The following is a 50,157-nucleotide window of genomic DNA, read 5'->3' on the forward strand; positions in this document are numbered from 1 at the left end:
CATCCGGCAGGTCCCGCGCCCACGGCTTCGGCAGGCCGGCGCACGCCACAGCGAGGTTGCCGAGGTCGCCGAGCAATCCGCGTGAGGCTCGCCAGCGCCGTCGCAAAAGTTCGTCAGGATGCTGGACGGAAGCAGGTCACCGCCCAGGCGACACATCGCTGAGATGGAACCCTGACCAGCTCTCATGCTGGTCAGGGCCTTTCCTTGAGCCGCCTGACGGAATCGAACCGTCGACCTACGCATTACGAGATCGAGCGGAGCCCCAATCGGTTTGTGCCTAGAGCCCTTTGCTCGCTGGTGTTGCTGCCGGCGCTATGCGCGATACTTCCCGTCATGATTCGCCATGGCCTTGTGGAGTTCAGGCAGATCTCCGACCCGTCCGAGATCAGTGCCCGCCAGACACGCGAGCTGGTCGAGTGCTGGATCACGGTGGCGAACACCGGCGGTGCAGTGGGTTTCGCGTTCCCACCCGTCGGATTGGAACAGGTCGCTCCCGTGGCCGAGCGCCTCATCGCCGACCTGGACCCTCAGCGCAGCAGGCTCCTGCTGGCGATGGTCGACGGGGCGCTGGCGGGTTGGCTGAACCTATCCCGTCACGTGGATCCACTCGTGGCTCACTGGGGCACCGTCAACCGTGTCCAAACACATCCCGGCTACCGAGGGCGCGGGATCGGCGCAGAGATGATGCATCGGGTTCGGCAGATCGGCCGTGACGAGATGGGGCTTGAACAGCTGCGCCTTTACGCGCGAGGCGGAGTCGGCCTAGAAGACTTCTACGGTCGACTTGGCTGGAAAGAAATCGGCCGGTGGCCCGGAGCGCTGCGGTTTGGCGCGGGCGATGACCGAGACGAGATCCTTATGGTCCTCGCCCCGCTGTGACTTGTTCTCATCACACTGCCAGCGTGGCCGGCCGGCACGGCCGATGCCGGCCGCAGGTCGCCAGCAGGCCGGGGCCGGGCCGGCGCGGCCCGCTTGCGGGCCGCCTTGATCGACACTGCTCGGGCGCGGTGACGGTAGGCGTTTGGGCATCCCAGTGGATGACGGCTCAGGTTCAGCTCAAGCCGACCACTCGCGCCCGGTATGAAGTAGCGCTGCGCCGGCAGATCCTTCCGACCTGGGCCGAGGTTTCGCTCTCGGCAGGCTCCTACAGGAGGTGGCGGCGTTCGGCCGTGGCTGCGGGCGCCAACGTCAAGGCGGTACAGCGGATGCTTGAACATACCTCGGCGTCGATGAGGCTGGACGTGTACGCGGGTCTGATCGGGGACGACCTGGACGCGGTGGCCACCCGGCTGGATGAGGCGGTCGCGGCACGGGATGCGGACTATTGCGGACCGGGATGGTCGGTGGCGCTGTTGTTGATCTCGGAAAACGACGAAGCCCAGGTCGTTGACCTGGGCTTCTGCACCGAGCCGCCTGACGGAATCGAACCGTCGACCTACGCATTACGAGTTGATCGGTGCATTGTTTTGGGACTGGCATCGGCTGGCATCCCCGTTCCGTCGCCCCTGCTAGACGCCTCAGTGCCAGTCAGTGCCACCTGATGCCAACCGCGCTACTGCAACGGGATGGTGCAACGGAAGAATGTCGTCAACTGCGCGACAGGTCGTCGGTGGCACCGTTGACGGAATCGAGTGGGGCGGTATTCAGCGCGTCCTCGGCGCCGCATCCGTAGCCGCGGTAGTACTCGTTGCGGGGTGCGCTGGCGACGGCGGTCGCGAGGTTCCGCTCGGCTCGGCGGGAGTTGGCGGCCAGGCCGATGAGACCGAAGCCGAAGCCGACCGCGAACAGCGCCCATGCCCTACCGCTGAGCTGCTCGTCGATGAGCGCCAGCCCGGCGGAGATCAGGACTGCCAGGACGGCCACGCCGACGAGGACGGTGACCGTCTTGCACGTTCCAGCCTGCCGCATCATCGCTTTCCCCACTCCCCCGTGCTACGCCGTTGTAACAGTCCGGTCTCTACTGCCATCGCGAGTCGACCACACAACGTTTCCGTCCGACACCCAAGCGCGCTGTCGGCCATCGTCACCCGATCGTGGGCTTGACCAGCGCGGACAGGCGACGCCGGTACAAATTTGAGACGCTCCGTAGTCCCACTGTCCGGACTCGCCCGAAACTTTCACACGTACTGTAATCGTGGCGGTTGAATACTCAACATCGGCTATATCGATACCCAACGTTACGGTTCAGATAGCGCGAAACCAGTGTCACAGGGCCGCGACCCTTTTGTCATGATCGCCGATCTTCCTATCGGCTGGTCAGCGGATCGTCAGCGTCGTCCGGTCAGCCGGATACACCCGCTCGCGTCCACCGATCGACACGACGAGCACCGGCACACCCTCCGGGATGTCCAGCCGTGCCCGCTCGGTCGGCGTCGGCAGCCGGCCGGTCACCTCCGCCCCGCGCGGCACCGACACCCGCTGACGCTCCATCGGCTCACGCACCCGGGTACCACGGCCAGGGGCAACGTCGACCAGGCCGTCCGCGCGCAGCAGCGCCACCGCCCGCCGGACAGTGCCGCGGCCCACCCCGTACTCCTGAGTCAGTCTCGTCTCGGACGGCAGGGGCTCTCCGGGCGCCCACTCGCCGGCGGCCAGCCTGGCGCGCAGGATGTCGGCCAGCTGGAGATGCCGCGGCACGCCCGAGTGGGAGTTGATCACATTGTGGACGGTATGAGGCGATGATCAAACAATCGGTGGGGGCAATGATCGATTGTTCGAACCACCGCCTTTACCTGCGGTGATGCGGGCGTGCGACGGGGCCCCGGGACGCGGTCCGGAGCCCCGCTGTACGCAGGCCCGACCCGCATCGACCCCGCCCGGCCAGCGTAACGGTCGGGCCCGACGCCACACCTGCCCGACCGGGGCGTCCGGCCGCTACTCTGAGGTAGCCGCCCATGCCCACCTGCATTATCCCGGCCAGCACGAAGGGCACCGCCGTGACACCCAACCCCCTGGCCAGACGACGCAGACTCAGCCGCGCCCTGGTCGATCTCCGCGACAAAGCCGGCTACGGCCACGTCGAGCTGGCCCGCCGCTCCGGCGTGACTGCCAGCGTCATCAGCCGCCTGGAGTCTCCCTCCGAACCGGGGCGGCGGCCCAACGTGCTGCACGTCCGCAAGCTCCTCGACGCGCTCGACGTGCCCCGCGGCTCCGACGAGTTCATCCACATCGAGAAGCTCGCCGAGGACGCCGCGGACAGCCGCTGGTGGGACTCGCACACCTACCGGGCGATGGGTGGCGGACAGCGCGTCTTCGCGCTCGTCGAGCTGGGCGCCGCGACGATCGACGAGTACGCGGCCGGGCTGCTTCCCGGCCTGGTCCAGACCGAGGAGTACGCCCGGCACCGGATCGCCGCCGGCGAGGAGGCCGACGTCGACGTGGACGCCATCGTGGCCGGACGACTCGGCCGGCAGCGGCAGCTCGCCGAGCAGGGCACGACGTACCGCCTGGTCCTCGAAGAGCACGCCGTCCGGCGGTACCCGGTGCCGCCGGCGGTGATGCTCGACCAGCTGCGGCACCTGCTCGACCTGGCCGACCGGCCGCAGGTCAGCATCCGGGTGCTGCCGGTCGCCGCGGACCTTGGCCCGGGACCGGCGCCGCGCGCACCGTACGCGCACATCAGCTACCCCGACCCGGACGACCCGCCCATCGTCATCATCGACGGTGTCGGGGATCCGCTACTCGACACGTCCGAGTCGAGTGTCTCGGGGTATGCGCGCCTCTGTGAGAGGCTGCGCCGGGCGGCTCTGTCTGACGCGGACAGTGCCGCTCTCATCCACCAGGTGGCCGGCGCGCTGGCCACCACGATCTGATCCGGAGGGATCGCCATGTCCGACCCGCAGTTCACCAACACCACCGACCCGAGGTTCACTGCCTGGCGGAAGTCGACGAAGTCCGGCAACGAGGGGACCTGCGTCTTCGTCGCCGAGTCGACCGACACCGTGGCGGTCGCCGACAGCAAGGCCGGCCCGGACGCGCCGATCGTGGCGGTCGACCGGGCCGCGTTCGCGGCGTTCATCGGCGCCGTCAAGGCGGGGACCCTCACCGCCTGACCTGCAACTTCTACAGAGGACGGCCGGCGCACCACGCGCCGGCCGTCCTTTTGCATCTCCATCGGGTGAGTCCCTTGTGACCTTGGATGGGGACTGTCAATGTGGTGTGTGCCGATCGGGACAATCCCAGCGGCACGGGCAGTGCGACGAACACGGTCTCCATCAGCACCGGTACGGCCGCCGGCGCGCTGCCACCCAGCAGGGTGCGGCAGTGGTGCGGGTGCTCCCGTTGCTACGGCCGCTGCCGCACCCCCGGATCGGCCCGGCGGCGCGTGGATCCCCGTCACCACGGGAGTAGGCAGCACGCCGCCGGGCCCCCGCAGAGGAGGTCCGCAAGTGCGCATCTCACTCCGACGGCAGGCGCCGGACCCGATCGCGGCGGCCAGCGCCGAGATCCTCCAGGCGGCCCACGACGACGACGCCGAGGAGGCCACCAAGGCCCGGGAGCGTCTGCTCCAACTGGCCCGCAACGACACCAGCGGCCGGTACCCGGGCCGGCCGACCGGCCGGATCGGCGGCAACCGTTGACCGCCATGGACGACGGCGCCACCCGATCCGACGTCATCCGGGCCATCCGGCTGACGTTCGCCCAGCACGACTGCGACGCCGGCCAAGCGCGGCAACGCCGGTGCCCGCACTGCACGCCGGACGGCTGCAGGCAGCTGGAGTGGGCCAACCGGGAGTGGCGCGACCTCGGCCGGGGCGGTGGTCAGCGGTGACGCCCGACGACCTGCGCCGCGGCCGGCTCCTCTACTGGATCGTCCTGGCCATCCTGGCGGCCGTGATCATCGGCGGTGTCGCCCGGAGGTGGCCCGGATGACCGGCCCGGCAAAGCCGCGCGACACCCGGTGCCTGACCTGCCACCTGCTCGGAGGGCGAAAGCACGCCCGCTGCGGCGGATGGGCCAAGGACGGACCGTGCACGTGCAAGCCCTGCTGGCCGCCCGGGACCAGCCCGCCGCCCCGGCCGGTCCTGCCGTTCACCAAGGGATGGCGGCCGACTCGATGACGACCGGCACGACGATGCCCCGCCCACCCAACCGGGTGGGCGGGGCCGCTGGCGTCTACTCCTCGCGCTGAGCCGCCCGACGTCGGAGGAACTCGTGCACCGCTGCTGGCTGAACGTACCGGTAGCCGCTCTCGGACCGGTACCAGTCCTGGCCTCGGGCGCCGAACTCGCCGCGGTCGACGCGGCGGCGAATGGTGTCGACACTGTCCGGGTAGCCGGCGGCCTGGACCTGGTCCGTCACCTGCCGCACGGTGAGCCACTCGGATGCCACGTCGCCCCTCTCCGCGATCCCTCGCAACTCTGGCGAGTGCCCCGATGATCGCAGATCAACAGGCTGGAGGGCAGTACCGGGTGGGGGCGACATGCCGTAACCCTAGCAACGTTGGCAACTCTGGCAACCCTGTGCCATGATTCCCCGCATGAACGTGCCCACCTGGCTCAGCGCGATCGCCGACCACGCCCAGGCGTACGCCCCGCACATCGCGGCCGGCGCCGGCGCGGTCGGCATGATCCTCGCCGCCTACGCCATCCGCCGTTTCACCAGAGACCGTGAGCACGACGACCTGGCGGCGAACCTCGGCGTGATCCTCTTCGGCGTCGTCACCACCGAGGGGATGTGGGAGGTCGTCCGCCACAAGCTCGGCGTCAACGTCGGCCTTACTATCGCGATGTTCGCCGCGTTCGACGTGGTCATCTACTCGCAGGGCCGGGCCGCGATCCGCAAGCTCACCGCGAACCCGAAGGCCCGCGTCGGCACCTACCTGGCCATCATCTGGGCCCTGTCGATCGCCGCCGCGCTCACCGTCTCCACCGCTGGCGGGAACGTCACCACCCAGCTATTCCGGCTGTTCTCCCCGCTGGTGGCCGCCGCCCTCTGGACGCAGAAGGTCACCGAGCTGCGTAACGGCAAGGCCGAGCGGGTCGAGTCCAACTGGATCTGGACTCCGACCCGGATCCTGGTCGAGAAGGGCTGGATGAAGCCCGGCGCGGCAGAGGACCTCACCGAGGTGTTCCGCAAGCGGCGCATCGCCGCCTTGGTCGACGCCGGTCTGGAGCTGGACGCCCAGTTGAAAGCTGCGGACCAGCGGACCGACCGGGCGAAGGCGTCGAGGTGGCGTCGGCAGGATCCGCTCGTGGCCGCCCGGCGCCGGGTCCAGCGGCTGACCAAGGCCGCCGACCCGGACGACGTGGCCGCCGCCCGCCGCCAGCTGCGCATGACGCTGAACATCGAGCAGGAACTGTTCCGCGACGACAGCGCCCCGTCCGATGACGAGCGGGAGCTGCTCGACGAGGTCCGCCGAATCATGACCCAGGCCACCACCCGGGTCCGCGACGACCACGCGCGAGGCGGCGAGGTCTGGTCCAACCCGATGATCCAGATCCGGCCCACGACCCCCGAACGGGCGGCCCTCGTGCGCCACCTCGACGACCGCTCGATGGGTCGACTCGACGCGATCGTTGACGCCGTCACCGACCCGCCCGCTGAGTCGGCACCGACCCACACGCCGACTCACGGCGACCCGGCCCAGCGACCCACCACCGACCCAGCACCGGCGCCCCGCCGTGAGTCGACCCGGGCCGCGACCCGACCCACCCGATCGACCGTCACCGAGCCGGTCCGTGAGTCGGCCGCTGGGTCAACCCAGGCCGACGACAAGCGACTCGCCGCCGCGTACAAGCGGCTCGCCAGGAAGTTCGGCCGGCCGCCGTCCGGCACCGAACTCGCCGCCGAGGCTGGTGTCAGCAAGTCGACCGCGAACCGCTGGAAGAGCAGGCAGTAGAAGCCCCGGGGCGCGGCTCACCGACCAAAGCAGGGCCGCGCCCCGGGTCCCAACCCCATCGGAGGAAGGACCCACATCATGACGCAGGAGCTCATCCTCGCGGAGCCGGCCACGCCGGAAGCGTCGCCGCCGCCCCCACGGCCGTGGACCCGGGCCGCACTGATCCTCACCGCGCTGACCATCGGGTCGGTCGGCGTGGGCATCTACGGCGACCTGACCGGCCACGCTGCCCTGGTCCGGGCCGCCTGGATCGGCCTGGCCGTGTTCGGCGCGGCCCTGTTCCTGGTGCTGTTCGGCGCGGACCGGGAGGCAAGCTGATGTCTGCGCACCAGCCGCCGATACCCCGGTACCGGCTCCACATCTTCGACGGCACGTACGAGGTGCTGCACCACCGCACCTACGTGGTGACGCTCGACCTGAACGCCCCCGGCTTCGGCAGCGTCCTCGACCGGCACCTCCAGCAGCTCACCCGCGAAGCCGTCACGGCCAACGAGCCGATGGACGCCCCGCGGCTGGAGGTCCGCGACCTGGCCGGCAACAAGGTGCTCGACTGGACGGGGGCCTGACGTGGCGCACACCATGTCCCCGACCGCCGTGGCCATCCTGCTCGTGCTGGCCATCGTCGTCGACTACATGTCCGTCGGACCGAACAGCCTGCGGGACCGGCTCGCGTTCATCATGGCCACCCCCGCCATCCGCGAAGGCTTCAACGGGTCGCCGCTGGACCGCAAGACCGTCGAGGCGGCCGGCGGCCTCATCCAGCACCTGCTCAACTCGACCAACGGCGCATACATCGCCGGCGCGTCCGTCAACGCGATCCTCGGCGCCATCATCGGCATCCTGTGGATCTACGTCATCGGCTGCATGCTGCCCACCAAGGCGAGCAAGCGGTTGGGCCGCTTCGCCACGCTGACCTGGCCACAGTCCGGCCTGTACCGGCTCAACGGCAAGCTCTGGGCCGCCGCGGTGATACTCGGGCTGATGTCCGACCTGCCCCGCGGCTTCATCGGTGACCTGACTCGCGGATCCATCGACCTGGCCACCAGCCTGGTCGCGCCCCTGCCCGCCTTCCTGTTCGGAGCTGCCTGATGCTGACCACGATCCTCGCGGCCGCCACCGAGCCGCACCGCGGCTGGGGCGGACCCGTCGCCCTCGGCATCGTCGTCGTCGCCTACGCCACCGGCGCGGCCCTGCACTGGGAATGGCGTAAGCGCCGCGGTGACCTCCCCTCCCCCGCCGAGGGGGGTGACAACCGCCGTGGTGTCAACCCGCAGCTCAGCGAGGTGTCTGACACCGATGACACCACCGCTGACACCCCGTGGTGGGGGCGGATCGTCGAGCGCGGCGGCCGGCGAGTCCGGGTCGTGCCCGGCGCCGTCCCGGAGCGGGATCCGGAGCTGGACTGGGACCTGGAGGAGGGCGACACCGAGACGCTCGAAGAGGCCGTCGACCGGATGGATCAGGACGGCGTGCCGTACGCGGAGATCGTCCGCCGGGTGATGGCGGACTACGAGGTGTCGGAGTCGACGGCGAAGCGCCGGATCCGGGAGAGCCGGCAGGCCCGCGCGGCCTGACCCCCGGACAGCGCGAAGCGCCCCGCCTCCCACCAGGGGAGAGCGGGGCGCTATCGCGTTGCAGGTCGGGCCGGGTCAGCCCTGGCGACGCATCAGCCGGGCCACCGTCGCCGGCGACCACACTCGACTGCGGCCGGCCAGCGCGGCCACCAGCGGCGCCACCACGGCCACCACGCCGAGGATCGCCGACTGCTGGCCGTCGGAGATGTTGAGCCCGAACGCGATGAGCAGGGCCAGGACGGCGGTGACGCCAGCGGTGATCGCGCCGACGCTGACCAGCGGCTCCGACGGTGCGGACTCGGGGTCGGTGGGGATCTGGGTCATAGCCTCTCCTAGTTTCTGTCTTGCACAAACCCGGGTTTCTGCATTACACTTATGGCATGACGGAGACGATGTACATCAGGTTCGGAGCCCTCCCCGAGGGCGGCCGGTCCACCAACGCCGAGACCGACGAACTCGAAGCGGGCGTCTCCTGCTACCGCGCCGAGTGGCAGGACGCCGACCGGGACGTCATCTGCGTCTACGTCCCCTCCGACATCTGCATCGGCACCATCAACCAGATCGACGACCGGCCCGTCTACATCGTCACCGGCGACCTGCTCGACACCGTTGGCGGCGACGGCGAACCGCTCATGACCGGATGCACCGCCGAGCTGGTCGGCCCGGTCGAAATCGTCAACTACTGCATCGAGGAGAACTGACCATGGAGTACTTCGTGATGGCATCCACCGGTATCGAGGACAACGCCGCACCAGCATGGATGCTGGTAGACGACGCGGATTCGGTACTAAACGCCGTACCACTCCAACCCGGCGACAGCTACGCCGACGGCGTAGCCAGGTTGAAGGCCGCAGGCATCATCCCCGCCGATGCCGAAATCGTGGACCGGGAGCCCACCTCCTACCCATGGACCCCACGCGACCTCGATGAGCGGCTGACCCTCGCGGCCGGTGGGCCGCAGTGACGGAGCAGCCGCGCCGACCGGGCCGCCCGGCCACCGGCAAGACCCCGACCCGGTCCATGCGACTCGGCCCCAACTACGACCGGGCCAAGGCCAAGGCCAAGGCCAACGGCGAGACCATCAGCGCGGTGGTCGAGCGGCTGCTCGCCGAGTACGTCGCTGAGCCGAGGTAGTCAGTCAGCGGCGCAGGCCGCGATCTGCCGGGCCCCGCCCGTCGTCACCACGGTCACCGTCTCCGGGTGCGTCCCTGCCGGGCACTGCGCACCGGCCGGCCCGGCCTCACCCTGCGGCCCGCGCTCGCCCCGCTCGCCCTTGGGCCCGACCGGACCCGCCGGACCGGCCGGGCCTGGTGGTCCCTGCGGACCCGCCGCACCGCCTGGCCCGTCCTTGCCCGCCGCCCCGTCCTGTCCGGCCGCACCCGCCGGCCCGGTCGGGCCGGTCGCGCCCTTGTCGCCATCCAGACCCGGCACACCCGGAGGGCCAGGCGGCCCGACCGGACCCGCCGGGCCAGCCGGACCCGGGTCGCCACGCAGATCCGCCGGATCCACCACGCAGGTACCACCGAGCTGCCGCACCTGCTGGCACAGCTGCTCCGCCCCGGAGACGGCGGTGTCGGCGCGCTGCTGCTGCTGGGCGGTCTGCCGGCCCAACGTCGACACCCACCAGCCGATACCGGCCGCCATCACCGCCGCCGCCAGGACCGACACGATCAGCCGGCGCCGGGCTCGCCGGTCCATCCGCTTGTTGAGCCGCCGGGTCTCATCCGTCACGGCGCACCGCCCGGCGGCCGGTAGCGGGCCAGTTCTCGCTCGGCGAGCGCGGCCCGGTCCTCGGCCGCACGCCGGCCGGCGCGGGCCTCGTCGACGGCTTGCTGCAGCGCCTCGGACGCCGCCACCGCGGCGCGGGCCCTGGCGTCCGCCTCGTCTGCCCGCCGTTCCGCCCGGTCGACGGCGTCCTGGTACTCGCGACGATCAGCCCGGTTGCTGGCGAGCAGGTAGCCGATGACGACGGCGAGCAGGCCAAGGCCGCCACCAGTGGTGGCCAGGGTTGCCAGGTCGCCCACACGTCAGCTCAGCTCGTTGGCGCGGTGCGGACCGGTCCGCCGAGCAGGGTCATCCGCGCCTCGTCCTTGACCGTGATCACCGGCACGCCGGACGGCATCTCGTCCGACGCGACCAGGGCGACCCGCTCCGGACCGGAGCCGTAGTCCCGGGACAGCCAGATCGTCTTGTCGTTGGGCAGCTTCAGCATCAGCATGTTGTCGTCCTTCCTGGTTGGTTTCGCCGCCGGGGTCGGGGCGGGCTTGGGCGGGTTCAGGGCCGCGTTGACCGCCTGAAACAGCCGGTCCCACGGGAAGTTCGGCCCGGGGTCGTCGTGGGTGGTGCCGCCCCACGCCCGCCGCATGTCGTCGTGGCTGTAGAACGCGCGCACGGTCGGGTTGCGGACCATCTCGGCCACGGTCGCCCGCCGCACCGCGATCCCGTACGCCCGGCACACCTGGGCCATGACCCGGCCGAGTTGCGTCCACGCGACGTTGTCCAGCCACCACTGGCGGCTCTTGCCGTTCGTGCCGGTGATCTCGACCGCGACGGCGTGGTTGTTGCCATAGGTCGACCCGGCGTGCCCGGCCCGCACCGACGTGTCCAGCGACTGGATCACCTCGCGGCCATCGACGTAGAAGTGGCTGCTGGTGCCGTCGGTGCGGCGGGTCGCGTACGACGCCTCATCGCGCGCGCTCGCGTCGTTGCTGGTGTTGTGGATCGCGATGCCGTACTTCCGGCCGTCCGGATCCGAGTAGCCGTTGCGGCCCTGCACGAAGCTGATGCCCGAGACCTTCACGCGGCGCCGCCGTTGGTGGCGAGCACGTGGTAGGCGTCGAGGGTGTCGACGGCCAGCCACGGAATGCGCTGCCCGGGCGGGTATCCGTCCGGGCACTCGTAGATCACGTACTGGCCGGTCTGGACGGTCACGCTGCCGAACGGGATCGGCCCCGGGGCGAGCGTCAGAACCCCGTCCTCCTCGGACACGATCGCCGGCCCGGCCTCGGGCGTGATCGGCACCAACATCTCGGCCGAGTTGGTGCCGTCGTACTGTCGGGCGTAGATGATCGGCGTCACGGTGAGCAGGTCAGGCATGTCGTTACCTCCGTGGGTTGCTGACGGCGCGGGCCAGGTCCGCGAGGGCCTGCGGCACCGACGGGGCGGGCGAATCCAGGTCGAGCGTGGCGGCGGCGTCGGACGCCCGGTATTCGGCGGCGACGATGCGGAACACCGTCACGCCGTCCCTGCTGGTGGCGTTGAGGGCGTCGGGGCGAGGCAGGATGCCGCGGACCCGGATCAGGCCGGGCCGGATCTCCCACGGCATGACGTACCGGTGCGTCGTCAAATCCAGCACGGGCCCCGAGATACGCAGCCGGCCGGCGTTGGGCGGGTACTGGCGGGCGGCCAGCCAGGCGTCACCGACCCGCTGCGCCGCCGCCGTGGACCACACCTCGTCCCCCAGGTCAACCTGCCCCTGCCGCACCAGGCCTGCGGCGTCGAGCGCCGGCACGGTGGCGGTCCGGGTGAGGGTGAGGACCCGGCCACTCAGGTCCCGGCCCCTGACGGTCACCTGGTTGTAGAGGCCGTCAGCGCTGCCCTGCGAGTCGTAGCCGTCGACCACGTCAGCCTCGTACCGCACCGTGTTCGGCACCGGCGTCCACTCGAAGCGGAATTTCCCGGACGCGGTGCGCTCCCAGGCCCGCCAGGTGTAGCCGGCCTCCAGGGCCAGCAGGTCCTGGAGCACCTTCTCCGGCGTCACCCCGTCCGGGTAGGCCAGCTGGTCGATGCCGTAGCTGGTCGTGGCGATGATGGCGGTCGACCCGTCGAACCCGGTCAGCACCCGGCCGAGCAGGTCCGCCACCACCTCCGACGCGAGGACGGTGGGCGCCGCGTACCCGGTCGTGATCTCCGTGCCGGTGGCGGTGAGCAGCATCGTGCGCAGCGACACGTTGTAGAGCGACGCCCACCAGGTGTCCGCGGTCACCGTCCCGGCGCCGCCCGCGTACTGGATCCAGAACTCGGCCGTGTTCCGCCAGGTCGGGGACGGGTTGTTCGGGAAGTTCGTCACGACGGTCGGGCTGGCCGAACCGCCGGCCGTGGTCCACGTCTGCGTCGAGGCGACCTCACCCGTGCCGACGTTGCCGTCCGTGCGGGTCACCAGCTGCACCGTCAGGTTCGGCGAGGTGATCCCAGCGTCCCAGGTGTACGACACCCTGGCGATCTTCTGGCCGGCCGCCTGGGCGCCGCTGTGCCGCACCACCACCCGCGACCCCGACGACACCGCCAGGGCCTGCGGGAAGCGCAGCACCAGCGCCTGCCGCAGGCCCGCCGCGTCGCCCGGGTCCACGCTGGTACCGTCCTGACCGCCTGGGGTGGCGTTGTCCACCCGCTGCCACGGCGAGTAGCCGCCGTCCACGTAGAGCAGCGGCAGCGTCCGGTCTTGGGTGTGCGCCTTCCCGCCCAGCGCGGCGAGGTCCCACACCTGCCCGTCACGGCCCGCACTGCGGCCGGGATCCTCCAGACGCCCCTCCCACACCGTGGTCCCGTTGCGGGCGTCATGCACGGTCAACGTGCCGTAGTAGGCGATCTCGGCCGGCTGCAGGGACAACGGCCGGTCGAGGCTCACTCGGCAGGACGCGTACCCGCCCGGGTCGGTCCAGCCGAACGTCAAGTCGCGCACCTGGGCGCCGATGTGCATGTCCGTCGACGTGGTGGACAGCCGCACCGTCAGCGGGATCGGCAGGCTCATGTCGTCGCCGGCCGCACGTACAGGTAACGCGGGTGGTAGCTGGCGGTGATCACGGTGCTGTTGCCGAGCGTCGGCGTCGCGCCGCTGGCCCGCGTACCCGCGTCCTGCAACCAGACGATGCGGTTGGTGACGCCGGGGCTGACCATCGGCAGGCCACCCATGATCGGCACCTTGCCGGTGGTACGCACCTCACCGGCCGCGCCGACGCCGTAGGCCATGACGCGCGCCGAGTCGAGCACGATGCTGGTCAGCGCGGTGTCGACCGGCCAGTCCACCACCGCCAGCCGGTCATCGGCCGGCACGAACAGCACCACGTCCCAGTCGAGAGTGCCGGACCCGGACGACCGAGACGCCAACAGCAGCAGCGTCTGCGGCGCCACCGCGAGTTCCACACCGGTCGAGTCGGTGACCGGGTCCGCGCCGGCCGGCACCGGCAGCAGCCCCAGATCCGCCCAGACCGGCACGTTCGCAAACCCCTGCGGCAGGGTGACGGTGTCGGTGGTCGCCGGCGTCGTCGGCGTCGACACGAGCGCCTGCACGTTGATCACGTCGCTGCCATTGGACTTGCGGACCCGGGCGAACACCCGGTAGGTGCCCCTGGTGTCGGGCGTCGTGCCGGATGGCCAGGCGGCCAGCCGGGCCCGGTTGACCAAGTTCGCGTTCGTGGCGAACGTCGTCCTCAAGAAATTCTGGCCGCCGCCGGACATGTTGGGGTCGCCCGCCGCCGCGGCGATGGCCGTGTCGGTCAGGCCCGTCATCGTCTCCGCCTGCAACACCAGCGGCATCTGCGCCGGCGTGCCGCGGCGCCGGACCGCGATCACCGACCGGCGCGGATCCGACCCGCCCGTCAGGGAGCCCTGCGCGATCGCCAGGTTCAGGGGCGTCTCGACGTCGCCTTTCACGCCGGCGACGTCCCAGCAGCAGCCGGTGCCGGCGCCGTCCGCCCACGTCATGATGCTGTCGACGTACCAGGGGTTCCCGGCGCCCGGGGTGCCCGGGTCGGTCGTCGTGATCCGCCGGAATGCAGCACCGGCCGGTGCGGTGAACTTCGTGGGCCCGTACCCGACCCAGGTGTCCGTCGGCGCCGCCAGGCTGATCGCCGACGTGCTGATCAGCGAGTGGCTGGAGTTGTACCAGGCCAGGTTGATCGTACGGGTCGCCGCCGACCACGACCGCAGCCGACCGGACAGCCAGTACGAGTTGCCGGCCGTGGCGGGCAACTCCTCCGACTGGGCGCCCGGGCCCGCGCTGGCGGCCGGGGTTATCGTCAGCGCGCCCAGGCCCTCCCACGACAGGATCGTGGTCCGGGCCACCGACGCACCGTTCACGCCGGACCAGTTGCTGGCGTCCGTCTCGAAGTACGGGTTGGCGTTGTCCACCTGGTTCGCGAGGGCCGGGTCGTTGGCGACCCGCACCGCCGGCAACGTCTCCAGCACTCCGAGCGCGAACGGCTCGGCGGGGATCTGCGCCACCAGCTCCTTCTGCACGGGATCCCAGATCATCGAGGACGGCGCGGTGCGGAACGTCCGGAAGAACACCGGCGCGCTGGTCCCGGGCCGGTACCGCATGATGTTGCTCTGCCGGTCCAGCTCCCGCATCAGCGTCTGCAACGCCGCAGCCGTGGCGTCGTCCGACGCCGCGCGGATCTGCACCACCAGGGTGATGACCCGGTTGGCGTAGGCGGCCGCCGGGTAGCGGTCGCCGTCGGCCAGCAGCGTCGACACCGCCGACCGGCGTAGGTCCGGCAGGTCGAACACCGTGTTGTCGCGGACGTTCCACGGCGACAGGCCGAGGTCGAGCCGGACGGTAGCCGTGGCGGAGATGCTGTCGACGAACTGCACGTCGTAACCCACCGGCAGGTCTCCTCACCTGGCGAGAAGGTTGGCCTCGCGGCCCTGGATGTATCCGACGGTCCGGCCGTCCATCTGCACGGACACCCCGGCCAGCGCGGCCCGGATCGCCTGCGCCAACGCCATCGGACTCGGCCCGGCGGACGCCGGTGCGGCCTGCGGGGCGGAGGGGGCGAACTGCTGCCAGCCACCCCACCAGTGCTCGATGGCGTACCCGACCAACGCCCTGGTCCGGTCCATGTCCCCGTACCGTGGTGCGAACAGCTCGCCGCCGGTGGCTGGTTCGGCCCAGGCGTAGCGGGCCGGTCCGGACGGAGCAGCGATTTGCGCCTGCCGCAGTAGTCCGGCCTCGGCGTGCTGGACGACGCCGCCCCACCGCATCCCGGTCGAGTAGCCCAGTCCGGTTCCCTTGGCGCCGCCGAACCCGCCGGACGGTTCGGCCTCGACCCGGATCCGGGCCTTCATACCGTTGATCCGCGCGATCAGGCTGTTCACGGCCCCGACCGCCGGGCCGGTGTCGGCCGTAACCTTCGTGTTCTTCGCGGCCGGCAGCTTGCCGTAGGTGGCGATCAGGGTGTCGATCTGCGCGTCCGTCAACCCGGCCTGGTGCAAGGTTTTGCGAAGCTGGCCGATGTACTGGTTGTAGACGCCGTTGGCCAACTCGATCGACCCGGTCTCTTCCAGCTTGCGCTGGGCGGCGTCGGCGGCGGCCTGCGCGGCCTGCCCGACCGCGACCCGGTTCTCCAGCGCCTTGCGGCTGTTCCCCTCGATCTCGCGGCCATTGTCGGCGAAGCTCTGCTTCACCTTGTCGATCGCATCCCGAACCCGCAGCTGGCTCTCGTCGAACGACAACGCGGCACCGTTGAGCTGCTTCCACACGTCCAGCAGCGTCTGACCCTTCTCGATGGCCTGCTGCAGGCTGCCGACCATCGTTTGGGCGTTCGCGCCGACCGACCCGAACCCCTGGGCCAGCCCCGAATTGGCCGCCGCAGCGGCCTGCGCGGCCTGGTTGTACTGCGGCAACATCCCCGTGAGCTGGGCGAACTGCTCATCCGTCAGGGCGCCCGACGATCGCAGCTCATCGAGGGCGATCCGGGCCTGACTGGCGCCGCCGGCGGCGACCATCTGCGCCAACGCCGTATCCAGATCTTTGACCCGCTGCACGGCCTGCGGGTCGACCGGATCCCATCCCTCGGCGGCCTCGGCGGCGGTCAGGCCGGCGGCGACGTCGGCTTGCGTCCGGGCCAAGTCGGCCATGCCCTTGGTGATGCTGGTGACGTCCTGGCCGATCTTCTGCAGGTGGTCGCCGTACCGGCTGGCCAACTCGCCAGCGACCTTGCCCGAGTCAGCAAACTCCTTCAGCGAAGTGGTCAGCTTGTCGATGTCGGCCTTGACCGGGGCATGGCGTCTCTCGACCCAGTCGCCGAACGCCTGGAAGCCGGCGAAAGCCAAGCCCACGCCGGCGCCGATCAGACCGATCCGGCCCACCACCGACCCGATCCGGCCGAGCCCGGCCGCGGCCCTCTCACCGGTCGGGCCCATGTCCCGCAGCGACTGCAACGCGTCACCCGCGGTCGCCTTGAGCTTCAGCAGACCGGCCACGGCGAGCAGCCCGGCGCCGCCGAACCCGGACAGCACCGTCAGGCTGGTCTGCAGCGGGCCGGGCAGCGACGAGAAGGCGTCGACCAGGCCGTCGACGGCCTGCACCAGGATCCTGAGCCCCGAGTTGGCGCCGGACCCGGCCTCGATGGCGAGGGTTTCCAGCGATCCCTTCAGCCGCTCGATGTCGCCAGCCAAGTTGTCCGTTTTTTTCCGGGCCGTCTCGGCGGCGGCGCCCTGGTCGTCGACGGCGTCCCGGTACTCGCGCACCCCGGACGCGCCGATTTCGTACAGCACGCTGGCGCCCCGGACCGCGTCGGCGCCGAAGATGGTGGCCAGGGCGGACTGGCGCTGCTGCTGGGTGAGCCCGCCGAGCGCCGTCTGCAGCTGCCCGGCCATCTTCTCGACGCCGACGAAGTTGCCCTGGGCGTCGTACAGGTTGATGCCCAGTTCCTTCATCAGCCCGGCCGCTTTGTTGGTCGGGTTGGCGACCATCTGCAGCATCGTCTTGAGGCTGGTGCCGGCGTCGGAGCCGACCAGCGCGCGGTCCGCGAACGCACTGAGGACGCCGACGGTGTCTTCGAGGCTGAGTCCGGCTTGCTTGGCGACCAGGCCGCCCATCCGCAGCGCCTCACCCATCTCGTGCACGTCCGTGGCGCTCTTGTTGGCGCTGGCCGACAGCACGTCCGCGATGTGCCCCACGGACTGGCCGCTGAGCCCGAAGACGTTCATCGCCTTGGCGGAAATGTCGGCGGCCTCGGCGAGGTCGAGCGACCCGGCCGCCGCCAGCGCGAGCGAGCCGTTGAGGGCGCCGCCGAGGATGTCCGCCGTGGAGATGCCGGCCTTGGCCAGTTCCTCCTCTGCCTGCGCCGCCTGGGACGCGGAGAACGAGGTGGCCTTGCCTGCTTCCAGGGCGGCGGCCCGCAGCTGGTCGAGTTCCTGCGCCGAGCCATTCGTGACGGCGTTGACCGCGCTCATCTGCTTGTCGAAATCGGCCGCCGCCTTGGCCGCGTACGCGAACGCCCCGGCCAGCACCAGCCCGGCGCCGCCGGCGGCCTGGGACAGGTCGTTGAACCGGGCCCGGTTCTTCTCGTGCAGCCCGTCCAGCTCGCCCCGGAAGTCCTTGACCGACTTCGCCGCGGTGCTGATCCCGGCCTGGAACCCCGCCACGCGGGCGACCAGGGACACAGTGATGCTGCGGTCAGCCACCCTGCCCCCTCACGGTCAGGTACGCCGTACGCCGACGTACAGGCCACGCCTACGCGGCCCCTCGTTCTGGTTGTCCATCTCGGCCTGCGCCACCAGACACGCCTGGCAGATGTCCACCACCGGCGTCCACGACCCGGCTGTCTTCGGGTCCCGGCAGTCGACCAGCGGCAGCCCGCACCCGGGGCACACCTCCCGCTGCTCGGCCAGCCACGCCATCAGCCAGCCGCGGTCCTCGTCCGTCCACGGCGACGGCCGGGTGACCACCGACCGGCCGGTCAGCGTGCCGTCCGGCCCGTAGTGCTCGACCACCTCCCGGGTCGGCTCACCGAGCCACACGGACAGCGGTACGCCGACGTGGACAGCCGCCTCTACTTCGCGTCGTCGCTCGACAGAATCGCGGAGGCGGCCACGGAGAAAGGGATGGCCTGGCCGCTGGCGTTGATGTCCCACGCCGCGTTCGACAGCTTCAGCCACTGCGACTCGGCGAGCCGCTCCGACAGCGCGTCGACCTGCTCGGCCGTCGCCTTCGGCTCGACCAGCATTTTCGACACCAGGTCACACACGGCGGCGTGCCAGATGTCGGCGAACTCGTCATCCGCCTGCCCGTCGGCCGGCTTCGGCATCCCGTCCCGCAGCTTCGCGAACTTCCGCGCCGGCCAGGCGCGTAGCCGGAACTCGACCTGGCAGGCGAGCATCTCCTGCCGCAGTTCCTCCATCCGCCGGGCGATGACCGTCGCCGGAGCCGGCTCGCCGAGGCTCGGCGCCGTCCGGGACGCCGACCGCAGCTCGGCGTCGAGCCGCTCGTACTCGGCGACCAGGTCCTCACGCAGGCACAACGGAACGGTGCGTTCCGGCAACTTCGCCTGCGTGAGGATCGCGTCGAAGTCGGTCATGCGACGGTGGCCCGGGGCTCCGGGTCGAGGTAGACGAAGAACGGCACCATGAAGTCCCACGTCGAGTCCGGCGCCGGCTTGACCTCGTCCGATGCGCCCGCCTCCAGCGGGTACACGGCGACCGGCTGCCCGGATGCGAACGCGGTCGCCTTGTCGATGCCGCGTCTCACGATCAGCACGCCCGTGGTCCGGTACTGGAAGAGTGTCCAGGCCGTGTCCACGGGGCTGTCGTGGTGGAACGTGATGCTGACCTCGGGGGTGATCCGACCGGCCCGGTTCGTGGTGAACTTCGACCCCAGGTTGGAGCTGTTCACGTTCCCGGTGCCCATCTTGATGTCGAGCCCGTCCGGGGTGATCAACCCCTCCAGCCGAGTCCCGCCGTTGACCTCCGCCACGGTCGGGGCGGCCAGGTTGGCGACGGCGTTGCACCAGGCCACCGCCACCCGGCCGTCCATGATGATGACCGACATCAGTTCTCTCGCTTCCTGGCCGTGGCCTTCGGTTCGGGCGCCGGCGTGGGCCGCTCGGCGTCGGGGTTGGTGTCGGCCGGCTGCTGGTCGGCCTGGTCCGGGTCGGCGTCGAGGTCGACCAGGCCCGGGTGGTCAGCCGGGCGCAGCGCGTCCCGGTCGGTCGACCACGGGGACACCCGCACCCAGCCGCGCGGCCGGTGCACGGTCAGGGACGGCTCGGCGACGACAGCCTCACCGAGGTCGGGGTGGCGGATCACGCACCAGCGCATGGACGGGTCCCTTCTCACAGCCTGTACAGTTCCGCCGTCACCGAGGTGGTGGCGCTGAAGGTGACGGTGGCGACGCCGGTGGACGGGTTCACCGCTGCCGGCGAGATGTAGATCATCTTCGCGGCGGTGGTGCCGACCGCGACCGCCGTCGGGGTGCCGACGTTCCCGGCCGCCGTCGTTCCCGGGTCGGCCACGGTGACGTTCGTGGCCGTGCCGGCGGTGATGACCCGCAGCAGCGCGCCCCGGGAGCCGATGTCGGCCGCCGAGATGGTGTCCGACGACGACACCGCCGCCGGGGTGGACAGGGTGCCGGCGGCGGTCAGGCCCACGGCATGGGTGTAGAGCGCCATCGGGCGTCCTCCTGGGTGTCATGTCCGCCGGTTGGCGGAGCGTGCAGAGTGGATCAGCGCCGGTACGTTGGCGGGCACATTCCGAGGAAGGGACGTGCAGTGGGTAACTACAGAGCCGTTTTCATGCTGGCCGGCGCCGGATTCTGGGCCACCACGGCCTGGGGCCTCGGCTTCACGCTCGCGCAGATCATCGTCAGCAGCGTCCTTGCCCTCATCACGCTGCTCGGCCTGGCCATCCTCATCGCGCCCCCGTCGCAAGACGACAAGCGCAGCTAAGCCGGGTAGGTGTCCAGCCGGTAGACGTCCGTCTGCTCCACCACCAGCTCGCCGGTGGACTCGTCGGCACTCGGTGGCCGGTTCGCGTCGTGCCGAATCAGCCCGGTCGCCCGACCGGCGATGACCGGCCGCCGATCCAGCAGCGCCGACCGCACCAGCTGGGCGACCGCCCGGCACGCCACGTCGTTACCGCCCACGCAGTGGCAGTACGCCCACGCGGTCACCCGGTCCGACACCCCGGCCAGCGCGCTACCCTCCGGCGTCTCCATCGCCACGTCGACCACCACGTACGGCGGCCGAGCGCCGGCCGGGACCCGCTGCCCGTCGCCAGCACCGTCCGGCCGCGGATACACGGTCAGCCCGGCCGTACCCCGCAGCAGCGCCAGGAAGGCGTCCGCGTGCGCCTGGACGACACCCACCTCAGCCCCCCAGCAGGTCGGCCGCGAGGTCCTCCAACGCGGCCACGAACCGCGGCTCCTCAGCGGCGAACTCCGGCAGCAGGTGGGGGATCGCCGCGTTGTTCCGGGAGCCAAACTCCAGCAGGTTGCCCAACGCGCCCTGACGCTTCGTCTTGTCCGGGCCGATCTGCGACCGGACCGTCAGCAGGCCGTGATACAGGTCGTAGGAGATCGACGCCGGGTAGGCCGGGGCGTGCTTCAGGCCGGACACCCGCCGCTGCGCGCCCTTCTTGATGTTCAGGCTGCCCTTGGCGACGACCTTCTCCACCTCGGGCACCGACCGGGACTGCGCCCGGTTCAGCGCGGCGAGCAGTTCCCGATCGCCGGTGACCTCCACGTCCATCAGCTCGTCACCTCCTCGACACCCAGGCGGCGGGCCGTGGCCATCGACTTCGCGGCTTCGTCTCGGACCACGAGCCGGCGGCCAGTCAGGTCCGGATCGTTGACGCAGGCGGTCATGTCCACCTCATCGCCAGCACGCACTCCGGCCGACTCGACCACCGGCAGGTGCAACTCGCGGCGCACCATCAGCAGCTCGGCCTGCCCGGGCCGCTCCTGCCTGGATTGGACCGCGGCCTGCTGAACCTTGCACCGGCCGGTGTAGACGTCGTCCCAGGTGTCAGTGATGACCCCGGTGTCCGGGTCGGTCGCCCGGCCGGTGCGCCGCCGGATCACGCACTGGTCCACCATCAGCCGCTCAGCCGCCCGACGGCCAGCCGCCAACGCCCGCTCCACCGACATCAGCGCCGCCTGTACTGCCTGCGCAGCGACGCCCGCAGCGTCGGAGTGCCGTCCATCTGCGTCGACAGCGCCGAATAGGTAGCCGACCAGTCGTCCACCGACTCGGCCTTCAGGCCGGCCGGGTTGTCGACCACGTCCCGGATCAGGCCCAGAATCGCGCTGCGGGCCAACTGCAACTCCTGCGCCCCGTCCGGATAGCCGTGGGTGTACACCACCGTGGCGACGTTCAGGTCCCCCGGGCAGGTCGACCAGCCGCAGCGGCGCCACAGCCGGGACCCGCGCACCTGGTAGCCGGCCGCACCGGCCGCCACCGGCGTGCCGTTGTAGGACACCGACTTCACCGCCTGGACCGGCCACTGGGGCAGGTTCAGCCACTGGCCAGGGCCTGCGGTCACCTCGGCGACGTCGTCGACAACCTCCACGATCCGCTGCCCATTGGCGGCGGCCTGCACCACGGCGGTGCCGCACTCGATGAGCAGCACGCACCGGGCCTCGTCCAGATCCGGCGTGTCGAGCAGGGTTCTCAGGTCGTCCGCGGTCGCCAGCTGGTCCGCCACGTCCGCCTCCTTCCTGGTGTGGCCGGGCGGCAGCCGTCATGCCGCCCGGCCTGCCCGGTTATCGCCGGCTGGCGCTGGTCTTCTTGGCCGGCTTGTCGGTGACCTCGTCGAGGTCCTCGTTCGGCTCGGCGACCCCGCCGGCCGGCGCCGGCGCCACGACGGTGCCGTCGTCGACGAACGATTCGGGCACCTTCGGCGGGTCGGACTCCTCACCGGCCGCGACCTTGGCCAGCTTGTCCAGCAGCCCGGACCGCGCGTTCAGGCCCTTGGCCCGTTCCATGTCGGCCGCGACCCGCGCCCGTGCGAGGTCCTTGCCGACCCAGTCGAGGATCTGCTTGATCGAGCCGGCCGGGACGACGTCCGGGTTGATCTCGTCCGGCTCGACCAGGCCCGGCACCGGACGCGCCCGGCCGGTCTGCTCTTCGTCGTCCTGGGCTTCGCTGTCGGCCGGTCCGACGGCGCTGGCGTCGACCAGGCGCTGCCGCTGCTCCTCGGGCACGTCGTCCGGCAGAGGGGAGCCCTGCGGGATGTCGACCAGGGCGCGGCCGGCGCCGACCTGCGTCTCGACGGTCACGTACCCGGCCGTCACGACCAGGCCGCTGTCCTTCTTCTCGCTCATGGAGTCAGCTCTCCCGTCAGGCCTTGAGGCCGGTCAGCTTGGCGTGCTTCTGCTGGTTGCCGTAGTCGAGGCCGACCTCGCCGTACAGCTGGTTGCGGTCCTTCGCACCGGTCTTCGCCAGCGGCTCCTCGAAGAAGTGGCCCTTGCCGGGCACCTCGAGGTAGACCGGTCGGCAGTCCTCCAGCGACACCGCGGCGATGGTGTCCTGCGGCATGTGCCGGTCGAGCATGATGTTCAGGACACCGAAGTCGGTGTCGATGCGGTTGACGGTGACGCCGCCGATGTTCCCGTCGAGCTGCTTCATCACGTACCCGGCCGCGGTGTACGCGGCGGTGACCGCCAGCTTCTGCGCCGACCCGACGATCAGGGTGCGGGTCTCCGACTCCATCAGGCCGCCGTTGTCGTACGCCGACTGCAGCAGGGTGTCGATGTGCGTCTTGGTGAGCGCGACGCCCTCGTTCCACACCACGGTCCCGTCGACGGTGATGTCGACCGGGGTGCCGCCCTTAATGGTGGCCACCTTGAAGGTGTTGGCCGTGCTGGACACCACGTAGTAGACGGTGGCGGTGGACAGCGGCGTCGCCGCGCCGACGCTGGAGAACCGGACGGTGTCGCCGTCGGTCAGGCCGTGCGCCGTGAGGGTGATCAGGTCGGTCGCCGCGGCGGCGGTGCCGGTCTGCTGGGCGGCACCGGCCGTCATCACGTTCGAGGTGATCGCGGCGAGCAAGCCCCGGGTCTTGCGGGCCGTGGTGTTGTCCGACGGCTTCTGGTAGGTGCCGTTGATGAACGACCACTCGACGTCGCGGATCATCTGCTTGAGCATGATCTCGGTCTGCCAGTCCAGCTCCGACAGCACCGAGCTGGCCGCGCCGGCGGTCGCCAGACCGGACAGCCGTCCGGTGGCGGCCTGCTTGGTGTAGCTGACGCCGACGGTTTCGTGGTGGATCTGGGTGATGTTGTTCGCGGCCGCCCGGACCCGTTCCTGGTCCGTCGGCGCGTCCTGACCCTCCAGCGACACGTTCTGACCGGCAGTCCGAAGGTCGTAGGTGCCCCACTCGAACTCGAGGTCGGTGGTCTGCCCGCCGCCGGTCAGCCCGCCGATCGCGCTGAAGAACGGCGTGTCGGCCGGGGTGAGCATGTGCAGGATGCCCGTGTAGTTGGGCAGGTTGTAGGTGGTGCCGAGCGCGGTGATACCAGCCACGGCTGGTGCTCCCTTCGTGCGTGATGGGCGCGGCCCGCGCCGGCCCGTTGGTTACCGCTGGACGTTGGCCAGCTTCTGTTTCTGCAAGGCGATGACCTTGCGGTAGTCGCCTTCCTTCTGGGCGGCGGCGATCTGGGCGTCGAGGTCGGGTGGTTGGGTGCCGCGGCTGCCCTGCGACGGGTCCGGCGCCGGATTGCGTGGCTTCGACGGGTCGAAGGCCGGGAACAGTGTCAGGAGTTGGTCCGCGTCGGCCGCCAGTTCGTCCCGGGTGGATCCGGTCAGCCGGGCGGCCTGCTGCGGGGTGAGGCCCTTCTCGGCGGCCACTTCCAGCCGCCACCGGGCGGACTGTTCCTCGGCGATGCGCCGCTCGTACCCGTCGAGCCGCTCGGTGAGCTGCTCCAGGTCCGTCTTCGGGTCGCCGGTGGACTTGCCGCCCAGCATCTCGGCGAGCTGCTCCAGCGGCGCCAGTGCGGCGATCCGCTTCTCCAGGGCCTTGCGGGCCTCGCGTTCCTCCCGGAGCGCCTTCTCCCCGCCTGGGCCGAGCGGCTTGTCGTCCGGCTTCGGCGGCGGGTCGGCGGGAGGGTTCGCAGGTGGCACTGGTGCCGGGTCGGCTGGTGGAGTCGGCGGCGTGGGCGCCGGGTCCTCGGCCGCGCCGAGCTGCGGCCAGATCAGCCGGCCGGCCCGGGTTCGGTAGATCGCGCGCAGCGGCTCGCCCGTACGCGGATGCACCAGATAGGGATGGATGGGAAGGTGGGTCATCGCGACCTCTCGGGTTGGCGACCCGGCATCGCGCCAGGTCAGATGATGTATCCGAACCGCTTGAGCAGCCGGAGTGCCTCAGCCCGGTCATTGCCGGCGATCTGATAGATCGACTCGGGCATCAGCCGGGGCGTCTTCGCCGCCCGGTACCGGCCCTGCTTGCTGCCATCCCGGGCACCGAGCCTGCGACCGGCCAGACCACGCGTCGTCACCCCCTCGTTGGTCACGAACAGCTGACGGCCGTACACGTCGACCGCCTCCAGGCGGCCACGCGCCCGGCCGCCCCGGATCGCGCGGGCCTCCTCAGCGGTGATCCGCGCACCGGCCGGCGTCAACCCGTACGCCCCGCGGCGGGCGTTGACGACCTGCGAGATGTCGCCCCCGTCGCGGATCGCCTGCGCGCCAGCCTTCGTGAACTGCTTGTCCTGCTCGGCCGCCGACAGGCTGTCGAACCATGCCCGCGGGTTGGTGCGGATGTCCCGGCCGGTGTCCTCGCTCGCCGGCACGTGAATGCAGTCGCAACGTGGGTGTCGTCTGAACCCGGCGTTGTACCGGTACCACTTCCCGGCCAGCACCACGCACCGGCCGCACGTGTTCCCGACGACCATCCGCACGTACCCGCCGACGTGCCGCCGTGCCGCCAACGCGACCTGGTCGGCCGTGCGGCCCGCGTCCGCGAGCTGCGTGCGGACCATCATGTCCAGCAGCGCGTACCCGCCGGCCAGCGCCCGGTCGACGTCGGCGCCCGCCTTGATGGCCGACAATGTCCCGACCGCCGGCTCGTACAGCAGCCCGGCCAGGGTGCGGCCGTCCGACGCGACCCCGGCCACCGACGCCGGCACCAGCCGGCCCTCCCGGGCCGGGTTGATCCCCTGGACGTCGAGGACCTGGTCCAGGTAGTCGTCAGCGGTGCGCGCTGCGGCGAGCTGCGCCGCGTTCGTCAACGCCACCACCTCGACCAGCTGGGCGGCCCACGACCGGGCGATGTCGTCCCGATCGACTCGCCTCCACGCCCGACGGGCCACCGCGGCGAGCGCGTCGATCAACTGGCGGCGCTGCCGATAGTGCGCGAGCGCGACCTGCTCAGCCGCCGACACCGGCCGGCTCCGGTGCCACCGGGGCGGGTTCGACCGGCGCCGGGTTCATGCTGCGGGCGATCTGGCCGACCGGATCCCGCAACGCGGCGGCGTCGTCCTCGGCCTGCATCCGCCGGATCTGCCCCGGCCCGTAGCCGAGATCCTCGCGGGCCTGCCGCAGCGTGATGACCGGGCCGCCACCGAACAGCTTCGTCACCGCGTCGGCGGCCTGCGCCCGGGTCGGGGTGGCCGGGTCCCGCCAGATCGTCTCCAGGCGGCGGGCCTGCGGGTCCCAGTCCCCGTCCTGCAGACGGCGTACATGCCGGTTCATCCGCTCGTACGGCCCGGACATCGCCGTCTGCCGACGCTCGGCCCGCTTGATCAGCCGCGCCTCGGCCGCCCGCCACGCCTCCGCGCTGGCCGGGGTGTCCGTCACCACGCCGAACGCGGTCGGTGGCAAACCGACCAGCGCCGTCGCGTGCTTCGCCAACTGGGTCAGGCTGTCGTGGAAGTTCGACAGCGACGACGCGGCGAACTCGTGCGGCTTCACCTCACCGCCGTCGACCCCTTCCAGCGTGAGCAGCCGGCCCATAATGACCTGCAACGCCGACTGCTTGTTGCCCTTGTCGTCGACCAGGTCGTCCTCACCGATCCCGAACAGGGCCCGCAACGGCAGCGCGTGGAACTCGGCGGCGACCATCATGTCGCTGGCGATCTTGTTCGCCGCGTGGGACAGGGACAGCAGCGGTGCCGTCAGCTCCGACCGGCCGTACCGGTCCGCCAGGCGGGACCGGTTGGTCAGCGGGGTCACCAGCACCTCACCGACGCCGTGTGCGTCCCGGCCCGTCTCCCGCCAGCCCTGCGGGCCCTTGTCAAACCAGATCGTCGCCTCGGGCAGGTACAGGGTGGCGTACTCCTGCGGCAGCCTCACCAGGTCGTACTGGTCCTCCGACCAGCGACGCAACGCTGCCCGCGGCTGCCGGGTACGTGGGTCGATGAACGCGTACATCTCCAGCGGCGACTCCACCGTCACCAGCGGCGTGTCCGCGTCGTCCTCGTTCGTGCCCACCGTCAGGTACGACCGGCGCATCACCAGCGCGTCCAGCCGGCCCAGTTGGGCCTCTTCGTCGAGGTCGTTGTCCTGCCACACGCGGGTCAGGTTCGCGTCGGCGGCCTGCGACGCCAACTCCTCAGCCGGCACGTCCGGGTTCGGGTCGTCCAGCTCCGGATACCGGAAGCCCAGCACGTCCAGGCGTTCCTCCAGCGGATCCACCGCCAGCATCGGCCACCCGAGGGACACGGCCTGGATGCGTTCGCCGACCTCCCGAAGGATCTCCGGGTGGATGTAGTGCAGCGGTGCCGTGCCCTCGTACAGGTCGTTCAACTCCCGCAGTGCCGGCAGGTCGGCGTCGTGCCGTCGGGCGAGGTGCTCTACCCAGCCCAGCGGAGTGTCCGGCAGGGCCACGGGTCACCTCCTGACGATGATCTTCCTGCGGGGTTTACGCTGCCAGCCGCCCTTGGCCATCGCGTCCAGCCGGGCCTGCCACGACAAGCAGCCCGCCATCGCCAGGTCGATGTAGAGCGGCGAGTCGGGGCGCTCCTTGTAGATCGTCCATAGCGGGGTGTCGTCGTCGTCGAGGATCTTCAGGTCGCCGCGGCGGGCGTTGCCGATATGCCGCGCCAGGTCCCCGTCGCCGCGGTGCGTGACCGCGCCGGACGTCTGCGCCGTCTTGTAGGCGCGCATCGCCACGCCGATCTGCCTCGGCCGGTTGGTGTACCACTCGGCGACGCGCCGCTCGCCGTACTTCCCCGACCACTTCGCCACGTTCGCCTCGAACCGCGGTGGGTCTGCGTACACCAGCACCACCCGATACAGGTCCATCGCCTCAGCCAGGGCCCCGTCGACCTGCTCATCGGTGACTTCCCACTGCTGGGCGTCCTCACCGTCCCCGGGGGGCTTCTCCCACAACGCCAGCGTCCACTGCAACCCGGTCTCGATGTGCGTGGCCACGAATCCGCAGGCATCCCGCCACCGGGCGCCGTCGAATCCGAGCACGATCGGCTCACCATGCTCGATCCGCACGTCCCGCTTCAGCTCTTTCCAGCGGACCGGGTCGAACGCCTGCCGTGACGATGCCACCCAGCGGTTGAGCCACACCCGCTCGAAGTACGCCTTGTCCGTGTCGGCCTGGTGGTACAGCGACATGATCGAATCAATGTCCGACCACTTCGCCACCGCCGGCCCGGACGCCTCCACGATCGCCGCCCGCAGCCCGTCATCGGTCGACAGCTTGTGCCCGGTGCTGGCCTCACGGTGGAAGTAGAACAACTGTGGGTCCCGGGCCTTACCCTCGGCGATCCGGCGCGCGTACTCCCGCTCCGACTCGGCGACCGACCCCTCGCCCGGCACCCCCGCCGTCGTCGTCGACAGCGACCACGGGTCGGCGATGGGCCGCTTCGGGATGTTCTGCAACATCGTCTGCCACGCCTGAACCTGCCGAGGCAGCTTCAGCCGGTGCGGCTCGTCGGCGTGCTGGAACGTGGTCCGGGCGCCGTCGCGGGAGTCAGGCGCCGACGCCAACGCGACCGCCTTACCCTCGCCGGACGCGCGCGTGATCCGCTCCAACGTGCAGTCGAACAGGTCCTGATCCGGGCCCTCCGAACACATCACCAGCAGCGCCGCGTACGCCAGCTCCTCCGTCTGCTCCTCGGTGTGGGCGATCATCGGGATGTACGGGTCCCGCACCGGCCGACCGACCGGCACCCACATCCGACCCTGCCGCTTCCACCCGTCCGTCCGGACCGGCGCGTCCGGATGCAACTCGGCGAACGCGATCCAGCCGGCCAACTCCGTCTTCGCGGTGCCCTTCCGCAAGCTGATGCACACCCGCTTGAAGCGCCGCTTCCCCGCCTTCGGATGGTCCCGCGGGTACACCTCGTACGCCCGGTAGATCAGCGCCCGCTTCTCGTCATCGATGACCGCCGGCTGGCCCCGCAAGTCACCCGGGCCGAAACACGCCCCGTCCTCGATCAGGTCGCAGATCCCCGGGCCGAGAGTCGGCCACGGATCCTCGTCCATCGGCGGGACGATCAGCCCAGTCACGACACCGAACGCAGCACCGCGCGGGGATCCCTCGCCTTCGTCGGTGCCTTCCCCGGCTCCGCACCCGTACGCCGGCGGCGGCCCTTCTCCTGCGCCTCATCCGTACGCTCGATCTCCCACTGCAACCGGCGCCGGTCGATCGGCGTCAGGCCGAAGCACTGGCGCTGCAACCGGATCTCACCCGCCAGATCCTTGCTCGGGGCCGTCCAGAATTCGTCGACCAGCACCGCCAGGATCAACAGGCCGTGAACATCGGACTCGTCGTACTCGGGTGCCATCGGCGACGCCCAGATGTCCCGCCACCAGGCGACGGTCGCCGGGTGCCAGTCATGCGACGGTGGCAACTCGGGAGCCTTCACACTGTGCGCGGCGCTCAGGGTCGCCCTGGTCGCCGACTTGTTACGCCTCGCCGGGTTCCTCTTCGGCAGAGCGGGCATCGCGCCCTCCACTGCTCAGTGCGTGCAGCCTCGCGCCGTCACGCAGGGTTACAGATGTGCAAGATCAAAAGCCCTGGGATCCGTACAGATCCCTTTCTACCTCTCCGGCGGTTCCGGCTGAATCGGACATAGGGGGTCATCCCCCACCATCCCGCCCGTCACGCTCCGTCAGACCAGGGCGAGCTGCTCACCACCGCCGCAGTTGCTTCGCATGAGGTTGCATCGGAGGTGGGTGATCCTCGTGTTGGCGTAGGTGTGCCGTCCGCCTTGCGACAGCGGGATCACGTGGTCAAGGGATGGGCTCAGTGGGTGCGGGTATCGCCTGCGCTGGTCCACCTTGCGACGACACACACCGCAGCGCCAGCCATCGCGCTCACCCACCACGTCGCGGTCCACATCCTCAGCGTCAGCCCTGCGCTGCGCCGCCCGCCTGCGCTTGGCCTTGGCCAGATCCCGTCTGCGCTTGGCCTCCGGGTCGTCGGGGAATGCGTACCGCTGGTCTGGATATCGCTCGTCCTTGTAGTGCCGGTTGCACCGGCCCTTGGCGCGGTGCGGTCGGTCGCATCCGTCCCGCTCGCAGCGCCGGGGGTTGCCGGCGTTGCGGCAGCGGGTTGTGCAGTAGCGCCGGTCGGATCGTCCGGATTCGTAGGGCGCGCCGCAGTGGGCGCAGGTGGCGTTTGCCATCTCGCATCTCCCGGAATGCGAACGGCCCGAGCCGGGAGGCATCGGGCCGTTCTGTCTGCGGGGATCAGCCGCAGGTGGTGGTGAGGTTACCGCGCTTGGTTCCAGCCGCCGGGCTGCGCTGCGGCGGTGTGCCGGTCGTGGCATCCCTTGCACAGGCCGCGGCCGTATGCCGGGTCGTTGGGGTCGAGGCCTGCGGCTTCCAGCTCGCGCCGTGACCTGGGGTGGTGGTCGGCGACGGTGCTGGGGCGTAGGCACTGGGTGCCGTGGTCGTGGCTGGTGTCGACGCAGACGCACAGCGGGTTGCGTTGGAGTACGCGGGTGCGGAAGCGACGGCGGTGTCGTGCGCCGTAGCCGCGTTGCGCTGCGGTGCCTCGCTGCTGCTCGGCTTGTCCCGTGCAGGTGCTGCAGCGTCCGGTGCGGACCAGTTCGGGGCAGCCGGGTGTGGAGCAGGGCTTGAGTGCCCGGGGCATGGCTACCTGCTGAGGACGGTGGTCAGGTAGGCGAGGGCGACCAGGATGAGCAGGATGCCGACGGCCACGGTGCCGGGGCTGAATCGCACGGGGGTGTTCCCTTCGTGCTGGTTGGTGGCGCTGCCCGGATTCGAACCGGGGACCTCCTGGTTATGAGCCAGGCGAGCTACCGAGCTGCTCTACAGCGCTAGGTGGGGGTGTGCGGGCCACCGTTCAGGCCGGTGCGTGGTGGCAGCCCCGGACGCATGCCGCCCGCAGGCGGGTGGTCCATCCCAGCCGCACACCCCCGATCATCATCAAATGGGAACTCAGGTGCGGGGCGGCCAGATCCAGCAGCCCTGCTGGCCGGGCTCGCCCTCGTTGCGGGAGGTGGCCCAGTAGGTGTCGCTGCCGTCCAGCTTGACCTGCAGGTTGACGGCGGTGCCGCCGAACGTGCGGACCACCTCGGCCGGGAACGTCTGCCCGGCTTCGGCGTGGTTGCCGACGTGCGCCTGGAAGCCTTCGTTGCCCGGTCCGTCCGGCCGGTTGGCGTAGTCGGCGCGTCGCCGGTTGACGGCTTCGGCGTCGTGCTCGGTCAGCGTGTAGTGGACGATCCGGCCGATGGTGGGCTGCATGGCGCTCCTTGGGTCGAGTCTGCTGCGGGTGGTGCGGGCCGGCGCCCCGCCGTTGGACGTCGGCCCGCCACCGCTGCCCGTGCTCCCCATCCCTGGATGCACGTCAGCCCGGGAGCGACAGGAGTGGCTCAACCGGGCTGTGGGCAGACGTCGCCTATCAGGCGAGTGATCAAATCATGCGGCGGTGAGCTGGGTGGCGTCAAGCCGGCGCGCCCGGCCTCGGCCGCTGACGCGCTTGTCGCGTTCGATCGTGGCCGCCTGGTCGAGGTCGTAGTAGACCGTTCGGCCGTCTCGGTGGCGGGCGAGGCCGTCGCGCTGTGACCAGTTGCGGACCATGGCGGGGGTGACGTCGGTGCCGAGGGCTGCAGCGATCTGGTCGGCGGTGCCGTACTCGCGACCCCGGACCATGATCATGGTCGCCACTCCTCGCGGTAGCCGGGCCGGTGGGCGTACGGCAGGGCCAGCAGACGGAGGACCATGCCGAGCGCCCATTCGCCGTTGTCGCCATGCTCTAGCTCGGGCGAGTAGTTCGCAGCCTCGTCGAGGATGCGCCGCTTGGCCTCGATGTCGCGCGCCATCTGGTCGAGCAGTTCGGCCGGTGCGGTCCCGTGCACGCGGTGGTTGATGATCTCGGCGTCGTCGGCGTCGAACTGGGCGCCGAGCCAGATCGTGATGTCGGTGTGCGCGGCGGTCACGGTCTCATCCTATCCGCGCCGGTCACGTACAACATCCCAAGCCCTTACGCACAATAAGGGTCATTATGGAGTTCGCAAATGGGACGAACGAAGAGGGCCGTAACGCGAGCAGAGTTCGCGTCACGGGCCTCGGTTCGGTCAGGCGGTGAAGTGGTTGACGAGCTTGATGACGGCCCACACGATGACGCCGAGCAGGCCGAGGCCGAGCAGGGCGCAGAACGCGAACCAGAGCTTGAACCAGACCGGGGTGGGCGGCAGCTCGAGTTCGGGGCGGTTGGTCCTTCCGAGGCGGCGGGTCGGCGGCATGGGATCTCCTTCGGTTGGTTTGAGGTTAGGCGGCTGCAGTCGTACCCGCGAGCACCGTGCTGCGGGGCCAGATGTGCGCCACCCCGGCCACCCGGACGGCCATCCCGCACGGGCAGTCCGTCCCGGAGCACCGGCACCCGGGCAGCGCGCACACGACCGTCCACAGCGCCGGGTCGGAGGCGGCGGTCTGGGCGTAGAGCCGGCGGGTCCGGCAGGCCGGGCATTCCGGGTCGCCGGGGAGCCGCTGCCGGTCGGCGTCGAGGCCGAGGGCGTCGCGCAGCCAGGCGTCCTCGTCGGCGAGGTGACGATGGATGGCAGCCGCACGCGCGGGCCGGAGTCGAAGCAGGGCGGTCACGATGCGCCACCAGGCGTCCGGGCCGACCGTGGCGACCGGCAGCTGGTCGGCGAGCCACCGGAGCCGGCGGTCGGACTGCGCGGCGAGGTCGGCCCAGGTGGTGTCGCGGACGGGCCGGGCGGTGAGGAGCGCGCCGGTGGGGTCGCCGTGGCCGCCGGTGCTGTGCCGGGTGCTCATGACGGCGGACCGGAGCACGGGGGCGGCGTCGAGCAGGCTGGTGGTGTGCCGGCGGGCCTCGGTGGCGGCCCGGTCGGCCAGGGTTGCCCTGGCCGCCGCGAGGCTGTGGGCGGCGGCCAGGGCGTGGAGGTGACGCGGGTCGGTCATCGGCGGCCTTTCGTGCGGAGGGTGAGCCAGCGGCGTCGGCATCGCGGGCAGACCGTGGGCGCGTGCACCCGGATCGGGCCGTGGCCGGGCAGGTGGGCGCCGGCGGCGAGCCGGCCGGGGCAGGTGGGGTCGAGGTGGTCGTAGGCGATGCCGGGCCACCACGGGGCGACGGCGGTCATCGAAGGCGCCCTTTCGCTGGTTCGTGGTTGATGGCCCAGACGCGGCGGCACGCTCGGCACACGTCGGCGCCTCGGGGGTCGATTGCGCCCGGCCCGGGTCGGTCCAGGTCGGCGGCGCGCAGGTCGGGCAGGAGGGCTTGCCTGCTGGGGCAGTCGGCGTACAGGTGGCGACTGGTGAGGCCGGGCCACCAGATGGTGGTGGTGTGGGCGTCGGCGCGGATCTGGTCGCGGCCTCGGCGGGCGGTGCCGCACTGTCGGCAGGTGCAGCCGGCGGTTGTGCGGCCCGGTGATGGCGTTGGCGAGTTGGCCGGCGGTGTCGGCGATTTCGGTGCGGGTCCAGACGCGGAGTGCCCCCGCCGTGGTGGCGGGGGCGGTCTCCGGCGCGGTGCTCACCGGCGGGCCAGCCGGACGGGGACGGGGTTGCCGAACAGGTCGACCTGCACGGTCAGCGGCACGAGCGCGGCGACGTCCACCGAGGTGCTCATCCGGTTCCGCCACCGGTCGCCGTCGACGACGACCTCCTGGACGACGACGCGGCCGCGGTTGTTCGGGTCGCTGAGGAGGCGGCAGTGCCAGGTGCCGCAGGGCTGGCCGTCGTGCATGGTGTGCGGGGTGACGGTGGCCAGGTCTCCGCGCATCATCGACCACCCCAGCGGTGCCACCACCGCCACCGAGTGACCGGCGGCGGGGCGACGTCGGGGTCGGGTGCCGCCGGGCGGGCAGCGGCAACCACAGCGGGCGGGACGGTCGGCTGCTCGTCGTCGGCCGGCTTCGGCGCCGGCGGCGGGCCGGTCAGCCGGGCGCCGGGCCGGGCGTCCTGCATGACTCGCTGGATGACGGCCCGCTGCCACTCGGGCAGGTCGTAGCCGAGCTGCTTGGCGGCGCGCTGGAAGGTCCGGGACCGCCACGGTCCGGGCTGCGGGCGGAGCATCTCCGGGTAGATGCAGATGCCGGGGTTGGCGTGGGCGAGGGCGCGCAGGGCGTCATGGTCGTGGTCCACCGGTCAGCCCTCCCATCCGAAGGTCCACCCGAGCCCGGGCACCAGGACCTCGCGATGCGGCACCGTGGCCCAGGTCCGCCCGGTCTCGTCGACGAGGGTGACGATCACGGCGTACGACGCGTGGGGGTGGTCCTCGACGCGGCGGACGGTCCACCGGCCGGACCATGGCGATCCGGGCATGGTGAAGGTGAGCTGTTCGCCGGGGCGTACGGCGGACCAGGGCCGCGGAGGCGGGGTCTCGGTGGGGGCGAAGAGTGCGAGCTGGTCCATCGCTCAGCCCTCCCGCGTCCGCTTGCCGTGCTCGACGAGCAGGGCTTCCCAGCCACGCCAGGTCGCGGGGCTGATGCCATCCCCGGCGTTGCGGCGCATCAGCCGCGCAAGGGCTGCAGCGAGCCGGTCGGTGAGATCGTCTTGCGTGTTGGCCGGGTCGTTGGCCGGGTGCTGCCTGTCGGCGGCGGCCGGCTCGGGGCAGGCGCCGGCGGCGTGCTCGACCAGCCCCACACCGGGCAGCGGCGGGACGACCTGCTCACCGGGCCGGATCGGCTCCTCGCACGTCTCGCAGCGCGGGCGGGTCGACGGCGCGACCGCCGCCAGGTAGCGGGCCAGGTGCTGCTGGGCTGTCCCGTCGGGCTGGACGTCGACGGACTCCCACCAGGTCATGTAGCGGTCGCGGTCGAGTAGGGCGGCGATGGCGGCGGCCCAGCCCTGGGCGTGGGCGGTGTCGAGCGCTGCATCGGTCGGCTCCTGTGCGCGGCGCGGTGAACCGAGGCCGGCGGCGGTGGCGTCCTGCTCGACGGTGCGGGCGAGGAACAGGGCGTCAGCAAGTCGGCCGGTCGGATCCTCCTTCGGCGTGTCCTCGTGCAGCTCGCCCGCGTCGACCACGAGGGAGTGCAGGTCGTCCAGTTCGTCGGCGGTGAAGGCGCTGCGGAGCGCGGTGGGCAGGTCGGGCGCCGGCGCTGCGGGTGCTCTCAGGAGCCGGACCAGCTCGGCGGCGATCGGGTCATGCGGGTCGGTGACGGCGGAGGGCGGCCAGGCCGCGTACCAGCCGGACAGGAGCATCCCGATGGCGTCGGCCCGTTCGTCGTCGGTCTCGGCGGTGTCGAGGTTCTCGGCGGCCAGGGTGAGCAGCTCTTCGACGTCGGCCGGTTCGTCGGCGGGTTCGTGGCACCAGCAGTCGCAGTCGCACCAGTGCGCCCGCTCGTCGTCGTGGCAGAGCGGGTCGTGCTTGCGGGTCGCGGTGTCGTGGTCGGACCACAGCCCGTTTCCGAACTCCCACCACTCGCGGAACTTGCCGATCAGCGTGCCGTTGCGGCGGAGCTGCTCGGCCTGGTCGGCGATGGTCTGCCGGGCGGTGGTGGCCTCGCGGTCGAGCCGGCTGGCGAGGCGGTCGACCAGCTCCGGGGTGCTGGCGGTGTTGCACGGCTGGACGCCGGCTCGGCCGAGGGCGTCCCGGGTCTGGGCGAGTTCCTGAGCGAGGTCGTCTCGCTGGCGGCGGGCGCGATCGAGCTTGGTGCGCAGCTCCTGGAGGTCGGCGGCGGGGCTGGTGGCGTGGCGCATCCGGTCGGCCGGGGACTCGACGGGGCGGGCGGGCGGCGTCGGGTACATCGCGGCGCGGGCCTCGTCCGTCATCCGCAGCTCGGTGAGGTTGATGCCCGGGTCGTCTCCGGCGCGGTCGGTCTTGGCGGTGGTGTCGGGGCGGTCAGTGGGCTGCACGGCGGCGGGTCTCCTCAGGCGGCGGTGTCGGCGGACGGGCGGAGCCGGCCGGCTTCGGCCAGCAGGGTCTTGGCGTGGCGCTCCCGGGCGTCGGCGTCTTCCCACCAGGCGCCGGGCGGCGGGGTTTTGCTGGCGTTCCACTCGCGTACGGGCCGCATCGACGGGTCGAACGCCGGGTTCGGCTCGGCGTCCTGCTGCCGCTGGAACGCGCGGTGTTCCCGCTCCCAGGCGACGGCCCGAGGCATCAGCGCCTCGCGGTCCCCTTCGGGCAGCGCGCCGCGGACCTCGTCGACGAACGCGCGGATCTCGGCGGACCGGTCGGTGAGCGGCCCGGCGGTCGCCGCGTACGCCTCGATGGCGCGCTGCTCGGCGGCCTCGCGCTCCAGGCGGTGCCGCTCCCGGGCGAGGCCGGCGGCGAGCCGGCGGATGTGCGCGGGCATCAGGTACTCGGTCGAGTCGCGGAAGTGCGCGGAGATGGCCTGGCGGACGTCGTCGAAGTCGAGGTCGCCGATGTCTTCGTGCCAGGCGTGGACGTCGACTTCACCGACGGTGCGCCGGTCTCGGGCGGCGATCAGGCCGAGGATCGCTGCGACCTGCGATTTGTTCATCATGATGCCTCCTCGGCGGCGAATTTGGCGGCGAGTGCCATGGCGTCGGCGAAGCGTTTGTCGGCGGTGGACTGCGGTTCGGGTGCGGCTGCCGGCTGCCCGGGGAGGGCGAGGTCGCGGCTGGTCCGGGGTGGGTCGTCGGTCCAGCGGTCGCCGTTGAGCCAGGTGGCCGGGTGGGCGGTGAAGCGCAGTTCGCGGCCGGGCCGGTCTCGGTAGCGGGCTGCCCCGGCGGTGATCTCGGCGGGGGTGGCGCGGGTGATGGCCTTGTCCCACGCCTTGCGGGCGGTGCGCTTCGCTGCCCGTCGCGGGTAGGCCGACCAGAACGCGTCGAAGTCGGCGTCGGCGGTCGGGGTGTCTCGCGCGCTCGCGCGTGGTCTCGCCGCCGGAGGCGGCGAGTGGGGATCGGGGTCCGGGGAAAGGGGAACGGGGAACGGGGAACCACTACTTACGGCCGTAACTACTCCCCGTTCCCCGGGAGTGCCGGCGCTAGGGTTCCCGGAAGGGTTCGCAGAAGGGTTCCGGGAGGGGTTACGACCTGCGGCTACCTCCTGTTCGGGCGTGTCGGCGGTGTCCGGCGCCTCGCTGGTGTCGTCCGGGCCGTCGTGGTCGTGCGGGCCGTCGTCGGGAGGGTTCGGGCCGGGGTCGCCGTCGTCGTCCGGGGGGTGCCCGGCGGCCTTGCCGGAAGGGTTCGGCGAAGGGTTCCCGGAAGGGTTACCGAGGGCGTCGAGCATCTCGGTGACGATCCGCACCGGTTCGCCGCGAAGGTCGCCCGACTCGGCGATGCGCCGCAACTCGACGGCGATCGCGGCCCGGATGGCCGGGCTGGTCACCACCTCCAGGTGGTCCTGGGCGGCGCGCAGCACGTTCGGCTGCCGGTACACCTTGTCGCGGCGGATGAACGACCGGACCAGCAGCTCCTCGGTGTCCTCGTCGACCACGACGAACCGGGCCGCGGCGAGGTCGGCCAGGGCCTGCTCGACGTCGGCGCGGGTGAGGCCGGCGGCGGACTTGGACCAGCGGCGTTCCCGCAGCGCGATCACGCCGTCGTGGGCGAGGTCGGGCTGGGAGAGCAGGAACATGAACATGCGCTGCGGCGCGGGGCCGAGCGCGAGGAAGTCGGGGTCAGACCAGATGCTGACGGAGAGTCGTGCTTCTGAGCGCGCCATCAGCGGCCACCCCCGGGGGTGGCGGCGGGCACGGGTTGAACGGCGCGCGGCATGGCGCGGCCGGCCCATGGCATCATGTCGCCAGGGCTCCTTCCGGTGCGATCGGATCGGGGCCTTAGGCCGGTTCGGGTGTTACCAGCACCCGTTCCGGCCGTTTTCAGTTGTGAGCTGATCTTACCGCTCACGTACATCCGTTCGAGCACCGACGCGCCTCTTCTTGATCGTGGATTCGGGTGGTTCTGGTGGGCCGGCTGGCCGGGTCCGCGGTACGGTCCCGGCCAGCCGGGGAGGGTCAGGCGGGGGTGGCCCGGTCGTCGCCGGAGGTCGACTCGCCGCGGGCCGCGGCCAGGACGGCGCGGGTGGTGGCCAGCGCGAACCGCTGGCCGTCGTCGTCGAGGTCGTCGACGCCACTGACCAGCGGGTCGGTCGCGCGCACCAGGGCATCGGCGGCGGCCCGGACCTGCGCGTCGCCGGCCGGCTCGGCCGGCACGAGCTGGAGGCCGTGCCGCTGGGCGATCACGGCCAGGGCCCGGGCGGACGTGAGGATCAGCGGGTTGCCGAGGGTGCGGACCGTCCACTCGACCAGCGCGACGTCGCGGTCCTGGTAGATCGGCGACTCGTGGTGCTCATAGGTGCGGTGGTTGGCGGCCCGGTCGCGGCACCAGGCGACGAGATCCGGCTCGGTGACCGGCTCGCCGGCCTCGTGCTGCGGCCAGCTGACGGTGACGGTCGCCTTCTCGATCAGATCGCGAATCTCCTCGACCTGATCGGGGTTGTACTCGTCGAGCTGCTCGCTGATGTCGACGCTGTCGATGTCGCTGGCGGCCTCGGTCATCAGCCTGGTCGCGACGGCGCGCGGGTCGTTGTCGGTCATGCTGCTGCTGCCTCCTTGGTACGGCGGGGAATCTTGTGGTGGGTGCGGAACCGCAGCACGCAGTTCCGGGACTTCAGCGGGGTGTCCGACCAGCGCAGCCGGATCCCGATCTGCATGTCGTCGAGGCCGTCGGCCATCAGCCGCTCGACGAGGTGCCGACGCTCGGCCGTACCGAGCTGGCGGGCGGTGATCTGCCCGGCGAGGGCCTGCTCGACCTTCGCCGGGTCGATGTCGCGGCGGGACCGCCAGGCGCTGAACTCCGCGTCGGGGATGGCCGGCATCCGGGCGACCAGGACGGACCCCGGGTAGGCGGTCCAGCCGGGCACCTCGGCGGCCGGGAAGATCAGCCACAGCGGCGGTCCGGTGACCACCGCCGACGACTCGGCGGCCAGCTCGTCGACGTCGGCGAGGGCTTCGGCGATCAGCTCCGACCGGGTGTGCGTCTCGTCGAGGATCGGCCAGACGAGCTGCAGGATGTGGCTCATGCGTCGTCTCCGGCCCGGCGGCGGTGCTCGGCCTGCTCCTGGCCGGCGTCCGGTACCTCGTGCACGCCGTTGACCTGGGGCAGCCCGCAGGTGCACCGACCGGGCACGGCCTGGTCCTCGGTGTACCGGTGGGCGGCCGGCCGCTTGACGGTGGCGATCGTGCGGCGGGACATCACGCCACCTGCCCGGGAAGGCGGGCGGCGCGACGGCGGTCGTACTCCGCCTGGTCCTCGCGGGTGACGTGGTAGCCGCCGCCCTGCCGGCACCAGTAGACGAAGCCGGGTTCGGTCAACCGGGACAGAGCCTGCCGGGCCAGCCGCCAGTTGCTGAACGCGTACTTGCCGTCCTGGCGGCAGCGCCAGATCCGGCCACGGCGCCGGCTCACCGGGCTGGCCAATCGAGGACGTCAACGGCGGCGTCGGTCAGCCGGTACTCGCCGACCAGCTCCGTCAGCCGGGTCACCTCGTCGGCCAGCTCCTGGCGCAGCTGCTCCTTGTAGGCGATCTCGGCCATCAGGTCGGGGACGTCGTCGGCGCTGGCCTCGGCGCAGCGGGCGATCAGGCTGGTCGGGCCGGTCCTGCGGGCCTCGACGAGAGCGGCGCGCCGGGTGGTGACCCCGTCGAGGTCGACCCGGGGCCCCGGGGCCGGCGGGATGCCGGCCCCGGGGAACAGCTCGATGACGTCAGCCATTGCGGGCCCCCCGCTGCTGCGCCAGCCGGACCAGCGCGAAGCCGGCCAGGGTGCATGCCCGCTCCGGGTCGACCGAGTGCAGGGTCATCGCGGTGACCACAGCGGCGTCGCCCGGGTCGGCGCCCTCGCTGATCATGTCCCGGACGTTGGCGACCATCTGATCGAGCAGGGCGTTGATGTGCGCGTTCTGCTGGTCGGCGGCTGCTCTGCGAGCGATGTCAGTCACCGGACACCGCCTCGTACTGCCGGCAGCGGCAGCCGGACCGGGAGCAGGTGCCCCGGCGGCCGTCGCCGCGGATCGCGTGGACGCCCTCCGGGTCGCCGCACTGGCACCGGCCCGGCTCGACCGGCCGGCCGCCGGTCGCCGCGCCCGGGTCCTGCCGGCTCACTGCCCGCCGCCGGGGGCGGCCGTGTCCGGCCAGTCGTCGGCGGCCGGCTCGACCGGCGCCGGCCCGGGTACGGGCTGCTGGGTGATCTCGGCGGCCGTGACCGGCTCGGCCGGGAACTCCTCGGCCGCCGTGGTCTCGCCCCGCTTGATCGAGGCGAACACGACGCTCAGGTCCGCGACGTCAACGGCCGTCCACTGGCCCCGCTTGCGACCCAACCGGGTCTCGATCTGACCGACGCTCACCCGGACGGTCTTGAACGCGTCGACCATCGCGCCGATCCGCTCCACCAGGGGCTTCCCGTCGCCGCGTTCGATCGTGGCCCGGCACCGGTCCTGCGCCTCGGCAACGAAGTCGGCCGGCAGGGCGGCGAAGATGCTCTCGCGGACCGCCCGGGCGCCGATGTTCTGGTTGTTCAGGTACACGTCCTGCAGGTCGGTCAGCGGCTTGCGCTGCCCGTCCTTCATCCGGGCGTGCGGCACCTGGAACGTGCGGCTCGACCGCATGTTGGTCTGCTGGTCCCAGGCGTACGCGCGGATCTCGGACATGCCGCGTTCGTCGTCGCGGTGCAGCTCGTGGACGCCGTAGTCCATGTTTCCCCAGATCCGGGCCAGCTCCCGGGCGAGGTGCACGGACGGGCCGGTGCCGCGGTTGTTGACGTTGTAGAACGCGCGGCTCGCCAGGCCGAGCCGGCCGCACGCCTCGGCCATCTCGGCCCAGGCGCGGCGGATGTCGCGCGGGTTCTGCTGGGCGACCTGCACGGCGGCGGCGACCTCGGCGACGGCGCGGGCCTGCTCGACGGCGGTGGTCTGGGTGGCCGGCGCCGGGGCGGCGTACCGGTCAAGGGCGGTGTTCATTCGGACTCCTCAAGGTTGTAGGCGATGGCCTCCATGACGAACCGGGCGCGAACCGGGCGGCACTCGTGCGGCTCGCGTGGCAAGACATCGACCGTGTTCACGCAGCCGGAGCCGGCGGGCATCTTGCACAGCGGGCACGGCACGGTGAGCGCCAGTTCCACATCGGCGGGGCTCACCAGACGGCTCCGTCCAGTTCGCGGGTTTCCCACGGCGGGAGTTCGGCCAGGACCACGTCGTCGGCGTAGCCCGGCCAGCGGCCGGACGCGGTGCATTCGGCGTAGACGTCCAGGGCCTGCCGGCAGCGCAGAGCGCCCAGGAGCATCGCGTCGCGGTCCGGCTGGCACACGGTCACCAGGTACGGCGGCCGGGTTTCTTGCACGACCAGGAGCGCCTGGGCGTCGTCGCGGGCGTAGCCGACCGCGCGGAGGCCCATCAGGTACCAGGCCAGCTGGACGTGGTAGCCGAAGTCGGCGATCGTGCGGCCGAGCTTGTCGGGGGCGGCCGACCGGCCGGACTTGTAGTCCGGCAGCAGCAGCCGGCCCGGGTAGGCGGGTGCGACGGCGGGCTGCCCGTCGCGGTGGAGGGTGAAGTACGGCAGGTAGTCGATGAGGGCCCGGCACCACACGCCGGTCCGCTGGTCCTGCCAGACGACGGTGACCTCGGCCTGCCCGGCGCCATCCGGCCCGACGTCGGGCCGGCCGCGCGGGGTGAACAGGGCGGTGGCGACTGGGTGTTCGCGCAGCTTCGCGGCCATCGCGTGGACGGTGTCCCAGTCGGCCGGCCGCAGCGGCACGGCGCCGCGCGCCCGGACCGCCGCGACTTCCTCCTTGACGGCCTTGGTGCGCCACTCGTCGGCGTCGATCCGGACCAGTTCCGGGCCGACACCGAGGACCAGCTTGTGGGCGGCGGTGCCGATGTCCCACGCGGCCTTCGGCTCGTCGCCGGTGTCCAGCCAGTGTTTGAACAGGGCCGGGCAGGACGGCGGCAGGAGCTTCCGGGCGCCGGTCGACGACAGGGAGCCGCCGGGGACCGGGTCGCGGTGGTAGACGTCGGCGGGCAGGTTGTAGATGCCCGGCTTGTCGATGACCACCGGCCCGGCCTCGGCCACGGCTGGTGCCGTCACGGCGTCGCCTCGGGTGCCGGCGCGGGGCCGGCGGCCTCGCGGAAGATCTCGGTCACGGCGCCCTCGGGGTCGGCCAGGGCGGCCCGCAGGCCGGCCAGGACCGCGGTACGGTCCGGATCCTCGGCGGGCCGGTCCGGCGCGGGCACGGTCCACGCGCCGGTCAGCTGGATGTCGCGGATGTTCAGCAGCCCGGTGTGCTCGCCGGCGTCGGCGTGGACCGGCGCCTGGGTGCGGGAGACGAGCTGGTAGGCGGCCGGGCTGAGGATCCAGTCGGGGGCGACGGGCAGGGCGATGATCAGGCGGCCGGTGCGGTCGCGCAGCTTGTCCGGGCCGGGCCGGTGCTGGCCGGGCTCCACCGGCGGCGGGGCCAGGGTCAGGACCGGCGGCACGGTGAGGCCGGCGAGGGTGTCGGCGTCGATGCTCACGTCAGGGCTCCGATCAGGGCGGTTGCGGTGTGCCAGGCGCCCCACAGGACGCCGATGACGGCCGCCCACCCGGCGAGGCACAGCGCGATGAGGGCGGCGATCCGGCGGGCCGTCGGGCTGGCGATGACCAGCGCGGCGGCCAGGTCGGCGGCGAGGACGCCCAGCACGGCGGTCGCGGAGTGGGTGACCTGCCAGGCGGCGATGGCGGCGGCGGCCACGACGGCGGTCAGGACGGCGATGGCGGTCAGGCTGCGGGTCACTTCGCACCGGCCTTGCGCTGGCGGCGCTCGTCGCGGCTCCGGCTCCGCGCGGCCCAGGCCGCCCGGCAGGGCTCGCAGCGACAGTGCCGGTAGCGGTAGGTATCGACGTTGCCGTGCGGTGCCAGGCTCAGGCGGCCGGCGGCGCTGCCGGCCGGGACCAGGCCGAGGATCTCGGCCACGTCACCCAGGTCCCGGTCGGTCAGGAACTTGAGCGCCGCGGCGTCACGCTCCTGACGGCGGAGCCGGTCGCGCTGGGAGGCGGACAGGCGGGCGGTGTCCATGCCGCCGGCGAGGGAGTCGACGCCGGCCATCAGAGCCGACCCCCGAGCTGCTTGAGCCGGTCGTAGGCGTCCTTGGACTCCCAGTACGGGCCGTGCTTCCGCTCACCACCGACGTACAGCCAGTAGGTGTACGCCCCGCGCTCCGGGATGCGGCGGATCATCAGCTCGATGCCGCCCGGCTGGGAGTAGGTGGAGAAGACCAGCTCGCCGAGCGAGGTGAGCGGGCCGCGGGCGGCCTCGCCGGTGGTGGTGAGCCGCCAGTAGTCGCCGGGCCGGCTGTCGTCCAGCTCGACCCAGCCGGCGCGGCGCATCTCGGCGATCGCGGCGGTGACCTTCCGGTCGGCGGCGACGTACGAGTCGTTGATCGCGTCGCGGAAGACGAGGCCGCGGCCGACCTGGTCGAGCAGGGCGATGCGGCTCTTGGTCGGGTGGAGGCTCATCAGGCAGCACCTCGCAGGTTGCGCGCCTTGTGGGCGGCGGTGGTCGGTCGGGCGGGCTGCAGGTAGCGGCGGACCAGCGCCACCTCCGCCGGGGTCATCTCGGCGACCAGGGCGAGCACCTGGGCGACGCGGTCGTCGGCGATGCCGAGGGACTCGGGGGTGATCTCGGGGGCGTCGTCCCGGCCGCCGAGGTGGACCAGCTCGACGCCGGCCGGGACGGGCACGGCGGCGGGCTCGGTGTCGGCGCGGTCGAACAGCAGCCCGGTCGAATCGACGACGCGCGGCACGGGCGGGCCCGGCGGGCTGGTCGGCACCTGCGGCGGGTTCGGCCACGTCGGGCTCATCGCGCGTCACCGCCCCTGCGCAGGTGGGCCGGCAACGGGAGCCGGGCCAGGGCGTACAGCAGCTCGATCAGGAAGCGGCGCATCACGCCTCCCCGTCGGCTCGGGGCGACATCGCCATCGCCGGCTGCTGCTGGGCCTCCAGCTCGGCGACCCGGGCCCGCAGCCGCTCCACCTCGAACAGGCGGTCCGGTTGGATTTGCGCGTGGAAGAACAGCGTTGGGCCGTGCCGCTCGTCGGTGAGTGGGATCTCGTGATCTACCTTCGGGATGTCACGAGAGGTGCCGCCGTCCTCCTTGATCTCGACGCCGAAGTGGCGGGCCCACCGCTCCAGGTCGGCGCGGCTGTCGAGCACCCCGAGGCGCAGCTGCGGCTGGCCGAGCGGCAGCGCCGATCGGACGATGGCGTCGGCGATCCGGTGGAGTTCGGCGGCGACCAGCGCGTTCAGCCTGGGAGTGGCCGGGGTGGGCTCGGGCCGGTCCTCGGCCGGGCCGGTGAGCCCGGCGCCGGTGACCGCGCCCGCCACCTGCTCGGGCGACAGGCCGGTCAGGGTCACGTCGCCGACCGCCCCATCGCGGTCCGTGGTGATGGTGATCTCTCGGCCGGACGGGTGGATCATGCTGCGCACGACGGTGCTGGCGGTCCGGTCGTCGCGGTCGATGTCCCAGCCGGAGCTGAGGAGATCGTTGCCGACGGCCATCAACGCCTTGAGGCCGGGGCGGATAGGCTGCTGGTGCATTGCTGGACTCCTTCTGAGACGGGTTGGTCCGGTGGTGCGGGGCCCTCGCGCCGGGTGGAAGCCGGCCGGGGGCTCGTTCGTCAGCGGCGGGACTCCCACCGCCAGGTGATCGGCCGCTCCGACGCCGGCTCGGTCACCGCCGTGGAGGGCAGCCGGCCGAGCCGGTCGCCCTGGTACGCGATCAGGCCGCCGAGCAGGACGGTCGCGAGGATCACGGCCTGGGCGATGGCCAGGCCGAGCCACGTCGGGATGCGGCGCACAGTCAGGCCGCCACGGTGGTCTTGGCCTGCCGCACCTTGCGGGCCTTCGCCGTCCGGTTGGTGACCTGCTCCAGCTCCTCAGGCCGGGCCATCTGCTCGGCGAGGTACTTCTCGCAGGACGCCCGGGTGACCATGCGGATGCCGCCGATGACGACGGCCTGGAGCTTCTTCTCGGCGATCAGCTTCGAGACGCTGCGGCGGCTGAGGCCGCCGAGCACCTGGCCGGCCGCCGGGAGGCGGTAGACGAGGGGTTCGGGTGCGGCAGTGCCGGTCCCGGTATTCTGAGTGCCGTTCATGGCACCGACGATACATGCGGGTGCCAGCGAGTGCCAACCCCGGCACTGGTCGCACTTTCGGTCAGTGTCAGGCGACCGGTCAGCCTCTACGCTGTGTCCATGCATCTCATCGACGCGCGTGGTTCTCGCGTTTCTGCGGCACCGGTACCGCAGAGCCGTTCGCGGCACCCAAGCCGCACGCGGCACGGAGGTGCCACGGACGGCACCTATGATTTGTCCGTGCCAGCCAGTGCCAGCCAGGATCCACGCGTTTTGGCGTTTGCCCGGTTCGTCAAGCGGGCTCTTGGCGAGGCGCGCGCCGAAGGCTGGTCCATCGACGACGTGGAAGAACGCACCGGCCTACGCCGCTCGACGATCTACCGGTGGACCCGCGCCGAGGTCGAGTCCCCGCAGCGCATCCAAGTCCACAAGTTCGTCGACGGCCTCGGGATCCCCCGGACCACCGCCAGCCAGATCCTCGGATGGGACGGCACTCCCCCGGCCACCGACCCTGACGTCGCCGTCGACCCGGACATGCAGGCCGTCATGCGACGGCTGAAAGACCCGTCGGTCACGCCAGAAGAGAAGACCACGATCCGCCAGATGTTGAGGTACCTCGCCCGAGGGGGGTAGCCATGCCACGCCAACCCAACCGCCGCCCGAAGATCTACAAAGGAGCGGATGGGCTGTGGCACTGCTACGTGACCGTCGGCACCAGACCCGACGGCAAGCTGGACCGGCGACACCGCCAGGGCGAGACCGCCACCGAAGTGGCCGCGAAGGTCGACGAGCTGCTGGAGCGCAGCAAGCGGGGCGGAACCGTGCCGAAGCGGGCCGAGACCGTCGGGCAGTGGCTGACCTACTGGGTGGAAGAAGTCGTCCGGCCCACCCGGGCATGGGGCACCTACACCGCGTACCGGGCCCTCATTGACAACCACGTCGTGCCGCAGATCGGTTCGTGGCGGCTCGACGGGGCCCGCCGGCTGGAGCCGGAGCACCTGGAGGCCCTGTACGTCCGGATGCGACGGACGCGGATCCGCCGCGGCGCCGCGGCGGCCGCCGCCGCCGGCCGGCAGGCCACGATGTCCGGGGCGACCATCCTCAAGACGCACCGGATGCTGCGCAAGGCGCTCAAGGACGCGGTACGCCGCGGCCGGGCGAGCCGGAACGTGGCCGACCTGATCGACCCGCCGACCGCCCGGGCCGGCCGGGTCGCCGCGCACACGCTCGACGAGACCCAGGCCATCATCACCACCGCGATGGACGACCCGATGGCGGCCCGCTGGTTGATCGGCATGCTGCTCGGGCCCCGGCAGGGCGAGACGCTCGGGATCCGGTGGCACCGGGCGCACCTCGACCCGCCCGGCGCGCAGCAGCCGCACGTCGAGCTGGAGACGCAGTTGCAGCGGCGGACGTGGCAGCACGGCTGCGCCGACCCGTACGCGTGCGGTGCCGCGCCGCGGCCTCGGAGCCCGCGCGGGTACCACCACCACGATCCGTGCCCGCCCGGGTGTCGCCGGCACGCGGGCCGGGCGCGGGGGTGCCCGCCGCCGTGCCCGCCGGACTGCGCCGGCCACGCCCGGCACTGCCCGCAGCGGGTCGGCGGCGGCCTGGTCGAGGTGGAGCTCAAGACCGAACGCAGCGTGCGGTCGCTGCCGTTGCCGCCGGTGGTGGTGGAGCTGCTGCGCGCGCACCGGGCCCGGCAGCAGCGGCAGTACGAGCTGATCGGCCGCCGGTGGGATCCGCAGGGGCTGGTGTTCACCACCGCCTGGGGGCAGCCGCTGGACGCCGGTCAGGACCACGCGGCGTGGGAGGCGCTGCTGGTGCGCGCCGGCGTCGCGGACTCGCGGCTGCACGCCGCCCGGCACTCAGCCGGCACCAACCTGGTCGCCACGGGGACGGACATCCGGGTGGTGCAGGAGATCCTGGGTCACACCCAGCTCACGACCACGCAGATCTACGTCGACGTCGCCCAGGCCGTGAAGAGGGAGGCGGTCGACCGGGCGGTCGCCGCGCTGATGGACGGCAACCTGGCGGCCCTACTGCAACGGGATGGTGCAACGGGCCCCACCCGAACGTGATCGGAAACGGATACGAGAATGGCCCGCGACCGGGGCTTTATCGCCTGGTCGCGGGCCATTCTTTCGTACCCGAGCCGCCTATCGGAATCGAACCGATGACCTACGCATTACGAGTGCGTCGCTCTAGCCGACTGAGCTAAGGCGGCAACAGCGTCCGAGTGTACGCCACGCCTCACCCCCCACCCCACCGGGTTCCCGCGTCCGGGACTGGACAGCGCGGGACGATCATCGCGGTTAGCCTCATTCCTCGTGACCGACGAGCAGACGGGCCGGCGCGTCCCACGGCAGGCGAGCGAGCCGGGGCGGTCCGACCCGGCACCGGACACCGACCTCCCCCGGCAGGCCGGTAGGGCGACAGCGCGACAGGACCCGCCGTCGGGTGGGAGCGCCCCGGTGGACGTGGCGACGACACCGGTGGAGACCGAACAGGCTCCGCACCGGCGGCCGAAGAGCCTCGACCCGCTGGAACTCGGCTACACCCGGCGGGCCCCGGTGCCCTGGCTGGCGCCCTGGCTGCTGATCACCACCGGCCTGCGTACGGTGCTGGCCGCGCTGTTCGGGGCGTACCTGGACAAGCGCGAGTTGCAGGGGTCGCTGCCGCACCACGTGCACCGGCAGAACACCGTCGAGGGGAGCCTGTGGCTGGACTACGTGGCCGACCTCGGCGACGGCTTCGACGCGACGTACAGCATCGCCTACCTGCTGGCTCAGCGGGAGCTGACGGTGGACGGGCAGCGGCTGCCCCGGGGGCAGATGCTGGTGATGGGGGGCGACCAAGTCTATCCGACCGCCAGCGCCGCCGCCTACGAGGACCGCTGCAAGGGCCCGTACGAGTCGGCGTTGCCGCACCCGACCCCCGGCCGGGAGGTTCCGACGCTGTTCGCGGTGCCCGGCAACCACGACTGGTACGACGGTCTGACCGCCTTCCTGCGGTTGTTCGTCCGGTCCCGGGACGACAACATCGGCGGTTGGCGTACCCCGCAGACCCGGTCGTACTTCACCGTCGAGTTGCCGGCGGGCTGGTGGCTGTTCGGGCTGGACGGGCAGTCCGGCTCGTACATCGACGACCCGCAGTTGAGCTACTTCACCGAGGCCGTCCGGCACCTGGGACCCGAGTCCAAGGTCATCCTGGTGGTGCCGGAGCCGGGTTGGGTCAAGGCCGTGGACCACCCCAAGGCGTACGACTCGATCGACTACTTCATCCGCAAGATCATCGCGCCGAGCGGGGCCCAGGTACGGCTGTTGCTCTCCGGCGACCTGCACCACTACGCCCGCTACACCGGCCCGGACCGGGAGCTGATCACCTGCGGAGGCGGCGGCGCCTACCTCTACCCCACCCACAAGCTGCCGGCCCGGATCGACGTACCGCCGAAGGACACCACGTCGCGGCGGTCCAGCCCGTCCCGCCCGTACGAGTTGGTCGGCCGCTTCCCGGACGCGGCCCGGTCCCGGCGGTACGGCTGGGGGGTCTTCGGTCGGCTGCCGTTGCGCAACCCCGGCTTCGGGACCCTGCTCGGCACCCTGCACACCCTGTTGATGCTGGCGATGGCCGGCGCCGCGACCAAGACGGCGACCAGCACCGAGCAGCGACTGTTCAGCGTCCCGCTGGTCGCCATACTGATCGTCACCGTGCTCGGCGCGGCGTTCTTCGCCAAGCCGCCCAGCACCGGCGGCAAGCGGCACGCCCGGAACTGGATCCTCGGCATCGGTCACGGGCTGGCGCACGTCGCCCTGGCCGCCGCCGGCACCTGGGCCTGGCTGCACCTGCCGATGTACGAGTGGCCCTGGCCGCTGCCGGCGGCCGCCGCCGCGGTGATCTACGGCCCGGTCATCGGGCTGGTCGCCAGCGAACTGGTCGCCGGCTACCTGCTGGTGGCCAGCTCGTTCGGGGTCAACGTCAACGAACTGTTCGCCGCCCAGGGCATCGAGGACTCGAAGTCGTTCCTCCGGATGCACATCGCCGCCGACGGCGCGCTGACCATCTACCCGATCGCGGTGGACCGGATCGGCCGGAACTGGGCCGCCGAGCCCGACGGCCCGCCGGACGCTCCCTGGATCGCCCCGCGCGACCCGCTGGCGGTACGCCTCGCCGAACCCCCCATCGCCATCCGCTGACCGCCCGCCCCAGGATCACGATGGACCTCTTCAGAAGATCTTGAGAAGCCGGGCGCATGGTCGGCGGCGACGACTTCCTGGTGCCGGACGTGCGGTGCGTCCACGATGACCGTGAGATCTGCCTCCTCCCGAAGTTCGCGACGTTCGCACACGATCGCACGGGCGGCCCGCCGCAGGTTCGGCGTCATGCGATGCCGCAGTCGACGCGTAACCGGTGGAGCTGAGAATCGTTCATCCAAGACATGAAGAGTATGGGCGAGCGGCCCCGGCAGTTCCTATAACGCAGGGGTTGTACGTGGGCTATAGTGCAGGTGCGGGTGAGTGGCGAATCGACACAACAGACTTGGTTGACGAGTGGCTCGTCCGGCTGGGTAAAGAAGATCCAGACTCCGCCAACCAGGTAGCCGCTGCCATTGACATTCTCGCCAGAGAAGGCCCGAGTCTCGGTCGGCCCCTGGTCGACCGAGTCAAGGGTTCCGACTACAAGAACATGAAGGAACTCAGACCCGGCTCCTCGGGTAACACCGAGCTCCGCATCCTGTTCGCCTTCGACCCCACTCGGGCAGCCATTCTGCTTGTCGCCGGGAACAAGGCCGGCGACTGGAAAGGCTGGTACGAGACCAGCATCCTCGAGGCCGACAAGCTCTTCGCCGAACACCTTCGGACGTTGAAGGGACATCGCTGATGGTCCGCAGTTGGCGGGATACCCGCTCCCGGATGAACCTGGACGAGGCTAAGGTCGCAGAGCACACAGAGCGGATGCTCGGGGAGGTACGTGCCACCAAGCTCCGCGAGATGCGCGAGAGCCGCGGTCTGACTCAGCGTCAGGTCGCCGACCGTATGCATGTCTCCCAACCGCGGGTAGCGGCGATCGAGAAGGGTGAGGTGCCGGCTACCGAAGTTGGCACTATCGAACGGTACGTCTCGGCACTCGGTGGCAAACTCGAGATCGTTGCTGACTTCGACGGCGAACGGCACGAACTGAGCTGACGAGACCTGCCCAGTCTGCTGCCCATGCTGCCGTCGCATCGACGATCAACGCCGTTCGACCGCCGGCCGGCGCATCCGGTCGACGAGCTTAATCTTCGAGCACGGTTGCGGCGCAACGAGACGAGGCCCCGAGCGATGCCGGAGGGCCTCTTCCCGTAGCGCCGGTCAGTGCTGCTTGGCCAGCTCGATGAACGACTTCCAGGCCGTTGGCGAGAAAGCCAGCGGCGGGCCGTCCTGGTCCTTGCTGTCCCGTACGCCGACGACGCCGCCGAGGTTGTCGGCCACCTCCACGCAGTTGCCGCCGCTCGATCCGCTGCGGGTCGACTTACGCCACCGCGATCCGGTCAGGTCCATGAGTCCGCCACCTCTTTGCCGCCGGTCAGTGCTGC

Annotated in this window: 82 protein-coding genes and 2 tRNA genes (2 of these 84 running past the window's edge); 22 read left to right on the forward strand and 62 right to left on the reverse strand. The window is 71.5% G+C overall.

Annotation, left to right across the window (positions count from 1 at the left end):
* The 3 genes from ACFOX0_RS17655 to ACFOX0_RS17665 all read left to right on the forward strand — a co-directional run.
* Positions 1-85 carry the end of a glycoside hydrolase family 65 protein gene (locus ACFOX0_RS17655; RefSeq protein WP_377547057.1) on the forward strand. 2,348 nt of this gene lie to the left of the window's left edge, so 85 of the gene's 2,433 nt are visible here — the last part of the coding sequence; its start codon lies off the left edge, out of view; its stop codon occupies positions 83-85.
* Between the two features lie 248 nt (positions 86-333).
* Positions 334-879 (forward strand): GNAT family N-acetyltransferase, encoded by a 546-nt coding sequence (locus ACFOX0_RS17660; protein WP_377547060.1) that lies wholly within the window; start codon positions 334-336, stop codon positions 877-879.
* Positions 880-1,037: 158 nt separating this feature from the next.
* Positions 1,038-1,541 carry a hypothetical protein gene (locus ACFOX0_RS17665; protein ID WP_377547062.1) on the forward strand — a complete coding sequence of 168 codons (504 nt, stop codon included), beginning with the start codon at positions 1,038-1,040 and terminating at the stop codon, positions 1,539-1,541.
* A gap of 46 nt (positions 1,542-1,587) precedes the next feature.
* On the opposite strand, the gene ACFOX0_RS17670 is transcribed toward ACFOX0_RS17665, so the two are convergent.
* Together ACFOX0_RS17670 and ACFOX0_RS17675 are read right to left on the reverse strand one after the other, a co-directional pair.
* A complete protein-coding gene (locus ACFOX0_RS17670) occupies positions 1,588-1,911 on the reverse strand; it encodes a hypothetical protein (protein ID WP_377547064.1) in 324 nt (107 codons plus the stop codon).
* A gap of 345 nt (positions 1,912-2,256) precedes the next feature.
* Positions 2,257-2,658 (reverse strand): GntR family transcriptional regulator, encoded by a 402-nt coding sequence (locus ACFOX0_RS17675; protein ID WP_377547067.1) that lies wholly within the window; start codon positions 2,656-2,658, stop codon positions 2,257-2,259.
* A 236-nt stretch (positions 2,659-2,894) separates the two neighbouring features.
* Between ACFOX0_RS17675 and ACFOX0_RS17680 the strand changes: the two genes are divergently transcribed.
* The 5 genes from ACFOX0_RS17680 (at position 2,895) to ACFOX0_RS17700 (ending at position 5,131) form a co-directional block, all read left to right on the forward strand.
* A complete protein-coding gene (locus tag ACFOX0_RS17680; protein WP_377547069.1) occupies positions 2,895-3,812 on the forward strand; it encodes a helix-turn-helix domain-containing protein in 918 nt (305 codons plus the stop codon).
* A gap of 15 nt (positions 3,813-3,827) precedes the next feature.
* Positions 3,828-4,052, forward strand: coding sequence for a DUF397 domain-containing protein (locus ACFOX0_RS17685; RefSeq protein WP_377547071.1), 225 nt, complete (start codon positions 3,828-3,830; stop codon positions 4,050-4,052).
* A gap of 336 nt (positions 4,053-4,388) precedes the next feature.
* Positions 4,389-4,580 carry a hypothetical protein gene (locus ACFOX0_RS17690; protein ID WP_377547073.1) on the forward strand — a complete coding sequence of 64 codons (192 nt, stop codon included), beginning with the start codon at positions 4,389-4,391 and terminating at the stop codon, positions 4,578-4,580.
* 5 nt (positions 4,581-4,585) lie between these two features.
* Positions 4,586-4,771, forward strand: coding sequence for a hypothetical protein (locus ACFOX0_RS17695; RefSeq protein ID WP_377547076.1), 186 nt, complete (start codon positions 4,586-4,588; stop codon positions 4,769-4,771).
* A gap of 198 nt (positions 4,772-4,969) precedes the next feature.
* Positions 4,970-5,131: a hypothetical protein gene (locus ACFOX0_RS17700; RefSeq protein ID WP_377547079.1), complete on the forward strand. Its 162-nt coding sequence runs from the start codon at positions 4,970-4,972 to the stop codon at positions 5,129-5,131.
* Here the strand turns inward: ACFOX0_RS17700 and ACFOX0_RS17705 are convergent.
* A complete protein-coding gene (locus ACFOX0_RS17705; RefSeq protein WP_377547080.1) occupies positions 5,116-5,331 on the reverse strand; it encodes a hypothetical protein in 216 nt (71 codons plus the stop codon). The genes ACFOX0_RS17700 and ACFOX0_RS17705 overlap by 16 nt on opposite strands.
* Before the next feature lie 148 nt (positions 5,332-5,479).
* Here ACFOX0_RS17705 and ACFOX0_RS17710 point away from each other — a divergent pair, with 148 nt between their 5' ends.
* The 5 genes from ACFOX0_RS17710 (at position 5,480) to ACFOX0_RS17730 (ending at position 8,415) form a co-directional block, all read left to right on the forward strand.
* On the forward strand, positions 5,480-6,841 hold the full coding sequence (locus ACFOX0_RS17710) for a hypothetical protein (protein WP_377547083.1): 1,362 nt from the start codon (positions 5,480-5,482) through the stop codon (positions 6,839-6,841).
* Positions 6,842-6,919: 78 nt separating this feature from the next.
* Positions 6,920-7,159: a hypothetical protein gene (locus tag ACFOX0_RS17715; protein ID WP_377547086.1), complete on the forward strand. Its 240-nt coding sequence runs from the start codon at positions 6,920-6,922 to the stop codon at positions 7,157-7,159.
* Entirely contained in the window at positions 7,159-7,407 is a 249-nt protein-coding gene (locus tag ACFOX0_RS17720) for a hypothetical protein (protein ID WP_377547088.1), read from the forward strand. The genes ACFOX0_RS17715 and ACFOX0_RS17720 overlap by 1 nt, the downstream gene beginning before the upstream one ends.
* A 13-nt stretch (positions 7,408-7,420) precedes the next feature.
* Complete coding sequence (locus ACFOX0_RS17725; protein WP_377547090.1) at positions 7,421-7,930, forward strand: hypothetical protein; 510 nt, start codon at positions 7,421-7,423, stop codon at positions 7,928-7,930.
* Complete coding sequence (locus ACFOX0_RS17730) at positions 7,930-8,415, forward strand: hypothetical protein (RefSeq protein ID WP_377547092.1); 486 nt, start codon at positions 7,930-7,932, stop codon at positions 8,413-8,415. The genes ACFOX0_RS17725 and ACFOX0_RS17730 overlap by 1 nt, the downstream gene beginning before the upstream one ends.
* Before the next feature lie 75 nt (positions 8,416-8,490).
* Here ACFOX0_RS17730 and ACFOX0_RS17735 read toward each other — a convergent pair whose 3' ends face one another.
* Positions 8,491-8,739, reverse strand: a complete 249-nt coding sequence (locus tag ACFOX0_RS17735; RefSeq protein WP_377547094.1) for a hypothetical protein — start codon at positions 8,737-8,739, stop codon at positions 8,491-8,493.
* Positions 8,740-8,795: 56 nt separating this feature from the next.
* Between ACFOX0_RS17735 and ACFOX0_RS17740 the strand changes: the two genes are divergently transcribed.
* The 3 genes from ACFOX0_RS17740 to ACFOX0_RS17750 are packed head-to-tail and all read left to right on the forward strand — an operon-like array spanning position 8,796 to position 9,549.
* Positions 8,796-9,116 carry a hypothetical protein gene (locus ACFOX0_RS17740; protein ID WP_377547097.1) on the forward strand — a complete coding sequence of 107 codons (321 nt, stop codon included), beginning with the start codon at positions 8,796-8,798 and terminating at the stop codon, positions 9,114-9,116.
* A 2-nt stretch (positions 9,117-9,118) separates the two neighbouring features.
* Positions 9,119-9,379 (forward strand): hypothetical protein, encoded by a 261-nt coding sequence (locus tag ACFOX0_RS17745; RefSeq protein ID WP_377547100.1) that lies wholly within the window; start codon positions 9,119-9,121, stop codon positions 9,377-9,379.
* Complete coding sequence (locus ACFOX0_RS17750; RefSeq protein ID WP_377547102.1) at positions 9,376-9,549, forward strand: hypothetical protein; 174 nt, start codon at positions 9,376-9,378, stop codon at positions 9,547-9,549. Before ACFOX0_RS17745 ends, ACFOX0_RS17750 begins: the two co-directional genes overlap by 4 nt.
* Here the strand turns inward: ACFOX0_RS17750 and ACFOX0_RS17755 are convergent, their stop codons facing one another.
* Genes ACFOX0_RS17755 through ACFOX0_RS17810 form a run of 12 tightly spaced genes read right to left on the reverse strand, consistent with a single transcriptional unit; the run spans position 9,550 to position 19,805 of the window.
* Positions 9,550-10,146, reverse strand: a complete 597-nt coding sequence (locus ACFOX0_RS17755) for a hypothetical protein (protein WP_377547105.1) — start codon at positions 10,144-10,146, stop codon at positions 9,550-9,552.
* Entirely contained in the window at positions 10,143-10,439 is a 297-nt protein-coding gene (locus ACFOX0_RS17760; RefSeq protein ID WP_377547108.1) for a hypothetical protein, read from the reverse strand. Before ACFOX0_RS17760 ends, ACFOX0_RS17755 begins: the two co-directional genes overlap by 4 nt.
* Before the next feature lie 8 nt (positions 10,440-10,447).
* The gene (locus ACFOX0_RS17765) at positions 10,448-11,215 is read right to left on the reverse strand and encodes an N-acetylmuramoyl-L-alanine amidase (protein WP_377547111.1); all 768 of its coding nucleotides are present in this window, start codon (positions 11,213-11,215) and stop codon (positions 10,448-10,450) included.
* Positions 11,212-11,511 carry a hypothetical protein gene (locus ACFOX0_RS17770; protein WP_377547113.1) on the reverse strand — a complete coding sequence of 100 codons (300 nt, stop codon included), beginning with the start codon at positions 11,509-11,511 and terminating at the stop codon, positions 11,212-11,214. Before ACFOX0_RS17770 ends, ACFOX0_RS17765 begins: the two co-directional genes overlap by 4 nt.
* Before the next feature lie 4 nt (positions 11,512-11,515).
* Positions 11,516-13,165: a hypothetical protein gene (locus tag ACFOX0_RS17775; RefSeq protein ID WP_377547116.1), complete on the reverse strand. Its 1,650-nt coding sequence runs from the start codon at positions 13,163-13,165 to the stop codon at positions 11,516-11,518.
* Positions 13,162-15,018 carry a hypothetical protein gene (locus ACFOX0_RS17780; RefSeq protein ID WP_377547118.1) on the reverse strand — a complete coding sequence of 619 codons (1,857 nt, stop codon included), beginning with the start codon at positions 15,016-15,018 and terminating at the stop codon, positions 13,162-13,164. Before ACFOX0_RS17780 ends, ACFOX0_RS17775 begins: the two co-directional genes overlap by 4 nt.
* Before the next feature lie 12 nt (positions 15,019-15,030).
* Positions 15,031-17,823, reverse strand: a complete 2,793-nt coding sequence (locus ACFOX0_RS17785) for a phage tail tape measure protein (protein WP_377547120.1) — start codon at positions 17,821-17,823, stop codon at positions 15,031-15,033.
* A gap of 15 nt (positions 17,824-17,838) precedes the next feature.
* Positions 17,839-18,159, reverse strand: coding sequence for a hypothetical protein (locus ACFOX0_RS17790; RefSeq protein ID WP_377547123.1), 321 nt, complete (start codon positions 18,157-18,159; stop codon positions 17,839-17,841).
* Positions 18,160-18,191: 32 nt separating this feature from the next.
* On the reverse strand, positions 18,192-18,716 hold the full coding sequence (locus ACFOX0_RS17795; RefSeq protein ID WP_377547126.1) for a hypothetical protein: 525 nt from the start codon (positions 18,714-18,716) through the stop codon (positions 18,192-18,194).
* Positions 18,713-19,186 carry a phage tail tube protein gene (locus ACFOX0_RS17800; protein WP_377547128.1) on the reverse strand — a complete coding sequence of 158 codons (474 nt, stop codon included), beginning with the start codon at positions 19,184-19,186 and terminating at the stop codon, positions 18,713-18,715. The genes ACFOX0_RS17795 and ACFOX0_RS17800 overlap by 4 nt, the downstream gene beginning before the upstream one ends.
* Positions 19,186-19,473, reverse strand: coding sequence for a hypothetical protein (locus tag ACFOX0_RS17805; protein ID WP_377547131.1), 288 nt, complete (start codon positions 19,471-19,473; stop codon positions 19,186-19,188). Before ACFOX0_RS17805 ends, ACFOX0_RS17800 begins: the two co-directional genes overlap by 1 nt.
* Positions 19,470-19,805 (reverse strand): hypothetical protein, encoded by a 336-nt coding sequence (locus tag ACFOX0_RS17810; RefSeq protein WP_377547133.1) that lies wholly within the window; start codon positions 19,803-19,805, stop codon positions 19,470-19,472. Before ACFOX0_RS17810 ends, ACFOX0_RS17805 begins: the two co-directional genes overlap by 4 nt.
* A 99-nt stretch (positions 19,806-19,904) precedes the next feature.
* Here ACFOX0_RS17810 and ACFOX0_RS17815 point away from each other — a divergent pair, with 99 nt between their 5' ends.
* Complete coding sequence (locus ACFOX0_RS17815) at positions 19,905-20,081, forward strand: hypothetical protein (RefSeq protein WP_377547135.1); 177 nt, start codon at positions 19,905-19,907, stop codon at positions 20,079-20,081.
* Here the strand turns inward: ACFOX0_RS17815 and ACFOX0_RS17820 are convergent.
* From ACFOX0_RS17820 to ACFOX0_RS18030, 43 genes are all read right to left on the reverse strand, one after another.
* Positions 20,078-20,500, reverse strand: a complete 423-nt coding sequence (locus tag ACFOX0_RS17820; RefSeq protein ID WP_377547138.1) for a hypothetical protein — start codon at positions 20,498-20,500, stop codon at positions 20,078-20,080. The two genes, ACFOX0_RS17815 and ACFOX0_RS17820, sit on opposite strands and share 4 nt — an antisense overlap.
* 1 nt (position 20,501) lies before the next feature.
* Entirely contained in the window at positions 20,502-20,882 is a 381-nt protein-coding gene (locus tag ACFOX0_RS17825) for a hypothetical protein (RefSeq protein WP_377547140.1), read from the reverse strand.
* The gene (locus ACFOX0_RS17830; RefSeq protein WP_377547142.1) at positions 20,882-21,280 is read right to left on the reverse strand and encodes a DUF6093 family protein; all 399 of its coding nucleotides are present in this window, start codon (positions 21,278-21,280) and stop codon (positions 20,882-20,884) included. Before ACFOX0_RS17830 ends, ACFOX0_RS17825 begins: the two co-directional genes overlap by 1 nt.
* Complete coding sequence (locus tag ACFOX0_RS17835; RefSeq protein ID WP_377547144.1) at positions 21,280-21,837, reverse strand: hypothetical protein; 558 nt, start codon at positions 21,835-21,837, stop codon at positions 21,280-21,282. The genes ACFOX0_RS17830 and ACFOX0_RS17835 overlap by 1 nt, the downstream gene beginning before the upstream one ends.
* A gap of 58 nt (positions 21,838-21,895) precedes the next feature.
* On the reverse strand, positions 21,896-22,456 hold the full coding sequence (locus ACFOX0_RS17840) for a hypothetical protein (protein WP_377547146.1): 561 nt from the start codon (positions 22,454-22,456) through the stop codon (positions 21,896-21,898).
* A 16-nt stretch (positions 22,457-22,472) separates the two neighbouring features.
* Positions 22,473-23,657: an SU10 major capsid protein gene (locus ACFOX0_RS17845; RefSeq protein WP_377547148.1), complete on the reverse strand. Its 1,185-nt coding sequence runs from the start codon at positions 23,655-23,657 to the stop codon at positions 22,473-22,475.
* Positions 23,658-23,708: 51 nt separating this feature from the next.
* The gene (locus ACFOX0_RS17850; RefSeq protein ID WP_377547151.1) at positions 23,709-24,416 is read right to left on the reverse strand and encodes a hypothetical protein; all 708 of its coding nucleotides are present in this window, start codon (positions 24,414-24,416) and stop codon (positions 23,709-23,711) included.
* A gap of 38 nt (positions 24,417-24,454) precedes the next feature.
* Positions 24,455-25,513, reverse strand: coding sequence for a VG15 protein (locus ACFOX0_RS17855; protein ID WP_377547153.1), 1,059 nt, complete (start codon positions 25,511-25,513; stop codon positions 24,455-24,457).
* Entirely contained in the window at positions 25,500-26,957 is a 1,458-nt protein-coding gene (locus ACFOX0_RS17860; protein ID WP_377547155.1) for a phage portal protein, read from the reverse strand. Before ACFOX0_RS17860 ends, ACFOX0_RS17855 begins: the two co-directional genes overlap by 14 nt.
* Positions 26,958-26,960: 3 nt before the next feature.
* Positions 26,961-28,571 carry a hypothetical protein gene (locus ACFOX0_RS17865; protein WP_377547158.1) on the reverse strand — a complete coding sequence of 537 codons (1,611 nt, stop codon included), beginning with the start codon at positions 28,569-28,571 and terminating at the stop codon, positions 26,961-26,963.
* A 20-nt stretch (positions 28,572-28,591) separates the two neighbouring features.
* Complete coding sequence (locus ACFOX0_RS17870; RefSeq protein WP_377547160.1) at positions 28,592-29,032, reverse strand: phage terminase small subunit; 441 nt, start codon at positions 29,030-29,032, stop codon at positions 28,592-28,594.
* A gap of 168 nt (positions 29,033-29,200) precedes the next feature.
* Positions 29,201-29,716: an HNH endonuclease gene (locus ACFOX0_RS17875; RefSeq protein ID WP_377547162.1), complete on the reverse strand. Its 516-nt coding sequence runs from the start codon at positions 29,714-29,716 to the stop codon at positions 29,201-29,203.
* A 582-nt stretch (positions 29,717-30,298) separates the two neighbouring features.
* Positions 30,299-30,375 (reverse strand) — tRNA-Met (locus ACFOX0_RS17880).
* A gap of 119 nt (positions 30,376-30,494) precedes the next feature.
* Positions 30,495-30,800 (reverse strand): hypothetical protein, encoded by a 306-nt coding sequence (locus ACFOX0_RS17885; RefSeq protein ID WP_377547164.1) that lies wholly within the window; start codon positions 30,798-30,800, stop codon positions 30,495-30,497.
* Positions 30,801-30,974: 174 nt separating this feature from the next.
* On the reverse strand, positions 30,975-31,214 hold the full coding sequence (locus ACFOX0_RS17890) for a hypothetical protein (RefSeq protein WP_377547167.1): 240 nt from the start codon (positions 31,212-31,214) through the stop codon (positions 30,975-30,977).
* On the reverse strand, positions 31,211-31,495 hold the full coding sequence (locus tag ACFOX0_RS17895) for a DUF6221 family protein (protein ID WP_377547170.1): 285 nt from the start codon (positions 31,493-31,495) through the stop codon (positions 31,211-31,213). The genes ACFOX0_RS17890 and ACFOX0_RS17895 overlap by 4 nt, the downstream gene beginning before the upstream one ends.
* 138 nt (positions 31,496-31,633) lie before the next feature.
* Positions 31,634-31,801, reverse strand: coding sequence for a hypothetical protein (locus tag ACFOX0_RS17900; protein WP_377547172.1), 168 nt, complete (start codon positions 31,799-31,801; stop codon positions 31,634-31,636).
* Positions 31,802-31,826: 25 nt separating this feature from the next.
* The gene (locus ACFOX0_RS17905) at positions 31,827-32,480 is read right to left on the reverse strand and encodes a hypothetical protein (protein WP_377547174.1); all 654 of its coding nucleotides are present in this window, start codon (positions 32,478-32,480) and stop codon (positions 31,827-31,829) included.
* Positions 32,477-32,659 (reverse strand): hypothetical protein, encoded by a 183-nt coding sequence (locus ACFOX0_RS17910; RefSeq protein ID WP_377547177.1) that lies wholly within the window; start codon positions 32,657-32,659, stop codon positions 32,477-32,479. Before ACFOX0_RS17910 ends, ACFOX0_RS17905 begins: the two co-directional genes overlap by 4 nt.
* A 389-nt stretch (positions 32,660-33,048) precedes the next feature.
* Positions 33,049-33,300 (reverse strand): hypothetical protein, encoded by a 252-nt coding sequence (locus tag ACFOX0_RS17915; RefSeq protein WP_377547179.1) that lies wholly within the window; start codon positions 33,298-33,300, stop codon positions 33,049-33,051.
* Complete coding sequence (locus ACFOX0_RS17920; RefSeq protein ID WP_377547181.1) at positions 33,297-33,659, reverse strand: hypothetical protein; 363 nt, start codon at positions 33,657-33,659, stop codon at positions 33,297-33,299. The genes ACFOX0_RS17915 and ACFOX0_RS17920 overlap by 4 nt, the downstream gene beginning before the upstream one ends.
* Before the next feature lie 3 nt (positions 33,660-33,662).
* The gene (locus ACFOX0_RS17925; protein WP_377547183.1) at positions 33,663-33,929 is read right to left on the reverse strand and encodes a hypothetical protein; all 267 of its coding nucleotides are present in this window, start codon (positions 33,927-33,929) and stop codon (positions 33,663-33,665) included.
* A 3-nt stretch (positions 33,930-33,932) separates the two neighbouring features.
* Entirely contained in the window at positions 33,933-35,372 is a 1,440-nt protein-coding gene (locus tag ACFOX0_RS17930; protein WP_377547185.1) for a hypothetical protein, read from the reverse strand.
* A gap of 14 nt (positions 35,373-35,386) precedes the next feature.
* Positions 35,387-35,983 (reverse strand): hypothetical protein, encoded by a 597-nt coding sequence (locus tag ACFOX0_RS17935; protein ID WP_377547187.1) that lies wholly within the window; start codon positions 35,981-35,983, stop codon positions 35,387-35,389.
* Positions 35,980-37,146, reverse strand: a complete 1,167-nt coding sequence (locus ACFOX0_RS17940) for a hypothetical protein (RefSeq protein ID WP_377547190.1) — start codon at positions 37,144-37,146, stop codon at positions 35,980-35,982. Before ACFOX0_RS17940 ends, ACFOX0_RS17935 begins: the two co-directional genes overlap by 4 nt.
* Positions 37,147-37,438: 292 nt before the next feature.
* A complete protein-coding gene (locus ACFOX0_RS17945; protein ID WP_377547192.1) occupies positions 37,439-38,020 on the reverse strand; it encodes a hypothetical protein in 582 nt (193 codons plus the stop codon).
* On the reverse strand, positions 38,017-38,505 hold the full coding sequence (locus tag ACFOX0_RS17950; RefSeq protein ID WP_377547195.1) for a hypothetical protein: 489 nt from the start codon (positions 38,503-38,505) through the stop codon (positions 38,017-38,019). The genes ACFOX0_RS17945 and ACFOX0_RS17950 overlap by 4 nt, the downstream gene beginning before the upstream one ends.
* A complete protein-coding gene (locus tag ACFOX0_RS17955; protein WP_377547197.1) occupies positions 38,502-38,678 on the reverse strand; it encodes a hypothetical protein in 177 nt (58 codons plus the stop codon). Before ACFOX0_RS17955 ends, ACFOX0_RS17950 begins: the two co-directional genes overlap by 4 nt.
* Positions 38,678-38,890, reverse strand: a complete 213-nt coding sequence (locus tag ACFOX0_RS17960) for a hypothetical protein (protein ID WP_377547199.1) — start codon at positions 38,888-38,890, stop codon at positions 38,678-38,680. Before ACFOX0_RS17960 ends, ACFOX0_RS17955 begins: the two co-directional genes overlap by 1 nt.
* Complete coding sequence (locus tag ACFOX0_RS17965) at positions 38,887-39,195, reverse strand: hypothetical protein (RefSeq protein ID WP_377547202.1); 309 nt, start codon at positions 39,193-39,195, stop codon at positions 38,887-38,889. The genes ACFOX0_RS17960 and ACFOX0_RS17965 overlap by 4 nt, the downstream gene beginning before the upstream one ends.
* Entirely contained in the window at positions 39,188-39,421 is a 234-nt protein-coding gene (locus ACFOX0_RS17970) for a hypothetical protein (protein WP_377547204.1), read from the reverse strand. Before ACFOX0_RS17970 ends, ACFOX0_RS17965 begins: the two co-directional genes overlap by 8 nt.
* Complete coding sequence (locus ACFOX0_RS17975) at positions 39,414-39,584, reverse strand: hypothetical protein (protein WP_377547207.1); 171 nt, start codon at positions 39,582-39,584, stop codon at positions 39,414-39,416. The genes ACFOX0_RS17970 and ACFOX0_RS17975 overlap by 8 nt, the downstream gene beginning before the upstream one ends.
* Entirely contained in the window at positions 39,581-40,438 is an 858-nt protein-coding gene (locus ACFOX0_RS17980; protein WP_377547210.1) for a hypothetical protein, read from the reverse strand. Before ACFOX0_RS17980 ends, ACFOX0_RS17975 begins: the two co-directional genes overlap by 4 nt.
* Positions 40,435-40,614, reverse strand: coding sequence for a zinc finger domain-containing protein (locus ACFOX0_RS17985; RefSeq protein WP_377547213.1), 180 nt, complete (start codon positions 40,612-40,614; stop codon positions 40,435-40,437). The genes ACFOX0_RS17980 and ACFOX0_RS17985 overlap by 4 nt, the downstream gene beginning before the upstream one ends.
* Entirely contained in the window at positions 40,611-41,561 is a 951-nt protein-coding gene (locus tag ACFOX0_RS17990) for a PD-(D/E)XK nuclease-like domain-containing protein (RefSeq protein WP_377547216.1), read from the reverse strand. The genes ACFOX0_RS17985 and ACFOX0_RS17990 overlap by 4 nt, the downstream gene beginning before the upstream one ends.
* Positions 41,558-41,986 (reverse strand): hypothetical protein, encoded by a 429-nt coding sequence (locus tag ACFOX0_RS17995; RefSeq protein WP_377547218.1) that lies wholly within the window; start codon positions 41,984-41,986, stop codon positions 41,558-41,560. The genes ACFOX0_RS17990 and ACFOX0_RS17995 overlap by 4 nt, the downstream gene beginning before the upstream one ends.
* Positions 41,983-42,246, reverse strand: a complete 264-nt coding sequence (locus ACFOX0_RS18000) for a hypothetical protein (RefSeq protein WP_377547220.1) — start codon at positions 42,244-42,246, stop codon at positions 41,983-41,985. The genes ACFOX0_RS17995 and ACFOX0_RS18000 overlap by 4 nt, the downstream gene beginning before the upstream one ends.
* Complete coding sequence (locus ACFOX0_RS18005) at positions 42,243-42,557, reverse strand: hypothetical protein (protein ID WP_377547223.1); 315 nt, start codon at positions 42,555-42,557, stop codon at positions 42,243-42,245. The genes ACFOX0_RS18000 and ACFOX0_RS18005 overlap by 4 nt, the downstream gene beginning before the upstream one ends.
* Complete coding sequence (locus ACFOX0_RS18010; protein ID WP_377547226.1) at positions 42,557-42,967, reverse strand: hypothetical protein; 411 nt, start codon at positions 42,965-42,967, stop codon at positions 42,557-42,559. The genes ACFOX0_RS18005 and ACFOX0_RS18010 overlap by 1 nt, the downstream gene beginning before the upstream one ends.
* On the reverse strand, positions 42,967-43,311 hold the full coding sequence (locus ACFOX0_RS18015; protein WP_377547228.1) for a hypothetical protein: 345 nt from the start codon (positions 43,309-43,311) through the stop codon (positions 42,967-42,969). Before ACFOX0_RS18015 ends, ACFOX0_RS18010 begins: the two co-directional genes overlap by 1 nt.
* Before the next feature lie 82 nt (positions 43,312-43,393).
* The gene (locus ACFOX0_RS18020) at positions 43,394-44,047 is read right to left on the reverse strand and encodes a hypothetical protein (protein ID WP_377547230.1); all 654 of its coding nucleotides are present in this window, start codon (positions 44,045-44,047) and stop codon (positions 43,394-43,396) included.
* Positions 44,048-44,127: 80 nt separating this feature from the next.
* Complete coding sequence (locus ACFOX0_RS18025) at positions 44,128-44,307, reverse strand: hypothetical protein (RefSeq protein WP_377547232.1); 180 nt, start codon at positions 44,305-44,307, stop codon at positions 44,128-44,130.
* A gap of 2 nt (positions 44,308-44,309) precedes the next feature.
* On the reverse strand, positions 44,310-44,603 hold the full coding sequence (locus tag ACFOX0_RS18030; RefSeq protein ID WP_377547234.1) for a hypothetical protein: 294 nt from the start codon (positions 44,601-44,603) through the stop codon (positions 44,310-44,312).
* A gap of 99 nt (positions 44,604-44,702) precedes the next feature.
* Here ACFOX0_RS18030 and ACFOX0_RS18035 point away from each other — a divergent pair, with 99 nt between their 5' ends.
* Positions 44,703-45,215, forward strand: a complete 513-nt coding sequence (locus tag ACFOX0_RS18035) for a helix-turn-helix domain-containing protein (RefSeq protein ID WP_377547236.1) — start codon at positions 44,703-44,705, stop codon at positions 45,213-45,215.
* Between the two features lie 2 nt (positions 45,216-45,217).
* Positions 45,218-46,663, forward strand: a complete 1,446-nt coding sequence (locus ACFOX0_RS18040; protein ID WP_377547239.1) for a site-specific integrase — start codon at positions 45,218-45,220, stop codon at positions 46,661-46,663.
* 72 nt (positions 46,664-46,735) lie between these two features.
* On the opposite strand, the gene ACFOX0_RS18045 is transcribed toward ACFOX0_RS18040, so the two are convergent.
* Positions 46,736-46,809, reverse strand: a tRNA-Thr gene (locus ACFOX0_RS18045).
* 103 nt (positions 46,810-46,912) lie between these two features.
* Here ACFOX0_RS18045 and ACFOX0_RS18050 point away from each other — a divergent pair.
* The 3 genes from ACFOX0_RS18050 to ACFOX0_RS18060 all read left to right on the forward strand — a co-directional run bounded on the left by ACFOX0_RS18050 (position 46,913) and on the right by ACFOX0_RS18060 (position 49,768).
* Complete coding sequence (locus tag ACFOX0_RS18050) at positions 46,913-48,778, forward strand: metallophosphoesterase family protein (protein ID WP_377547242.1); 1,866 nt, start codon at positions 46,913-46,915, stop codon at positions 48,776-48,778.
* 343 nt (positions 48,779-49,121) lie between these two features.
* Positions 49,122-49,463, forward strand: coding sequence for a type II toxin-antitoxin system RelE/ParE family toxin (locus tag ACFOX0_RS18055; protein ID WP_377547245.1), 342 nt, complete (start codon positions 49,122-49,124; stop codon positions 49,461-49,463).
* Positions 49,464-49,495: 32 nt separating this feature from the next.
* A complete protein-coding gene (locus tag ACFOX0_RS18060) occupies positions 49,496-49,768 on the forward strand; it encodes a helix-turn-helix domain-containing protein (RefSeq protein WP_377547248.1) in 273 nt (90 codons plus the stop codon).
* 165 nt (positions 49,769-49,933) lie between these two features.
* On the opposite strand, the gene ACFOX0_RS18065 is transcribed toward ACFOX0_RS18060, so the two are convergent.
* Positions 49,934-50,122, reverse strand: coding sequence for a DUF397 domain-containing protein (locus ACFOX0_RS18065; protein ID WP_377547251.1), 189 nt, complete (start codon positions 50,120-50,122; stop codon positions 49,934-49,936).
* 25 nt (positions 50,123-50,147) lie between these two features.
* Positions 50,148-50,157, reverse strand: partial view of a DUF397 domain-containing protein gene (locus ACFOX0_RS18070; protein WP_377547253.1) — the 3' end only. 179 nt of this gene lie beyond the right edge of the window; 10 of the gene's 189 nt are visible here — the last part of the coding sequence; its start codon lies beyond the right edge, outside the window; it ends in the stop codon at positions 50,148-50,150.

Origin of the sequence: Micromonospora zhanjiangensis (assembly GCF_042650605.1) — a bacterium.
Classification (GTDB): domain Bacteria; phylum Actinomycetota; class Actinomycetes; order Mycobacteriales; family Micromonosporaceae; genus Micromonospora_J; species Micromonospora_J zhanjiangensis.

Excerpts from the sequence above, each read along its gene's own strand:
- ACFOX0_RS18065 (WP_377547251.1), bottom strand. The coding sequence starts at position 50,122 with ATGGACCTGACCGGATCGCGGTGGCGTAAGTCGACCCGCAGCGGATCG.
- ACFOX0_RS17885 (WP_377547164.1), bottom strand. The coding sequence starts at position 30,800 with ATGCAGCCCACCATCGGCCGGATCGTCCACTACACGCTGACCGAGCAC.
- ACFOX0_RS18040 (WP_377547239.1), top strand. The coding sequence starts at position 45,218 with ATGCCACGCCAACCCAACCGCCGCCCGAAGATCTACAAAGGAGCGGAT.
- ACFOX0_RS17710 (WP_377547083.1), top strand. The coding sequence starts at position 5,480 with ATGAACGTGCCCACCTGGCTCAGCGCGATCGCCGACCACGCCCAGGCG.
- ACFOX0_RS17745 (WP_377547100.1), top strand. The coding sequence starts at position 9,119 with ATGGAGTACTTCGTGATGGCATCCACCGGTATCGAGGACAACGCCGCA.
- ACFOX0_RS17965 (WP_377547202.1), bottom strand. The coding sequence starts at position 39,195 with ATGGCTGACGTCATCGAGCTGTTCCCCGGGGCCGGCATCCCGCCGGCC.
- ACFOX0_RS18015 (WP_377547228.1), bottom strand. The coding sequence starts at position 43,311 with ATGAGCCCGACGTGGCCGAACCCGCCGCAGGTGCCGACCAGCCCGCCG.
- ACFOX0_RS17795 (WP_377547126.1), bottom strand. The coding sequence starts at position 18,716 with ATGACCGACTTCGACGCGATCCTCACGCAGGCGAAGTTGCCGGAACGC.
- ACFOX0_RS17800 (WP_377547128.1), bottom strand. The coding sequence starts at position 19,186 with ATGTCGGTCATCATCATGGACGGCCGGGTGGCGGTGGCCTGGTGCAAC.
- ACFOX0_RS18035 (WP_377547236.1), top strand. The coding sequence starts at position 44,703 with ATGCATCTCATCGACGCGCGTGGTTCTCGCGTTTCTGCGGCACCGGTA.
- ACFOX0_RS17715 (WP_377547086.1), top strand. The coding sequence starts at position 6,920 with ATGACGCAGGAGCTCATCCTCGCGGAGCCGGCCACGCCGGAAGCGTCG.
- ACFOX0_RS17875 (WP_377547162.1), bottom strand. The coding sequence starts at position 29,716 with ATGGCAAACGCCACCTGCGCCCACTGCGGCGCGCCCTACGAATCCGGA.
- ACFOX0_RS17915 (WP_377547179.1), bottom strand. The coding sequence starts at position 33,300 with ATGATGCGCGGAGACCTGGCCACCGTCACCCCGCACACCATGCACGAC.
- ACFOX0_RS17940 (WP_377547190.1), bottom strand. The coding sequence starts at position 37,146 with ATGGCGCGCTCAGAAGCACGACTCTCCGTCAGCATCTGGTCTGACCCC.
- ACFOX0_RS17945 (WP_377547192.1), bottom strand. The coding sequence starts at position 38,020 with ATGACCGACAACGACCCGCGCGCCGTCGCGACCAGGCTGATGACCGAG.
- ACFOX0_RS17905 (WP_377547174.1), bottom strand. The coding sequence starts at position 32,480 with ATGACCGACCCGCGTCACCTCCACGCCCTGGCCGCCGCCCACAGCCTC.
- ACFOX0_RS17910 (WP_377547177.1), bottom strand. The coding sequence starts at position 32,659 with ATGACCGCCGTCGCCCCGTGGTGGCCCGGCATCGCCTACGACCACCTC.
- ACFOX0_RS18030 (WP_377547234.1), bottom strand. The coding sequence starts at position 44,603 with ATGAACGGCACTCAGAATACCGGGACCGGCACTGCCGCACCCGAACCC.
- ACFOX0_RS17720 (WP_377547088.1), top strand. The coding sequence starts at position 7,159 with ATGTCTGCGCACCAGCCGCCGATACCCCGGTACCGGCTCCACATCTTC.
- ACFOX0_RS17740 (WP_377547097.1), top strand. The coding sequence starts at position 8,796 with ATGACGGAGACGATGTACATCAGGTTCGGAGCCCTCCCCGAGGGCGGC.
- ACFOX0_RS18060 (WP_377547248.1), top strand. The coding sequence starts at position 49,496 with ATGAACCTGGACGAGGCTAAGGTCGCAGAGCACACAGAGCGGATGCTC.
- ACFOX0_RS18010 (WP_377547226.1), bottom strand. The coding sequence starts at position 42,967 with ATGAGCCTCCACCCGACCAAGAGCCGCATCGCCCTGCTCGACCAGGTC.
- ACFOX0_RS17810 (WP_377547133.1), bottom strand. The coding sequence starts at position 19,805 with ATGGCGCTCTACACCCATGCCGTGGGCCTGACCGCCGCCGGCACCCTG.
- ACFOX0_RS18005 (WP_377547223.1), bottom strand. The coding sequence starts at position 42,557 with ATGGCCGGCGTCGACTCCCTCGCCGGCGGCATGGACACCGCCCGCCTG.
- ACFOX0_RS17770 (WP_377547113.1), bottom strand. The coding sequence starts at position 11,511 with ATGCCTGACCTGCTCACCGTGACGCCGATCATCTACGCCCGACAGTAC.
- ACFOX0_RS17825 (WP_377547140.1), bottom strand. The coding sequence starts at position 20,882 with ATGGACGTGGAGGTCACCGGCGATCGGGAACTGCTCGCCGCGCTGAAC.
- ACFOX0_RS17935 (WP_377547187.1), bottom strand. The coding sequence starts at position 35,983 with ATGATGAACAAATCGCAGGTCGCAGCGATCCTCGGCCTGATCGCCGCC.
- ACFOX0_RS17890 (WP_377547167.1), bottom strand. The coding sequence starts at position 31,214 with ATGATCATGGTCCGGGGTCGCGAGTACGGCACCGCCGACCAGATCGCT.
- ACFOX0_RS17660 (WP_377547060.1), top strand. The coding sequence starts at position 334 with ATGATTCGCCATGGCCTTGTGGAGTTCAGGCAGATCTCCGACCCGTCC.
- ACFOX0_RS17695 (WP_377547076.1), top strand. The coding sequence starts at position 4,586 with ATGGACGACGGCGCCACCCGATCCGACGTCATCCGGGCCATCCGGCTG.
- ACFOX0_RS17900 (WP_377547172.1), bottom strand. The coding sequence starts at position 31,801 with ATGCCGCCGACCCGCCGCCTCGGAAGGACCAACCGCCCCGAACTCGAG.
- ACFOX0_RS17865 (WP_377547158.1), bottom strand. The coding sequence starts at position 28,571 with ATGGACGAGGATCCGTGGCCGACTCTCGGCCCGGGGATCTGCGACCTG.
- ACFOX0_RS18020 (WP_377547230.1), bottom strand. The coding sequence starts at position 44,047 with ATGCACCAGCAGCCTATCCGCCCCGGCCTCAAGGCGTTGATGGCCGTC.
- ACFOX0_RS17725 (WP_377547090.1), top strand. The coding sequence starts at position 7,421 with ATGTCCCCGACCGCCGTGGCCATCCTGCTCGTGCTGGCCATCGTCGTC.
- ACFOX0_RS17950 (WP_377547195.1), bottom strand. The coding sequence starts at position 38,505 with ATGAGCCACATCCTGCAGCTCGTCTGGCCGATCCTCGACGAGACGCAC.
- ACFOX0_RS17925 (WP_377547183.1), bottom strand. The coding sequence starts at position 33,929 with ATGGACCAGCTCGCACTCTTCGCCCCCACCGAGACCCCGCCTCCGCGG.
- ACFOX0_RS17980 (WP_377547210.1), bottom strand. The coding sequence starts at position 40,438 with ATGAACACCGCCCTTGACCGGTACGCCGCCCCGGCGCCGGCCACCCAG.
- ACFOX0_RS17680 (WP_377547069.1), top strand. The coding sequence starts at position 2,895 with ATGCCCACCTGCATTATCCCGGCCAGCACGAAGGGCACCGCCGTGACA.
- ACFOX0_RS17830 (WP_377547142.1), bottom strand. The coding sequence starts at position 21,280 with ATGTCGGTGGAGCGGGCGTTGGCGGCTGGCCGTCGGGCGGCTGAGCGG.
- ACFOX0_RS17850 (WP_377547151.1), bottom strand. The coding sequence starts at position 24,416 with ATGACCCACCTTCCCATCCATCCCTATCTGGTGCATCCGCGTACGGGC.
- ACFOX0_RS17685 (WP_377547071.1), top strand. The coding sequence starts at position 3,828 with ATGTCCGACCCGCAGTTCACCAACACCACCGACCCGAGGTTCACTGCC.
- ACFOX0_RS17955 (WP_377547197.1), bottom strand. The coding sequence starts at position 38,678 with ATGTCCCGCCGCACGATCGCCACCGTCAAGCGGCCGGCCGCCCACCGG.
- ACFOX0_RS17665 (WP_377547062.1), top strand. The coding sequence starts at position 1,038 with ATGACGGCTCAGGTTCAGCTCAAGCCGACCACTCGCGCCCGGTATGAA.
- ACFOX0_RS17730 (WP_377547092.1), top strand. The coding sequence starts at position 7,930 with ATGCTGACCACGATCCTCGCGGCCGCCACCGAGCCGCACCGCGGCTGG.
- ACFOX0_RS17735 (WP_377547094.1), bottom strand. The coding sequence starts at position 8,739 with ATGACCCAGATCCCCACCGACCCCGAGTCCGCACCGTCGGAGCCGCTG.
- ACFOX0_RS17870 (WP_377547160.1), bottom strand. The coding sequence starts at position 29,032 with ATGCCCGCTCTGCCGAAGAGGAACCCGGCGAGGCGTAACAAGTCGGCG.
- ACFOX0_RS17670 (WP_377547064.1), bottom strand. The coding sequence starts at position 1,911 with ATGATGCGGCAGGCTGGAACGTGCAAGACGGTCACCGTCCTCGTCGGC.
- ACFOX0_RS17775 (WP_377547116.1), bottom strand. The coding sequence starts at position 13,165 with ATGAGCCTGCCGATCCCGCTGACGGTGCGGCTGTCCACCACGTCGACG.
- ACFOX0_RS17840 (WP_377547146.1), bottom strand. The coding sequence starts at position 22,456 with ATGAGCGAGAAGAAGGACAGCGGCCTGGTCGTGACGGCCGGGTACGTG.